This is a genomic window from Nonomuraea sp. NPDC005730, from assembly GCF_040630865.1.
GTDB lineage: Bacteria > Actinomycetota > Actinomycetes > Streptosporangiales > Streptosporangiaceae > Nonomuraea.
Genome location: NZ_JBEXYK010000051.1, coordinates 1 through 56,643, shown reverse-complemented (window position 1 = coordinate 56,643; position 56,643 = coordinate 1). Strand labels below are relative to the sequence as shown.

Sequence of the window (56,643 nt, the reverse complement as noted above, 5' to 3'; positions counted from 1 at the left end):
CCCGCAGGGCGACGGCCGAGCGCCACAGCGCGAGCCGGCGCTCGGCGGCGGCGAGCTGGTCGGGCGTGTACTCCCAGTCCTCCCGGTAGTGGCGGGCCAGCAGGACGAGCCGCACGGCCATCGGGTCGTGCTGCTGCCGCAGCCGGCTGACGAACACCAGGTTGCCCTTGGACTTCGACATCTTCTCGCCGTCGAGCGCCACCATGCCCGCGTGCGTGTAGAACTTGGCGAACGGCCACTCCCCCGTCGCCGCGTGCCCCTCGGAGGCGCCGCACTCGTGGTGCGGGAAGATCAGGTCGGAGCCGCCGCCCGCGACGTCGTAGCCGGGGCCCAGGTTGCGCAGCGCGATCGCGGTGCACTCGATGTGCCAGCCGGGACGCCCCCGGCCCAGGCTCGTCTCCCAGGCCGGCTCGCCGGGCCGCTCGGCCCGCCACAGCAGCCAGTCGAGCGGGTGCCGCTTGCCCGGCCGGTCGGGGTCGCCGCCGCGCTCGGCGGACAGGGCCAGCATCTCGGCCTCGTCGTAGCCGGACACCTGGCCGAACTTGGGGGCGTCGGCCACCTTGAAGTAGACGTCGCCGTCGAGGTCGTAGGTGCAGCCCTTGGCGGCGAGCTCGGTGATCAGGTCGGCGACGTGGCCCACGACCTCGGTGACGCCGACGTACTCGCGCGGCGGCAGGATGCGCAGGGCCTCCATGTCGGTGCGGAACAGCTCGATCTCGCGCTCGGCCAGTTCCTGCCAGTCGATGCCGGTCTGGGCGGCCCGCTCCAGCAACGGATCGTCCACGTCGGTGGCGTTCTGGGTGTAGTGGACCTCGTGCCCGGCGTCCCGCCACATCCGGCCCACCAGGTCGAAGGCGTGGTAGGTGTTGGCGTGGCCGAGGTGGGTGGCGTCGTAGGGGGTGATACCGCAGACGTACATCCGGGCGGTGGGGCCGGGATCGGTCTGCCGCACCTGCCTCGTCGTCGTGTCGTAGAGACGCAGCGGAATGCTCTCACCTGGGAGCTTGGGGATGTTCTGGGCAGACCACGATCTCATGCCTTTGAGCCTATCCGTGCCGTAAGGTCCGTGAACTCGTAGGCGGTGTCGTCCTGCTCCAGGGTGACCCGCATCACCGACAGCGAGGCGTAGAGGCGGCCGTCGGGCAGGGTGTTGCGCACCAGGAGGGCGTCCGGCCGGTCGGAGTGCGCGCCGGTGATCAGCTCCGCCCAGTCGGGCGCGCTCGCGAAGCGCGGCAGGTGGGCCCGTACGCGGTCGGCGTCCGGGTCGAGGCCGGTGTTGACGACCATGCTGGTGCCGTCGGGCAGGGCGGAGGCGGTGAGGCGGTCGCCGTCCCAGCTGAACAGCCGCACGCCGGACAGGTCGGCGAGCACGAGGTGGAAGGGGTCGTAGCGGGTCAGGTCGACGTCCGGGACGCCGCCCGTGGAGACCGCGATCAGCGCCAGGTCGCCGCGGGAGACCCGGGTGGTCTCGGGGGCCTGCCTGCCGCGGCCGTTGAGGAGGGCGGCGGCGCGGCAGGCGGACGGCGAGACGGCCATCCAGGTGCCACCGCCCTTGAGGTCACGGCCGCCGATCACCCCGGGATGCTCGGGCCAGTGCTCCCCCGGCGCTTCCCAGGGGCGGTCGGTGAGCTCGTCCCGCACGCCCATGAGGGTCAGCGGCTCACCGGTTCTCACGATCAGCGTGCACATGCGGCAAAGGGTATAAAACCCTCGCCACTCCTCAGATGGGGGGCCAGGGAACGGCCGGCCATCCTTCCGACGGGTACGGATGCACGCCGGTGTCCAGCAGCCGCCTGACCCGCCGCCAGGTGGCCTCCACCTCGGCCAGCGTGAGCAGCTCGCGCAGCCGCCGCCCCAGCGAGCCCGACTCCAGGTCGCGCTCCAGCTTGGCCAGCACCGCCACCGCCTCGCGCGCCAGCGGCTTGCCCCGCCACTGCCACAGCACGGTACGCAGTTTGTCCTCGACCGAGAAGCAGACGCCGTGGTCGACCCCGTAGACGTGCCCGGTGGGCAGCGGCAGCAGGTGACCGCCCTTGCGGTCGGCGTTGTTGACCACCGCGTCGAACACCGCCATCCGGCGCACCACCGGGTTGCGGCTCTTGACCAGCCGCATCAGGTCGATCTCGCGCTCGGTGTCGATCCACAGCTGGCACATGCCGGGCCCGAACGGGCCCTCGCGATAGACGGTCGGCGGCACGATGCGCCAGCCGGTCGCCTGGGAGACCTCGTAGGCGGCCACCTCACGGGCGGCGAGGGTGCCGTCGGGGAAGTCCCACAGGGGGCGCTCGCCGCGTACGGGCTTGTAGACGCAGGCGGCGCTGCGGCCGCCCAGCTTGATCGAGCAGTAGAGGGTCATGTTGGTGGCCTCGACCAGGCGGCCGGCCACCTCCAGGCGCCCGTCACGCAGCAGCGTGAGCGCCTCCTCCTCCTGCATGATCGGCCCTTGTGGCGGCTTGACGGCCGGTTCGCTCTCAGGAGCGGTCATGAAGCCGCCTCACCCCCGCGGTAGCCGTTGAGTCGGACGCAGACATGGCCTTCGGCGTCGAGCGGCTGCCCGCACAGGGGACAGGGAGGCCGGCCCGCCGCCACGATCTGGAGCGCCCTGCGGGTGAAGGCACGCGCGGCGCCGGCGCTGATCCGCACCCGCAGCACGGCCGGGTCGGGGCCGTCGAGGTCCTCCTCGTCGATGACCTCCTGCGCCTCTATCACCACCTGGGACTTGTCGTCGTCCCAGGCCAGCGCCATGGTGCCGACCCGGAAGTCCTCCGCGACCGGCACGTCGAGGGGGGCGTCGTCGGCCAGGTCGGCCGGAGCCAGCGCGGGCACGTGCGCGGTGCCGCCGCTGAGCCGCAGAACCTCGTCGAGCAGCTCGTCGAGCCTGCCCGCGAGCGCAGCCACCTGCAGCTTCTCCAGCGCCACGGTGGTCAGTCTGCCCTCGGCCCTGGCCTGCAGAAAAAAGACCCGCGCGCCCGGCTGCCCCAGGGCGCCGGCGACGAACCTCTCCGGTGGGTCGTAGTCGAAGACCGGCATAGCCTGACCTTACGTGGTCCCGGGTCCACCGCCGACGGCGGCATCGCTCCCGGTGATGTTTTCTCCCCCGTCTTTCTCCTCCGAATCCTCGGGCAACCGCAATTCCCCCATATCGTTAATCCTGAGAACAAAGGGACGCAAGGGGGCATAGCGAATCACGGTGAGGGCCGCAGGATCGGCTGTTATCCGCTGAAAATGATCGAGGTGCAGCCCCAGAGCGTCCGCCACGATCGCCTTGATCACGTCTCCGTGGGTGCACGCCAGGTAGACACCCTTCAACCCGAGGCGTCGATTCCACTCCCGGACCGCGGCGACCGCCCGATGTTGCATATCGGCCAGCGACTCCCCTTCCGGAAATGTCACCGCACTGGGATGCGCCTGCACGGTCTGCCAGAGCGGCTCCTGCGCGAGCTCCTTGAGCGGGCGGCCCGTCCAGGTGCCATAGCCGCACTCGATCAGCCGCTCGTCGACGAGGACGTCCGCCCCGCGGCCCTTCGCGACGGCCTCGGCGGTCTCGCGGCAGCGTTCGAGCGGACTGGAGACGACGGCGTCGAGCCGGACCCCGGCGATGCGGCCGGCCAGCGCCTCGGCCTGCGCCCGCCCGGCCTCGCTCAGGTGCACCCCCGGGGTGCGCCCGGCCAGCACCGGCCCGGTGAGGTCGGTCAGCCCGTGGCGGGCCAGCAGAAGGGTGGTCACACCAGCAAGTGTCGCAGGCGCGGATCACCATGTTTCACGCACCTGCGAGAAAACTTCGCATCCACCCGCCGCCACGCTCCTCACCAGGCAGGACATTGGAGCGGCGGGCTGGCGGGCGGGCCCGTTCTTGGTAACCTGGCGGGATCATGGAGCAGCGCTATGTCGGCCGCAGCGGCCTGTCGGTGTCCCGGCTGGGGCTCGGCACGATGACCTGGGGCCGTGACACCGACCCGGAGGAGGCCGCCGCCCAGCTCCGTTCGTTCGTCGACGCGGGCGGCACCCTCGTCGACACCGCCGACGTCTACACCGGCGGCGACTCCGAGCGGCTGCTCGGCCGCATGCTGCGCGACTCCGTGCCGCGCTCGGAGCTGGTGATCTCCACCAAGGCCGTGGTCACCCCGACCGGCCGCCGGCCGCGCGACGCCTCCAGGCGCCACCTGATCGCCGCCGTCGACGAGTCGCTCAACCGGCTCGGCCTCGACTACGTCGACCTGTGGCAGCTCCACACCTACGACGCCGAGGTGCCGCTGGAGGAGACCCTGGCCGCCCTCGACGCGATCGTCTCCTCCGGCCGGGCCGTCTACGCCGGCGTGTGCGACTACGCGGGCTGGCAGCTCGCCGCCGCCGCGGTCACCCAGAGGTCGGTCCCCGGCCGCATCCCGATCACCTCGGCCCAGGTCGAGTACTCGTTGCTGGCCCGCGAGCCCGAGCGCGAGCTGCTGCCCGCCGCCGCCCACCTCGACGTCGGCGTGCTGGCCTGGTCGCCGCTCGGCCGGGGCGTGCTGACCGGCAAGTACCGCACGGGCATCCCGGCCGACTCCCGCGCCGCGACGCCGCACTTCGCCGACTTCGTCCGTCCCTATCTCGACGAGCGCGGCCGCAGCGTGGTCGAGTCGGTCACCACCGCCGCCGACGGGCTCGGCGTCTCACCGCTGGCGGTGGCGCTGTCATGGGTGCGCGACCAGCCGGGGGTGGCCTCGGCGATCGTCGGCGCCCGTACCCACACACAGCTCAAGGGCATCCTGTCGGCCGAGGACGTCGTGCTCCCGATCGAGATCCGGGAGGCGCTCGATGACGTGTCCTCGCTCGACTGACGAACGAGAATCCATCTCGCGTATCACTAGTCGATACCGAATCGCAACTTTACCGGGAAAAAGCCTGCGTCTGACGGGCCTTGTCCATAAGGATTTCCTCCTGAAGCGACACAGGAGGGGACGGATGGGGAGCAGGACCGCGATCTCGGCCGGAGTGCTCGCGGTGGCGCTGGGGGCGATCCCGGCGGGGGCGCCGGCCGCTTCCGCCGCCGCCGTGCAGGGCTGCCCGGGCGAGGGGGGCCTGCTCTCGGGCGTGACCGACACGCTGTGCGACGTCGTCGGCGCGCTCACGGGCACGGTCGACGACGTGACCGGCGGCAGGGCCGACCCGGTGACCAAGGGCGTGGAGAAGACCACCGACGAGGTGCTCGGCACCGTCGGCGACGCCGTGCCGACCGGCAGGCCCGCCAAACCGTCCCGATCGGACCGCCCCTCCCCCAGCCCCAGCCACACCGACCTGATGCCCGAGGCGCTGAAGGACGTGTGCCTGCCGGTGCTGGCCTGCGGCGACCAGGGCGTGCTCCAGTCGCTGACGCCCCACCCCACCCCGACGGCCTCGCCCGGGACCGAGACCGGAACCGAGACCGAGGCCGGGCACCACCGGACCGACCGGCCGCGCGAGCGCGAGACCGAGGAGGCGACCGCGCCGCTGCCGACGCAGCCGCCCACGCCGCCGCAGCACAGGCCGTACACGCTGGACGACGAGCGGCCGGTCACCGCCGAGGAGCCGACCGCCGATCCCGACGACTCGCGGGTGGAGCTGCTGTGGCCCAACCCGTTCGGGCGCGAGCTGGCCGTGCCGCTGCGCGACCAGCGGGTGGTACGGCCCAGCCCGCCGGCTCGCGACGTGCTGGGCACGGTGCTGACGATCGTCCTGCTCGGGTCGGCGGTGCTGGCCACCCGGATCGTGCAGCAGCGGCGGCACCGGGCCGAGCCGAGCGAGTCGATCCCGTTCGAGCCGGCCCCGGCGGGCAGCGGCAGGCACCGCCTGGCGTGAGGGGCGCTCAGCCGCCGATCGCGTGCGCGCCGCCGTCGACGTGCACGATCTCGCCGGTGGTGGCGGGGAACCAGTCGGACATGAGCGCCACGCACGCCTTGGCGGCCGGGACGGTGTCGGTGAGGTCCCAGCCCAGCGGCGAGCGCTCGGGCCAGCTCTCCTCGAACTCCTTGAAGCCCGGGATCGACTTGGCGGCCATCGTGCGCAGCGGCCCGGCCGAGACCAGGTTGACCCGGATGTTGTGCTTGCCCAGGTCGCGGGCGAGATAGCGGCTGCACGACTCGAGGCCGGCCTTGGCCACGCCCATCCAGTCGTAGACCGGCCAGGCCTTGGAGGCGTCGAAGTCGAGGCCGACGACCGCGCCGCCCTCCTTCATCAGCGGCAGGCAGGCCACGGCCAGCGACTTGAACGAGTACGTGGAGACCTGCAGGGCGGTGGCGACGTCCTCCCACGGCGTGTTGAGGAAGTTGCCGCCCAGGGCGCTCTGCGGCGCGAACCCGATGGAGTGCACGACGCCGTCGAGCCCGTCGACGTGCTCGCCCACGCGGGCGGCCAGCGTGTCGAGCTGGTCGGTGTCCTGGACGTCGAGCTCCAGCACCGGCGGGGTCTGGGGCAGCCGCTTGGCGATGCGCTCGACCAGGCTCAGCCGGCCGAACCCGGTGAGCACCACCGTGGCGCCCTCCTCCTGGGCCAGCTTGGCCACCGAGAAGGCGATCGAGGCGTCGGTGAGCACGCCGGTCACGAGGATCCGCTTGCCTTCGAGAATTCCCACGTCAGTGCCCCATTCCGAGTCCGCCGTCGACCGGGATCACGGCCCCGGTGATGTACGAGGCGTCGTCGCCGGCCAGGAAGCGGACGACGCGCGCGATCTCCGCGGGGGCGGCCTGCCGCCCGAGCGGGATGTTCTTGACGATGGCTTCCTGGTCGAGGCCGGACGTCATGTCGGTGGCCACGAAGCCGGGCGCGACCACGTTGACGGTGATGTTGCGCGAGCCGTACTCGCGGGCCAGGGAGCGGGCGAAGCCGACCAGGCCGGCCTTGGAGGCGGCGTAGTTGGCCTGGCCCGCCTGGCCGGACAGGCCGACCACGGAGGAGATGAGGATGATGCGGCCGCGCTTGATCTTCATCATGGGCCTGATGGCGCGCTTGGCCACGCGGTAGGCCCCGGTCAGGTTGGCGTCGATGACGTCGGTGAAGGTCTCCTCCTTCATCATCGCCAGCAGGGTGTCCTTGGTGATGCCCGCGTTGGAGACGAGGACCTCGACCGGCCCCTGCTCGGCCTCGACCTTGTCGAAGGCGGCCTCGACCTCGGCCGTGCTGGTGACGTCGCAGCGGACGCCGAACAGGCCCTCCGGCGGCTCCCCCGATCGGTAGGTGACCGCGACGGCGTCGCCGGCCGCGGCGAGTTCACGGGCGATCGCGAGGCCTATGCCGCGATTGCCTCCGGTGACGAGTACAGAGCGTGCCATGGCATCTGACGCTATCTCTTACTGGCGAGTATCCGCTTGTCCGGGTGGTACAAGATCACAGGGTTAGGATCGTGGACATGCGCCAGATCGATCCCGATTTCCTGGAACTGCCGCTGCGGCAGCTCGCGGACGCGGCCCTGCAACGCGCCCGCGACCTCGGCGCCGAGCACGCCGACTTCCGGCTCGAACGCGTCAGGGCCGAGACGCTGCGCCTGTACGACGCCCGCCTCGAAGGCGCGCTCGACGCCGACGACCTCGGCTACGCGGTCCGTGTCGTCAAGGGTGGCACATGGGGGTTCGCGGCCGGCATCCACCTGACCCCGCAGGCCGCCGCGGCCGTGGCCGAGCAGGCGGTGCGAGTGGCCGAGGTGAGCGCGCCGGTCAACCGGGAGCCCATCGAGCTGGCTCCCGAGCCGGTGCACGCCGACGCGGTGTGGGTCTCCGACTACGACGTCGACCCGTTCGACGTGTCCTCCGCCGACAAGGTGGGGCTGCTGGCCGAGTGGTCGGCGGGGCTGCTCAAGGGCGCCGACCACGTCTCGGCGCGACTGCTGCAGGTCAAGGAGCAGAAGTTCTACGCCGACACCGCCGGCACCGTGACCACGCAGCAGCGCGTGCGGGTGCACCCGTCGCTCAACGCGATGAAGGCGCACGAGGGCGGCTTCGACGACATGTCCACGATCGCGCCGCCGGTCGGCCGCGGCTACGAGTACCTGACCGGCACGGGCTGGGACTGGTCGGCCGAGCTGGGCCGGCTGCCCGAGCTGCTGGCCGAGAAGCTGGCCGCGCCCTCGGTCGAGGCGGGCGACTACGACCTGGTGATCGACCCGTCCAACCTGTGGCTGACGATCCACGAGTCGATCGGCCACGCCACCGAGCTCGACCGCGCGCTGGGCTACGAGGCCGCCTACGCCGGCACCAGCTTCGCCACCTTCGACCAGCTCGGCGAGCTGGTCTACGGCTCGCCGCTGATGAACGTCACCGGCGACCGCACGGTCACCCACGGCCTGGCCACAGTCGGCTACGACGACGAGGGCGTGCGGGGGCAGAGCTTCGACATCGTCAAGGACGGCGTGCTGGTGGGCTACCAGCTCGACCGGCGGATGGCGCTGATGAAGGGGTTCGGGCGCTCCAACGGGTGCGCGTTCGCCGACTCCCCGGGCCACATGCCGATCCAGCGCATGGCGAACGTGTCGCTGGCCGCCGCGCCCGGCGGGCCCTCCACCGAGGAGCTGATCGCGGGCGTGGAGCGCGGCCTGTACATCGTGGGCGACAAGAGCTGGTCGATCGACATGCAGCGGTACAACTTCCAGTTCACCGGGCAGCGGGCGTACCGGATCTCGCACGGGAAGCTGGCCGGGCAGGTCAGAGACTTCGCCTACCAGGCCACCACGACCGATTTCTGGCAGTCGATGGACGGCGTCGGCGGGCCGGGCACGTACGTGCTGGGCGGCGCCTTCAACTGCGGCAAGGGCCAGCCGGGGCAGGTCGCGCCGGTCAGCCACGGATGCCCGTCGGCGCTGTTCAGGGGCGTGCGCGTGCTCAACACGGTGCAGGAGGGCGGCAAGTGACTACTCCGCAGGAGATGGTGGAGAGGGCTCTGGAGCTCTCCGCGAACGACGGCTGCGTGGTGCTGGTGGACGAGGGCTCCACGGCCAACCTGCGCTTCGCGGGCAACACGCTGACCACCAACGGCGTGGCCCGTTCGTCCCGGCTGACCGTGATCTCGGTGGCCGGGCAGGGCGTGGGCGTGGTCTCGCGCTCGGCCGTGCGCGCCGACCAGCTCCCCGACGTGGTCGCGGCGGCCGACCGGGCGGCCCGCGAGGCCCGGCCGGCCGAGGACGCCCGCCCGCTGGTCGAGGGCGGCCCGGCCGCGCCCGGCTGGGACGACGAGGTGCGGCCGACCGACATCGGGGTGTTCGAGCGGTTCGCGCCCGCGCTCGGCGAGGCGTTCTCGGCCGCCGAGTCCGGCGACAGGAAGCTCTACGGCTTCGCCGAGCACTCCCTCACCTCGACCTTCCTCGGCACCTCCACCGGCGTGCGGCTGCGGCACGACCAGCCGACCGGCCGCCTCGAGCTCAACGCCAAGTCCGGCGACCTGAAGCGGTCGGCCTGGACCGGCGTGTCCACCGAGGACTTCGCCGACGTCGACGTGGCCGCGCTGGGCGCCTCGCTGGCCCAGCGCCTCGAGTGGGCCAAGACCCGGGTCGACCTGCCCGCGGGCCGCTACGAGACACTGCTGCCGCCGAGCGCGGTGGCCGACCTGATGATCTACCTGTTCTGGTCCTCGGGCGCCAGGGACGCGCTCGACGGCCGCTCGGTGTTCTCCGGGCCGGGCGGCGGCACGCGGGTGGGCGAGCAGCTCGCCACGCTGCCGATCACGCTGTCCAGCGACCCGCGGGCCGCGGGCATCTCGTGCGCGCCGTTCGTCACCGCGCACGCCTCCGGCCGCGACAGCTCGGTGTTCGACAACGGGCTGCCGCTGGGCCCGACCGACTGGATCAGGGACGGCCGCCTGGAGTCGCTGCTCCAGACGCGCTACTCGGCCGAGCTGAGCGGGCTGCCGGTGACGCCCGGCATCGACAACCTGGTCATGTCCGGCCCGGCGGAGGGCGCCCGTCCGCTGGAGGAGATGATCGCCTCCACGCGGCGCGGGCTGCTCGTCACGTGCCTGTGGTACATCCGGGCGGTCGATCCCCAGACGCTGCTGGTCACGGGCCTCACCCGCGACGGCGTCTACCTGGTGGAGCACGGCGAGGTCGTCGGCGAGGTGAACAACTTCCGGTTCAACGAGAGCCCGGTCGACCTGCTGGGGCGCGTCACGGAGGTGGGGGCGGCCGAGCGCACGCTGCCCCGCGAGTGGAACGACTACTTCCAGCGCACGGTGATGCCGCCGGTGCGGGTGCCGGACTTCAACATGTCGACGGTCAGCCAGGCGAGCTGATCCCGCCGTACGTCACGGCCGTACGCGCCCGCCGTCCCGCGATCGAGCGGGGCGGCGGCGTCGTCGTGCCGGCGGCCGTCCGGGGCCCCAGCATGCCGCAGGGCGGGCCAGGGCGGGGACGGGGGTCAGTGTGCCGGGGCGCCGGCCCCGGGCCGTCCGGGGACGGTCAGGAGTCCTCCAGGCGGAAGCCCACCTTCATGCCCACCTGGTAGTGCGCGATCTCGCCTCCGTCGAGGTGGCCGCGGATCTCGGTGACCTCGAACCAGTCCAGGTGGCGCAGGGTCTGCGAGGCCCGCTGGAGGCCGTTGCGGATGGCCTGGTCAAGGCTCTCCCCCGACGTGCCGACTATCTCAGTGACCCGATACGTTCGATCCGTCATCTCCCCATCCTCCTTACTCGAAGGCCATGATCGCATGACCCTCCTCATCGCCCGGCCGCGCCGTCGCGCCCTGCCCGTACGAGGTCTACCGTGGAAGGTATGAAGGGGTGGCGCAAGAAGCCGGACGTCCACCAGGTCACCGACGCCAGACCCTCGCTGACGGCGGACATCCGCAAGCGTGAGGTCGCCTACCTGATCAAGATGGGCATCCGGACGATCTGCCTGATCCTGGCGGTCGTGGTGCCGGTGCCGTGGCCGTACCGGCTGCTGTTCATCGCCGGGGCAGTGTTTTTGCCATACATTGCCGTAATCGGGGCCAATGAGCGCAGCGAGGGCGCGCCGCCGCCCCACTTTCAGTCCCCTGAGGCTAACCAAACCGAGATACCGCTGCATCGACGCGAGATCGGGTCGTGACTAAGTCTTGACGCATCCCATGGGTTGTAGGTGTACGCTTTAGGCAAGCGCTCCGGTCCCCCGTCGGAGTGCTGGTGCCGGCGTTCCGGGCCCCCGTCGGAACGCCGATGAAGCGACGCCGGGTGGTTTGCCCCCGTAACCACCCGGCGTCGCCCTTTTCCTGGCCAGCCCTTTGCATTGGACGATCAGTCCCTCGTGCCGGCCGGAGTCCGATAGGACCGCTTTCCCGAAATCGTTTACACCGGCCTCCTCCTCGTAATTCACAGGAAATCTGGAGGAAGCGGCCGGCTTGACTTCAAGAGTTCGTTCGAGTGTCAGCCGTCAGTCAGCGTCTCGGTGGTCGCCTGCTCCCAGTTCTTCGCCAATGTGATCAGTCTGGCCACGGCGTCCTCAGGGGCACTTCCGGCCCCCTGGGCCAGCCCGAGCAGGTATGCGGTGAGCGGCGCGGCGGGCCTGGCCACCCCGTGGGCGACCTCCTTGGTCAGGTCGAGGACCAGGTCGCGGTCCACCCGGGCGGGGTCGACGCCCAGTTCCCTGCACACCAGCGCCGTCCACTCGGCGAGTACGTTCATGCGAGCCTCCTTCAGGTCGTCCATCGTGTCGCAGTCGAACCACGGCCGGCCCGGCGAGGCCAGCCGCGTTCCGGTCAGGGGGCCGAGCAGGCCCTTGAGTGAACGCCCGGTGTAGGCGCCGAGCGCCGCCCGCAGCTCCGGCACCGGCCAGGCGCCGACGAGCCACTGCTCACGACCGTCGTCGTCGACCATGACCGACCCCGCGCCCGGACGGGCCGCGGCCAGCAGCTCCCGCACGTGCGCGGCCGTCAGGAACGGCAGGTCGCCGGCGAGCAGCACCAGCCACGGCGCGTCGACCTCGCGCAGCCCGGCGGCCAGCGCGGGGACGGGCCCGCCGCCCGGCGGTTCCTCCCGGGTGAAGACGACCCCGGGCAGCTCCCGGCGCGGACCGACGACGACCGTGCGGCGCGCGCCGCACGCCGCCGCGACCACGCGCTCGACCAGCGGACGGCCGCCGACGGCCAGGCCGGGCTTGTCCGCGCCGCCCAGGCGGCGGGCCGCTCCCCCGGCCAGGATCACCGCGTCGAAGGGCACCTCAGCCGCCGATGGCCGACATCGGCCTGGACGGCTGGAGGAAGGACGGGTCGTCGATGCCGTGCCCGGCGCGCTTGCGGGCGACCGCGGCGACCCAGCGGGCGGCCAGGTCGTCGTCGGAGGCGCCGGCGCGCATGGCGGTCTTGAGGTCGGACTCCTCGGTGGCGAACAGGCAGTTGCGCACCTGGCCGTCGGCGGTGAGCCGGACCCGGTCGCAGGCGCCGCAGAACGGGCGCGTCACCGAGCCGATCACCCCGACCCTGGCCGGGCCGCCGCCGACCAGGAACCGCTCGGCCGGGGCGCTGCCGCGCTGCTCCAGGTCGTCGGGCGTCAGGTCGAACGCGGCCGAGAGGCGTTCGAGGATCTCGTCGGCGGTGATCATGCCTTCGCGGGTCCAGCCGTGCTGGGCGTCGAGCGGCATCTGCTCGATGAAGCGCAACTCGTAGCCGCGGTCGAGGCAGAAGCGCAGCAGCGGCACAGCCTCGTGGTCGTTGACGCCGCGCATGAGCACCGCGTTGACCTTGACCGGGCGCAGGCCCGCCGCGTCGGCGGCGGCCAGCCCCGCGATGACGTCGGCGTGCCGGTCGCGGTGGGCGAGCCGCTTGAACGTGGCCGGGTCGAGCGTGTCGAGCGAGACGTTGACCCGGTCGAGGCCGGCCCGCGCCAGCGGCTCGGCCACCCGGGCCAGGCCGATGCCGTTGGTGGTCAGCAGCACCTGGGGACGCGGGTCGAGGGCGGTGGTGCGGGCGACGATGTCGACCAGCTCGCGCCGGAGCAGCGGCTCGCCGCCGGTGTAGCGCACCTCGGTGATGCCCAGCCGCTCGACGCCGACGCGCACCAGCCGGACGATCTCGTCGGCCGTCAGCAACTGGGCCTTGGGCAGCCAGTCGAGCCCTTCGGGCGGCATGCAGTAAGTGCAGCGCAGATTGCACTTGTCCGTGAGGGACACCCGCAGATCCGTGGCCACCCGTCCGAACGAGTCTCGCAACATGGGGCGTCACCTCCTGTCCGTTTCGCCAGAGAGCCAGACTACGACGGGTGTCGCGCGGCCCTCAAAACCGCCTGCCTCTCCCCTGGCAGGCAACGCGCCGCGCGGGTGATCGATTCCGCGAGGTGCCGCCCGTCAGGGGTGGGCGGCGTGCCAGGACTCGCGGGCGTCGATGAGCTCCGACAGGTGCCGCCTGGACCACTCGCAGCCGGCCGCCATGGGGGCGAGCAGGCTGCGGCCGAGGGGGGTCAGCGCGTACTCGACGCGGGGCGGGATCTCGGCGTAGGCCGTGCGGGTGAGCAGGCCGTCGCGTTCCATGGCGCGCAGGGACTCGGTGAGGACCTTCGGGGTGATGCCGCGCAGCGGGACCTGCAGCTCGGTGAAGCGTCTCGGGCCCTGCTCCAGACAGCGGATGATCTTGGCGGTCCACTTGTCGCCGACGCGGACGGGGGTGACGTGGACACAGGCGGCGAACATGTCGGGGTCAAGGGGTTCGGCCATGGCGTCCATGCTAGGCGGCGGGGGCTCACTATCGTTGCGGGAAGTGACCTCCGGGCGTCTACCGTCTGCCGGGCGCGGCCGGGTGTGCCGGCCGCCGGACGGAGTGGTGGACGATGAGCAGGATCGTGGTTTTCGGCGCCGGCGGACGGGCCGGCGCGCGGGTGGTCGGGCAGGCCCTGGAGCGGGGGCACGAGGTGACGGCCGTGGTGCGCGACCCGTCCCGGTACGCGGGGCCGTCCGGCGAGGGCGTGCGCGTGGTCGCCGGGGACGTGACCGACCGGGAGAGCGTGGCGGCGGTCGCGGCGGGGCACGACGTGGCGGTGCAGGCGAGCGCCCGGCTGGACGTGCCGTCCGCGGAGTTCTACACGGCGGCGGCGCGGGCGCTGACCGGCGGGCTGGCCGAGGCGGGTGTGCCCCGGCTGGTGGCGCTGGGCATCGGCACCCTGCTGGAGGTCGCGCCGGGGACCCGGCTGGTGGACACCCCCGGCTTCCCCGAGGACGCCCGGACGTTCTCCCTCGGGCACGCCGCCGAGCTGGAGGTGTTCCGCGAGGAGGGCGGGGCGCTGGACTGGGTGGTGATCGCGCCGCCGCCGGTGGTGCTCGACGACCGGGCGGAGCGCAGCGGGCGGCACCGGTTCGGCGGGGATCAGGTCATGGCCGCCGAGGAGGGCGGGCCGGTGTTCTCCTACGCCGATCTGGCGGCGGCGGTGCTGGCGGAGATCGAGGACCCGCGGCACCACCGGGTGCAGGTCGCCGTGGGGTACTGACGGCGACGACGGGTCCGGAAAAGACCTGGAACGGGCCCGCGAGCGGTCCGGGTGACGCTCAAATGGGCCCGGGAACGGCCCGGACATGCCGGAAGCCCGGCCTTGCGGCCGGGCTTCCGCCGGTGGTGCTAGTGGCGGCGGCCGCCGTAGACCTTCACCCAGTCCTTGCCCTCGGAGGGGGCCAGGTACCTGGAGCCCTCGAAGACGGCGCGCCAGGTGCCCGAGGTGTAGGCCCGCTCGGAGGTGTGGAAGGAGCCGTCGCGGTTGGTCCGCACCGACTCGACGTAGTCCCACTCGTTGCTGCCGTCGGCCTGGAAGAGGATCACGACCCGCTTCCACGCCAGACGGTGCCAGCGCTCGCTGTCCTTGCAGTAGTCGGCGTGGTGAACCGCGACGAACCCGCTGATGTAGTCCTCGTCGCAGGACACCGACAGCTTGCCCTGGATGTCGAGGGCCCTGCCGCGCCGCGCCGGCTCGGGGTTGACGTCGAGCTGGAGGCTCGTGCTCCCGCCCGCGAAGTCGGGATCGGGGTCCGTGTCCGCCAGGGCGGGCGCGGCGGCGGTGGCCACCATCGTGGCGCCCAGAGCGGCCGCGGCCAGTCCGGCGGCTAGACGTCGCATCATCAAAACAAATTCCTTCCCCGTCTCGGACGCGTCCCAGGGACGGGACACGTCAACGCCTAATGACGCGTAAGGGTAAAGAAAAGTTGCGATTCGACAGATCACGATTGGATAACGACAAATACCCCGGCGGCTTTTTGTGCGTGCTTTATAACACTAACTGGCGATTTGTCGGGGTTTAGTGGTGTATGGCGCGTAGTGGGGGTTTCCGGGGAAGTGCACGCGCCACAGGCCGCCCCTCCTGGACGGCACCGTCTGCACGAACGCCCCGGCCGCGTCGGTCGTCGTCTCGGCCACGTCCTCCCAGGTCGGCGAGCCCTCCTCGCGCCACTGGAGCCGCAGCCGCTGCTTGGCGTACGGCCCGAAGTCGGTGAAGCCGCGCGGGTCGATCCTGGTCAGCGAGCCGCGCAGACGCACGCCGCCGGCGGACTTCGGCGACCTCTCCACCCGGACGGACGACAACCTGGTCGCCCTCCTGAGCTCGAAGGAGGCGTATTCGGTGACCGCGGCGCCGTCCGCGTCCCGGGCGGTGGCGCTGATCGTCCAGGTGCCGGTCGGGTAGAAGCGGTTCAGCTTCTTGTCGGGCAGGAACCGCCAGGTCTGCCAGTCGGCCGCCATCCGGGCCGCCCCCTCGCGCCGCACCAGCCGGGGCGGCAGCGTGCCGGTGGACGGCGCCTTCTGCAGGTCGATCCGAGGATCGGCGGCGACCGTCAGGGGCAGCGGCATCAGGGCCCGCAGCCCCTCGGCCGGGCCGCCGGAGGACGGATCCGCGTACGCGCTTCCCGGCGCGACGGCGGCCGGGCCGTCCGGCGACGCCGAAGATCCGGAGGGCCCGGTGGATCCGGTGGATCCGGTGGATCCGGTGGATCCGGTGGATCCAGCGGGCGCCGAGAACGACCCGGGCTCCGAGGACGTCCCCGGCATCGAGGCCGAGGACGACGGCGGCCCGGGAAGGGCCGGCGGCTGGAGGCCGGGTTCGGCGGCGGGCGGGAGATCGGTGGTGTCCTCGACCGGGGGCTTGGCCGTCAACAGCGGGCCGGGCGGGGCGCCGGGCTCGACCTTGACGGTGACGCCGTTCTTGCCGCGCGCGCCCCGCGCGATCACGTCGATCACCAGGCTCACGGAGTCGTGGGCGCCCACGACCGGGTTCGCGGGCCGTACGGTGATGGCGCGGATGGCGAGCTCGGTCGCGGCGGGATACGCAGGCACGGGCGCCGTGAGCGACCCCGCCGCGAGCGAGACGAGAAGGAGGCTTCTGGTCATGAGCGAGACGCTAGGAACCGTCCGGTCATGACCAGGACCGCGACACGCACCCCTTATGGCAAAGCCGACGGGGCCGACGGGGCCGTAGCTCAGCGCGCGTCGCCGTAGAGGGACTCGATGATGTCGGCGTACTTGGCGTGGATGACGCGCCGCTTCAGCTTCAGGCTCGGGGTGAGCTCCTCGGTCTCGGCGGTCCACTCGGTGCCGAGCAGCGCCCACCGCTTGACCTGCTGCACCCTGGCCAGCCTGGCGTTGGCGGCCTCGACGGCGGCCGAGACCTCCTTGAGGACGTCGGGGTGCTCGGCCAGCTCGGCCAGGGAGGTGAAGCCGATGCCGCGGGCCTGCGCCCATCCCGGCGCCGTCTCGCCGTCGAGGGTCAGGACGGCCACCGGGTGCGGGCGGTTGTCGCCGTAGGCGAGGGCCTGGCCGATGAGCAGGTGCTCCTTGAGGTGGTTCTCGATCTCGGCGGGCGAGACGTTCTCGCCGCCGGCGGTGATGATGAGCTCCTTCTTGCGGTCGACGACGCGGTAGAAGCCGTCGTCGTCGACCGTGCCGATGTCGCCGGTGTGCAGCCAGCCGTCGGCGTCGAGGAGTTCGGCGGTGGCCTCGGGGCGGTTGAGGTAGCCGCCGGTGTTGAGCGGGCTGCGGGTGAGGATCTCGCCGTCCTCGGCGATGCGGACCTCGACGCCGGGCTCGGCCCTGCCGACGGTGCCCAGGCGGTAGCAGGAGGGGCTGTTGCCGGTGAAGGCGCCGGTGGTCTCGGTCATGCCGTAGACGTCGATGACCTTGAGGCCGAGGCCGGCGTAGAAGTGCTGGACCTCGGCGGGCAGGGGGGCGGCGCCGGTCGCGGTCCACTCGGCGCGGTCGAAGCCGATCATGCCGCGGACGACCGACAGCAGGGCCGCGTCGGCCTTGTCGTAGGCGGCCTGGATCTCGGGGGTGACCGTGCCGCCGTACTGGCCGGCCTCGACGTAGGCGGCGCCGGCGGCCATGGCCTCGCGTACGGCGGCCTGCTGCTCGGGCGGCTGCGTGGCGAGCACGGCCAGCAGCCGGGCCATCATCTTCTCCCACACGCGCGGCACCCCGAAGAACATCATCGGCCTGACCTGGCCGAGCGTGGCGCCGAGGTTGGCCAGGTCGGTGCAGAAGTGCACGTGCGACATCTTGACCAGCGGGAGGTAGAGGCTGAGGATGCGCTCGGCGATGTGGGCGTAGGTGAGGTAGGAGATCTGGGTGCCGTGCGTCGGCAGTGAGGTGATGCGGTCGGTGGCGGCGGCCTCGTAGAAGACGTTGGTGTGGGTGAGCGGCACGCCCTTGGGCATGCCGGTGGTGCCCGAGGTGTAGAGCACGGTGACGACGTCGTCGGCGGCCACCTCGCGGGCGCGGGCCTCGACGGCGGCCTCGTCCTCGGCCAGGCGGGCGCGGCCCAGGTCGAGGAAGTCGGCCCAGGACAGGAACCGCTCGTCGTCGGGGGCGCCGTCGAGCATGATGATCCGGCGCAGGCCGTCGAGCCGGTCGAGCACCGGCTGCCAGCGGGCCAGCTCGGCGGGGCCGCCCAGCACGGCGAAGCGGGCGCCCACGTCGCCGGCCACGAACGCGATCTGGTCGGGCGCGAACGTGGAGTAGACCGTGCAGCCCACGCCGCCGGCGTGCACGGCGCCGAGGTCGGCCAGCACGTGCTCGCTGCGGTTGACCATCATGATCGCGACGGACTCGCCGCGTTGCAGGCCGAGGGCGGCGAAGGCGGCCGCGATCTCCAGGATGCGCCGCCGCGCCTGGCCGTAGGTCAACGTCGTCCAGCCGCCGGGGTCGTCGGGGGCGCCGGGGTCGGAGTACGCGGGTGCGTCCGGGTGCCGGGCGGCCACCTGCCTGAGCTGTTCGCAGACCGTGCGACCGGCGATCTCCCGCTCGATGTCGGCCCGTACGTCGAGGACTTCGGCCATGGCACCCGCCTCCAGTCAGTAATCACTTGCACAGGTGGCATGCATCGCACCACACCCTCTGGACAGCGGCAAGACCCAGGCGGGAAACTGTCGGACCGGTCACGTAGAGTGATCGTTCAGGTGCCGTACGTGTCTCGGGGGGGCGTGCATGAGCAAGGGCGGAAGGACCTTCTTCGGGCATCCGTGGGGGCTGGCGACCCTGTTCTCCACGGAGATGTGGGAGCGCTTCAGCTGGTACGGCCTGCGGGCGATCCTGGCCACGTTCATGGCGGCCTCGCCCGCCCACAAGGGCCTCGGCATGTCGCAGGAGACCGCGCAGGCGGTGGTCGGCGTCTACGGGGCGCTGATCTACCTGGTGGCGCTGCCCGGCGGCTGGATCGCCGACCGCGTGCTCGGGGCGCGCAGATCGGTCTTCTGGGGCGGGTTCGTCATCATGCTGGGCCACATCAGCATGGCGATCCCGGTGACGACCCCGTTCTTCGTCTGGCTCGGGCTGCTGCTCATCATCAGCGGCACGGGCCTGCTCAAGCCGAACATCTCGGTCATGGTCGGCCGCCTGTACGGCGAGGACGAGGACGGCCGCCGCGACGCCGGCTTCTCCCTGTTCTACCTGGGCATCAACCTGGGCGCCTTCTTCGCGCCCCTCGTCGTCGGCTGGCTGGCCGCGGGCGACCGCTGGCACCTGGGCTTCAGCGCCGCCGCGGTCGGCATGGCCCTCGGCCTGCTGCAGTACGTCTGGGGCGGCCGTAACCTGCGCGGCATCGGCGAGCGTCCCGGCGTGCGGCTGACGCCGCCCGAGCGCCGCCGGTTCGGCCGGGTGGCCGGGGCGGGCGTGGCGGTGACCGCCGTCGCGCTCGGCGCGTGGGCGGCCACGGGCACGCTCACCATCGACCGCCTGGCGCTGGCGATCACGATCGTCATCCTGATCGTGCCGGTCGTCTACTTCGCCTACATCCTGCTGGGCAGCCACAGCCTCACCGACGAGGAGCGCAGCCGGATGAAGGCCTACATCTGGCTGTTCGTCGCGGCCGCGATCTTCTGGATGATCTACGACCTGGCGCCGAGCAAGCTGCTGTTCTTCGCCGCCGACCACACCCGGCTGGAGCTGTTCGGGGTGCCGATCCAGGCGGCTACGACGCAGTCGTTCAATCCGCTGTTCATCATGATCTTCGTGCCGGTGTTCGCGGCGTTGTGGGTGAAGCTCGGGGTGCGGGTGAGCACGCCCCAGAAGTTCGGTTTCGCGCTGGTCATGGTGGGGCTGAGCTTCGTGGTGATGGCGATCGCCGCCGGGCTGGCGACCGGCGGCCGGGTGTCGGTGTGGTGGCTGGTGCTGGTCTACCTGATCCAGGTGTTCGGCGAGCTGTCACTGAGCCCGGTCGGGCTGTCGGTGACGACGAAGCTGGCGCCGGAGGCGTTCAAGGGGCAGATGCTCGGGATCTGGTTCATCGCGGTGTCGGTGGGCGACGCGGTCGGCGGCCAGACGGGGCGCCTCACCCACTACCTGTCCGACCCGATGTACTACCTGGTCCTGGCGATCATGGCGATCGTGGCCGGGGTGGCGATGTTCCTGTTCACGCGGAAGCTGCGGGTGCTCATGGCCGAGCACTACCATGCGGCGGCCATGCCGCCGATCCGGTAAAAACATCCAACGTGTCTGAAATTCTCGACCTTGTCGGTATTTTTGTCTTCGCACTGACCGGTGCGCTCATGGGTGTGCGCAAGCGGCTCGACGTGGTCGGGATGGGCGTCCTGGCCGAGATGACCGCGCTCGGCGGCGGCCTGGTCCGCGATCTCATTCTCAACGTGCGGCCGGCCGCCTTCCAGAGCCTGGGCTACGTGCTGGTGCCGGTGGCCGCCACGGTGATCGTCTTCTTCTGGCATCCGCACGTGGCCCGCGTCATGCCGGTCATCCTCGTGCTCGACGCGGCCGGCCTCGGCCTGTTCGCGGCCGTCGGCACCGAGAAGGCCCTGGAGTACGGACTCAGCCCGCTGCACGCCACCATCCTCGGCGTCACGACGGCCGTCGGCGGCGGCGTGATCCGCGACGTGCTGGCCGGCGAGATCCCCACGCTGCTGTACGACCGCCAGCTCTACGCGGTGCCCGCCCTGCTGGGCTCGGCGGTGATGGCGGGCCTGTCCACGGCCGGGCTGCACGGCTGGCCGGCCACGCTCGCCGCCGCGCTGCTGGCCTTCGGCCTGCGCATCACCGCGATGCGCCGCAACTGGCGGGCACCCCTCGCCAAGGGCGCCGAGGAGCCCTCCTAGCCCCACCCCATCAGCATGAGCGAGGAGCTCTCCTAGACCCTCACACCATCGGCAGGAGCGAGTCTGGGTGGCGGCGGGCGCCGGTGGGGCCCTGGGCGCGGGCGCGGGCGATGCGGGCGACGGCGTCGGCCACGGTCTCGGGCGGCAGGGTGAACGGCAGGCGCAGGTAGCCCTCCAGGGTGCCTTCCAGGCCGAACCAGGGCCCGGGAGCCAGGCGCACGCCGTGGGAGACGGCGGCGTCGGCGAGCGTGGTGGAGGTGTCGCCGTTGAGCCGCACCCACAGCGTGCCGCCGCCGCGCGGCAGCGTGTACGTCCACTCCGGCAGGTACCGGGCCAGCGCGGCGGTCAGCGCGTCCCGGGAGGCGCGCAGGCCGCGGCGGCGTTCGGCGCGGGTCTGCGCCATCCGCTCGAACAGGCGGGCGGTGACCAGTTGCTCCATGACCGGGCTGGAGATGTCGACGACCGCGCGGTGCCGGGCCAGCCGGCGGGCCAGGGCGGCCGTGGTGCGGATCCAGCCGATGCGCAGACCGCCCCACCACAGCTTGGACGCCGACCCGATGCTGATCACGCGGCTGTCGGTGTCGAAGGCGGCCATCGGCGCGGTGCGCGGCACGTCGTCCAGGGCCAGCTCGCCCCAGGTCTCGTCGACCAGCAGGATGACGTCGTTGCGGCGGGCCGCGCCGGCGACGGCGGCGCGGGTGGCGTCGTCCATGAGGGCGCCGGTGGGGTTGTGGAAGTCGGGCATGAGGTAGGCCAGGCGGGCGGCCGACTGCCGCATCGTGGCGGCCATCAGGTCGGGCTGCCAGCCCTCGTGCGAGATGCCGAAGGGCACGATCCGGGCGCCGTGCTGGCGGGCCACGTCGATGGCGTGCGGGTAGGTCGGCGACTCGACCATGACGGGGTCGCCGGGGCCGATCAGCAGCCCGGCCACGAGCTGGATGGCGTGCTGGGAGCCGGTGGTGACGACGATCTGCTCCGGCCGGGTGGCCAGGCCGCGCTCGGTGTAGCGGGCGGCGACGCGCTCGCGCAGGACCGGCAGGCCCATGGGGTCGTAGCCGTTGCCCATGCCGTACCTGGGCAGGTCGTCCAGGGCCTCGGCCATGGCCTCGCGCAGCGCGGACGGCGCGGGCGGGGCGGCGCAGTGGAGCTGGATCAGGCCGTCGTCGCCGGTGGACAGCCAGGGGTTCTCGCGGGTGGTGGCCGGGTCGGGCAGGGTGGTCCAGCTTCCCGAGCCCTGCCTGCTGTCCAGGTAGCCGCGCTCGCGCAGCAGGTCGTAGGCGGAGGTGACGGTGGTGCGGCTGACGCCCAGGGTCTCGGCCAGGTGGCGTTCGGCGGGCATGCGCACGCGTACGGGGATCTGGCCGTCCATGATGAGCGCGCGCACGCCGTCGGCCAGGGCGCGGTAGTACGGGCGCGCGGCCGGATCGACGTCGACCAGCCGGGCCACCTGCGTAGCCGACAATTGCCTCATAAGGCCACTTTTCACGATTGGCCCTGTTTTGGCAACCATTGGCCTGCCACGATGAGGCCATCATGAGCGAAGCAACCGTCCCCCGCCTGAGTTCCCTCCCCTCCCGCCTCCTGCGCCTCTACGGCGGCCTGGCCCTGTACGGCGCCGGCATCGGGCTGCAGGTGGAGTCCGGCCTCGGCAACGACCCCTGGGACGTCTTCCACCAGGGCGTGGCCCTGCGGCTGGACGTGTCCATCGGCACCGTCATCATCGGCGTCGGCGCCCTGGTGATGCTGCTGTGGATCCCGCTGCGCCAGCGGCCCGGCCTCGGCACGATCAGCAACGTGGTGTTCCTCGGCCTGTTCGCCGACGCGGCGATCCTGCTGCTGCCCACGCCGTCCCACCTGGCCGTCCAGTCGCTGTACGTGGCGCTCGGCGTGGTCGCGATCGCGCTGGCCACCGTGCTCTACATCGGGGCGGGCATGGGCCCGGGGCCGCGCGACGGCGTCATGACCGGGCTGATGCGGCTCGGCCTGTCCGTGCGGCTGGCCCGGTTCCTCATCGAGCTCACCGTGCTGGCCGTGGGCTGGCTGCTCGGCGGCAGCGTCGGCGTCGGGACGCTCGTCTTCGCCCTCGCCATCGGCCCGCTGACCCAGTTGTTCACCCGCTGGTTCCCCTTGTCGTGATCACGCGCCGGGCCCGTCCTGACGCGACAGGCCGGACCCGGCGCGGGATCACCCGCGCGCGAGTAGCGTCTTCGGCATGCGGATTGAGGACTACGCGCTGATCGGAGACATGCAGTCGGCCGCACTGGTGGCGAGGGACGGTTCCATCGACTGGCTCTGCCTGCCCAGGTTCGACTCCCCCTCGTGCTTCGCTGCCCTGCTCGGCAGCGAGCGCAACGGCCACTGGTGGCTGGGCCCGACGGCCCGGCGTCCGGCCACCCGGCGCCGCTACCGGCCTGACACGCTCATCCTGGAGAGCGAGTGGGACACCCCGACCGGCACGGTCCGGGTGATCGACTTCATGCCCCCGCGCGACCGGAACCCCGACGTCGTGCGCATCGTCGAGGGGGTCTCGGGCAGCGTCGAGGTCTCCACCCAGCTGCGCGTGCGCTTCGACTACGGGCGCATCGTGCCGTGGGTGCGCCGGACGAACGGCCACCTGCAGGCCGTCGGCGGCCCCGACTCGGCGTGGCTGCACTCCCCCGTCCCGCTCAAGGGCGGCGACTACGCCCACCGGGCCACGTTCACCGTCGAGGCGGGCGAGCGGCTGCCGTTCGTGTTCACCTGGCACCCCTCCCACGAGCCGATGCCGCCGCGCATCGACGCCGAGGAGCAGCTCGCCGAGACCGAGACCATGTGGACCGAGTGGGTCGGCAAGTGCTCCTACCAGGGCCCCTACCGGGAGGCGGTGACCCGGTCGCTGATCACGCTGAAGGGCCTGACGTACTCGCCGACCGGCGGCATCGTGGCCGCGCCCACCACGTCCCTGCCCGAGGACATCGGCGGCGTGCGCAACTGGGACTACCGGTTCTGCTGGCTGCGCGACGCCACGATGACGCTCGACGCGCTGATCAGCTCGGGCTACCTCGACGAGGCCGCCGACTGGCGTTCCTGGCTGCTGCGCACCATCGCCGGGCGTCCCCAGGACCTGCAGATCATGTACGGCGTCGCCGGCGAGCGCCGCCTGCCCGAGCTGCGCCTCGACTGGCTGGACGGCTACGAGGGCTCCCGCCCGGTCCGCATCGGCAACGAGGCGGTCCAGCAGCTCCAGCTCGACGTCTACGGCGAGGTGATGAACTGCCTGTACGTCTCCCGCGCCCGCGGCCTGGCCGCCGACGAGCGCGCCTGGTCGATCCAGCGGCGGCTCCTCGAGTACGTGGAGGAGCACTGGGACGAGCCCGACGAGGGCCTGTGGGAGGTGCGCGGCCCGCGCCGCCACTTCGTGCACTCCAAGGTGATGTGCTGGGTCGCCCTCGACCGGGCCGTCAAGTACGTCGAGAGCTTCGGCCGCACCGGCCCGGTCGACAGGTGGCGCGCGTTGCGCGACGCGATCCATGCCGAGATCTGCGACAAGGGCTTCGACCCCCACCGCAACACCTTCACCCAGTCGTACGGGTCGTCGGAGCTGGACGCGGCGCTGCTGATGATCCCGGTGGTGGGCTTCCTGCCGCCCGACGACCCCCGGGTGACCGGCACGGTGGCGGCGATCGAGAAGGAGCTCATGTCCGACGGGTTCGTGCTGCGTTATCCGCTGGCCGCCGACAACGACGTCGACGGCCTGCCCGGCGGTGAGGGCGCGTTCCTGGCGTGCAGCTTCTGGCTGGTGGAGGTGATGGCGATGCAGGGCCGCAAGGAGGAGGCGCGGGAGCTGTTCGAACGCCTGCTGGAGCTGCGCAACGACGTCGGGCTGCTGGCCGAGGAGTACGACCCGCGCTACGGGCGCCTGGTGGGCAACTTCCCGCAGGCGTTCAGCCACGTGCCCCTGATCCACGCCGCCCGCGCGCTGTCGCGAGGCTGACCCGGCGGGAACGGGTTTCCCCCACCGCGCCGAGTGGGACAAGACCTCGCATGGGTGAGGAATGGGACCTGGCGGTCGTGGGCGCGGGGCCGGCGGGCTCGGCGGCGGCGTTGCGGGCCGTCCAGCTACGTCCGGACCTGCGCGTGGTCCTGCTCGACCGGGCCGGCTTCCCCCGCGACAAACCGTGCGGCGACGGCATCGCCGCGCACGGGCGCGACGAGCTGGACCGGCTGGGCCTGCCCGGCCTCATCGACGACTACCGGCCCACGCCCCGGCTGACCGTGGTCTCGCCGGGCGGGCTGCGCGTCTCGGCCGAGGCGGCCCGGCCCAACCACGTGGTGCCGCGCCGGGTGTTCGACGCGCGGCTGGTGGGGGCGGCCGGGGCCAGGGGCGTCGAGGTGCGCCGCCACCGCGTCAGGGAGCTGGCCCACGACGGGTCCTGGGTCGTCCTGGACGGGCGGCTGCGGGCCCGTGCGGTGGTGGCGGCCGACGGGGCCTACTCGGCGGTGCGCCGGCTGATCGGGCTGCCCGCGGCGGGCGAGCGGCACACCGCCCTGGCCGTGCGCGGCTACGCCGACGTGCCCGAGGCCGACGACGTGCAGCTCATCGCGATGCAGCGGGCGGGCTGGCCGGCCTACGCGTGGTCGTTCCCGATCGGCGACGGCACCGCGAACGTCGGGTTCGGCATGCTGCTGCCCCGGCTGCGGGCGGCGGGGGCGCCGGGCCGCCAGGTGCTGCACGGCAGGCTGGCCGAGCTGCTGCCCGACCGGCCCGCGCGCGACCTGCGCGCCCATCACCTGCCGCTGTCGACCGGGCGGCCCGCGCCGGGCGCCGGGCGGGTGCTGCTCGCCGGGGACGCGGCGGGGCTGATCAACCCGCTGACCGGCGAGGGCATCTACTACGCGCTGCTGTCGGGGCGGCTGGCGGCCGAGGCGGTGGTCGAAGCGGCGGGTGAGGCGGCGGGCGACCCGCTGGCGCGGTACCGGGCCAAGCTGCGCGGCGCGCTGGGACGGCACCTGCGCACGACCGACGTGCTGGCCCGGCTGGCGCAGTCGCCGGGGTTCATCGACGCGGCCATCGCGACCGCCGCGCGCCGCAAGGAGGTGTTCGACCTGCTGGTGGAGGTCGGGCTCGGAGCCGGGACGGTGCCCGCGCCGCTGGCCCTGGCGGTGGGCCTGCGCTGGCTGCGCGACGCGGCGCGCCCGCCCCGCTGAACCACCGCCACGGCTCGCGCCGGGGAGGGCGGCGGAGCGGCTCAGGCCGTGAGGGCGGCGCCGCGGCTCAGGCCGTGAGGGCGGCGCCGTTGGCGAGCAGCAGGAGCACGTCCACGGCCGCCACGGCGACGGCGGTGACGAACGGCGCCCGCGCGGACCGGCCGGCCAGCACCGCTCCCCCGGCCGCGAGCAGCACCGCGGCCGCCATGGCCGCCCACCCCGCCACGCCGGGGCCGCCCGCGGGCCCGAGCACGAGCAGGCAGGTGGCGGCCAGCAGCGGCACCGGCACCAGCACCCGTACGCGCGCCGCCCCCAGCCGCTGCGGCCACCCGCGCACGCCGGTCGCCAGGTCGCCCTCGATGTCGGGCAGCACGTTGGCCAGGTGCGCGCCCACGCCGAGCAGCGCCGCCGCCGCGACGGCCCACCACGCCGGCCACGGCTCCCCGGGCAGGCCCAGCGTCACGAACGCCGGCAACACCCCGAACCCGACGGCGTACGGCGCCCACGACAGGACGGTGGCCTTCAGGCCGAAGTCGTACCCCCAGGCCCCCAGCACGCCCGCCAGGTGCGCCGGCCCCGCCGCCCGGCCCGAGGCCAGCGAGAGCGGCACGCACAGGGCCAGCGCCGCCAGCGCGGCCACCCGTACGGCGGTCACGCTCACCGTGCCGTCGGCGGCCGGTTTGCCCGTGCGCCCGGCGGCGGCGTCGCGCCCGGCGTCGAGCGCGTCGTTGCACCAGCCGATCGACAACTGCCCGGTCAGCACGGCGGCGGCCACCAGGACGCAGCCTGCCGGGTCCCGGCCCGCAGCCACGGCCAGCGCGGTGACCAGGGCGGTCACGGCCACGGTCGGGCCCGGGTGGCAGGCCAGCGCCAGCGCGACGGCCGTACGGACCGGCCCGCCGCGCACGACGGCGGCGGGCGCGGGATCCGGGTCGGTCACACGGTGATCGTAGACCGGAAGATCCGGAGCGAGAATTCCCACGCGCCGCGTATGGCTTAAATGACCATCCTTGCGGGAAGCGTGCGGGGAGTGAGTGTTGTGGGCGACCTGTCGAGGGAGCACTGCATGACCCGAATCTCCGCAGTCCGTTGCGCGTTCCCTCCTCACCGCTACCCGCAGTCCGAGCTCACCGACATGGCCGCCCGCCTGTGCCTGCCCGACGGCGCCGACCGCCGCCTCCTCGACCGCCTGCACCGCAGCGCCCGCGTGGAGCACCGCAACCTCGCCCTCCCCATCGACCGCTACGAGAAGCTGAACGGCTTCGGCGCGGCCAACGACGCCTTCGTCTCCGTCGCGGTCGAGCTGGGGCTGGAGAGCGTGAAGGCCGCCCTGGACGCCGCCGAGCTGGAGCCGACCGACGTGGACATGATCATGTTCACGTCGGTGACCGGCATCGCCGCGCCGTCCGTGGACGCCCGGCTGGCGGCCGCGCTCGGGCTGCGTCCCGACGTCAAGCGGGTGCCCGTCTTCGGGCTGGGCTGCGTGGCGGGCGCGGCGGGCATCGCCAGGCTGCACGACTACCTGCGCGGCTGGCCGGACCACGTGGCCGTGCTGCTGTCGGTGGAGCTGTGCTCGCTGACCCTGCAGCGCGGCGACTCCTCGCCCGCGAACCTGGTCGCCAGCGCGCTGTTCGGCGACGGCGCGGCGGCCGTGGTCGCCAGCGGCGGCGGGCGGGGCACCGCCGGGCCCACTGCCGGGCCCACCACCGGGCCCACTGCCGGGCCCACGGTCGTCGCCACCCGCAGCCACCTGTATCCCGGCTCCGAGCACGTCATGGGCTGGCAGGTGGGCGACACCGGGTTCCGGGTCATGCTGGACGCCAGCGTCCCCGCCGTGGTGCGCCGCTACCTGGCCGACGACGTGCACGGGTTCCTGGCCGAGCACGGGATCACGGCCGGGGAGGTGACGGCGTGGGTGTGCCATCCGGGCGGGCCGAAGGTGCTGGAGGCGGTGTCGGAGGTGCTGGAGCTGCCCGCGGGCGCGCTCGACGTGACGTGGCGCTCGCTGGCGGCCAACGGCAACCTGTCGTCGTCCTCGGTCCTGCACGTGCTCGGCGACACCCTGGCCGGGGAGCCGCCCGCGCCGGGGAGCTGGGGGCTGGTCATCGCGATGGGCCCCGGCTTCTGCTCCGAGCTCGTCCTGCTGCGCTGGTAGTGCCCCGTCCCTGCGATCCGCTGGTGGTTGGCCTGTGACCTGGTATCTGGTGCTCATCGTGCTCGTCGGCCTGGAACGCCTGGCCGAGCTGGTCGTCGCCAGGCGGAACGCCGCGTGGAGCATGGCGCGCGGCGGCGTCGTGACCGGGCGGGGGCACTATCCGTGGATGGTGGCCCTGCACACCGGGCTGCTGGTGTGCGCGCCGCTGGAGGTGGCCCTGGCCGGGCGGCCGTTCGTGCCCGCGCTCGGCTGGCCGATGCTCGCGGTGGTCGTGGCGGCCCAGGCGCTGCGGTGGTGGTGCATCACCGCGCTCGGGCCGCGCTGGAACACGCAGGTGATCGTGGTGCCGGGGCTGCCGCTGGTGCGGCGGGGGCCGTACCGGCTGGCGTGGTTGCGGCACCCCAACTACGTGGCGGTGGCGGCCGAGGGGCTGGCGCTGCCGCTGGTGCACACGGCGTGGCTGACGGCGCTGGCGTTCACGCTGCTCAACGCCGCGCTGATGGTGGTGCGCATCCGGTGCGAGAACGCCGCGCTCGCCCTCACGGCGGCCAAGGGGTGAGCCGGTGATCGACGTGCTCGTGGCAGGTGGCCGGGAGGTGAGCCGGTGATCGACGTGCTGGTGGCGGGGGGCCGGGAGGTGGGCCGGTGATCGACGTTCTCGTGGCGGGGGGCGGGCCGGCCGGGCTGGCCACGGCGATCCACGCGGCGCTGGCCGGGATGGAGGCGGTCGTCGTCGAGCCGCGGGCCGCGCCGGTGGACAAGGCGTGCGGCGAGGGCGTCATGCCGGGCGGGGTGGCCGCGCTGACGGCGATGGGCGCGCCGGTCGAGGGGCGGGGGTTCCGCGGCATCCACTACCTCGACGGGCGGCGGGAGGCGCGGGCCGCGTTCGCCGCCGGGCCGGGGCTCGGCGTCCGGCGCACGAGCCTGCACGCCGCGCTCTGGCAGCGGGCCGCCGAGCTGGGCGTCAAGACGGTCACCGGCCGCATCGTCCGCGCCGACCAGGACCGCGACGGCGTGAGCGCGATCGGGCTGCGGGCCCGCTGGCTGGTGGCCGCCGACGGCCTGCACTCGCCGCTGCGCCGCTCGCTCGGCCTCGACCTGCCGGTACGCGGCCCCCGCCGGTACGGCTTGCGCAGGCACTACCGGATCGAGCCGTGGAGCGACTTCGTCGAGGTCCACTGGTCGGGGGCGGGCGAGGCGTACGTCACGCCGGTCGGCGACGACCTGGTGGGCGTCGCGGTGCTCAGCTCGGCACGGCGCGGCTTCGAGGAGCACCTGCGCGGCTTCCCCGGGCTGGCCCGCCGCCTGAGCGGCCCGGCCGTCACCCCGGTGCGCGGCGCGGGCCCGCTGCGCCAGGCGGTGCGCTCCCGCCGCGCCGGCCGCGTGCTGCTGGTCGGCGACGCCGCCGGTTACGTGGACGCGCTCACCGGCGAGGGCGTCTCGCTGGCCGTGCGCTCGGCGGAGCTGCTGGTCGGCTGCCTGGCGGCGGACCGTCCGCAGGACTACGACGGCGCGTGGCTGCGCCTGTCGCGCACGCACCGGCTGCTGACGGCGGCGCTGGTGCAGGCCGCCCGCCGCCCCGGCACGGCCCGCCTGGTGGTCCCGGCGGCGCGCCGGCTGCCCCGCCTGTTCGCCGGCGTGGTCCGCGTCCTGGCCTGAGCCTTCCCCGGGCCCCGGCCGGATGCGGATAATGAACCCCCACGGTCCCCGTCAAGGACGGTCGCCATGACAGACAAGCTCGTGCGGCAGGTGCTCGACCAGGTGGACGCCCCCGACCCCCGGGTCGGCGAGATCGTCTCCGCGCTGATCGCCCACCTGCACGCGTTCGTGGACGAGGTGCGTCCCACCGAGGCCGAGTGGCGGGCCGGACTCGCCTTCCTCGCCGGGACCGGCAGGTGGTGCACGCCGGACCGCGACGAGTTCGTGCTGCTGTCGGACATGCTCGGCCTCACCTCCGCCGTGGACGACGTCAACCACGCCGGCCCGGAGAACATGACGCCCTCCTCGGTCGAGGGCCCCTTCCACTCCCCCGCCCCCGGGCGCGAGCCCGGCGCGTGGATCAGCGAGGGGCCCGAGCGCGGTCGCGGGACGCCGATGGTCGTGCACGGCCGGGTGCTGTCCTGCGACGGCACGCCGCTGCCGGGCGCGACCGTGGACCTGTGGCAGGCGGCCGACAACGGCCTGTACGACAGCCAGGACGACGCCCAGCGGCCCGGCAACCTGCGCGGCCTGTTCACCGCCGACGCGGAGGGCCGCTACTGGTTCCGCACGGTCCGCCCGAGCAGCTACCCGGTGCCCACCGACGGCACCGCCGGCCGGCTGCTGCGCGCGATCGGGCGGCACCCGATGCGCCCGGCCCACCTGCACTACCAGGTCACCGCGCCCGGCCACCGGCCGCTGACCACGCACGTGTTCCTGGCCGGCGACCCCTACCTGGGCTCCGACGCCGCGTTCGCGGTCAAGGAGGAGCTGGTGCGGCGGCCGGTTCCGGGTACCGGGGGCTGGGGGATGGACGGGCCGTACGAGGAGGTCGAGTTCGACCTCAGGCTGGTGCCGCTCGGGTGGGCGCCGGGCCGGTGAGCCGCTCCGGAGGGCGCAGGCCGTCCATGATCAGGCCGAAGAGGTGGTCGCCGCGGGCCGCCAGCGAGGGGGCCTGGTCGGCGATCCAGCTCACCGCGCTGGCCAGCGCGAACAGGTCGAGCCCGGTCACGTCGGCGCGCACCTCGCCGGTGGCCTGGGCGCGTTCCAGCAGGCGTCCGCCCGCCTGGCGCATGGCGTGGCAGGAGGCGTGCAGCGGCGAGCCCTCGTCGTTGATGGTGGCCATCATCGAGGCGGCCAGCCCCCGGTAGGCGCCCGCGCCCGCGACGAACGAGCGCAGCCACTCCACCAGCGCCTCGTGCGGCGCGGCGGCGCCGGCCAGCGTCCTGGCGCGTTCGGCGAGCAGGTCGAAGCGCTGCCGCAGGAGCGCCTCCAGCAGCGCCTCCCTGGTCGGGAAGTGCCGGTAGAGCGTGCCCAAACCGACCTCGGCGCGGCGCGCGACGTCGCGCAGGGACGCCTCCGTGCCCTGCTCCTCGATGACGGCGGCGGCCACGGCCAGGATGCGCTCCCGGTTGCGCTGGGCGTCCGCGCGCTGGTTCCGGGGTGTGGAGGTCATCCGATACCTTCCGGCGATTGACAAACGGAGCAGTGCTCCGATTATGATCCGGAACACTGCTCCGCATCATAGCGGGGCCCGTCTCCCCGAGGAGAATCGATGATGAAGGCCATCCGCGTGCACGAGATCGGCGGCCCCGAGGTCCTGCGCCTGGAGGAGGTGCCCGTGCCCGTGCCGAAGCCGGGCGAGGTCCTGGTGCGGGTGCACGCCGCCGCGCTCAACCCGCCCGACTGGTACGCCCGCCGGGGGTTCGCCGACATTCCGCCGTCGATGCGGCCGCAGATCACGCTGCCCTTCACCCCCGGCTCGGACGTGTCGGGCGTCGTGACGGCCGTCGGCCCCGACGTCACCGAGTGGCGGGAGGGCGACGAGGTGTACGGCCTCGTCCGCTTCCCGCGCATCGGCGACGAGGGCGGCAGGGGGTACGCCGAGTACACCACCGCCCCGGCCGGCCACCTGGCCCGCAAGCCCGCCTCGGTGGACCACGTCACCGCCGCCGCGGTGCCGATGGCCGGGCTCACCGCCTACCAGTACGTCCACGACATCATCGGACTGCGCTCCGGCAGCCGGGTCCTGGTCAACGGCGCGGCCGGCGGCGTCGGCCACTTCGCCGCCCAGCTCGCCGCGGACCTGGGCGGGTACGTCATCGGCGTGGCCTCCGGCCGGCACGAGGCGTTCCTGAAGGACCTGGGCGTGGCCGAGTTCGTCGACTACACCCGGGTCCGGCCGCAGGACGCGGTGCACGACGTGGACTGCCTGATCGACACCGCGGGCGGCCCCGGCGGCCACACGCTGCTGCCCGCGCTCAGGGACGGCGGCACGCTCAGCCCGGTCTTCCACGGCGACTACCACGACGAGGAGCTCGCCCGGCGCGGCATCGTGCGCCGCGGCGGCCAGGTGCACTCCGACGGGGCCCAGATGGCCGCGCTGGCCGAGCTGATCGACGCCGGGCGGCTGCGCGTCGGCGTCGACAGCGTCTTCCCGCTGGAGGAGGCCCCGCAGGCGCACGAACGCGCCGAGCGGGGCCACATCCAGGGGAAGATCGTCCTACGCGTGTCCTGAGCGCGGCCTGAGCGCGGCCTGAGCGCGGCCTGAGCGCGGCCGCCTCAGCGGGGAGGGCCGGCCCGCGTGCGGCCCGAGCGGGGTCAGGCCCGGGTCCACCGCTGGTTGGCGCCGCCGTTGCAGGTCCAGATGACGAGCCTGGTCCCGTTGGCGGTGGCGTTGCCCGGCACGTCGAGGCACTTGTTCGCGCCGACGGCCGTGATCGTGCCGTCGGCGTCGAGCCGCCACTGCTGGTTGCTCTGGCCGTTGCAGTCCCAGATGATCACGCGGGTGCCGTCGGCGGTGCCGCGGTCGTACACGTCGAGGCACTTGCCGCCGTAGACGCGCAGCTCGCCCGCGGTGGTGGGGGTCCACTGCTGGTTGGCGCCGCCGTTGCAGTCCCAGATCTGGACCTGGGTGCCGCTGGTCCGGGACGCGCCGGGCACGTCCAGGCACCTGCCCGAGCCGGCGCCCTTGAGCGCGGTGGCCGCGGGGGGCGTGCCGCCGCCGGTGACGACGTACATGGCGGCTCCGTGGGCGGGGACGGAGGCGCTGATCGTGCCCGCCGAGGAGCCGGTCGTGTGGGCCCACAGGTCACGTACGGAGTAGGTGGCGGCGGCGCCGAGGCCGAGCGCGGAGGCGGTGGTGGAGACGGTGGCCGCGGCGCCGCCCCGGTTGAGCAGCACGACGGCGGCCGAGCCCGTGCCCGTGCCGGTCGGGGCCATCGGCTTGCGCCAGACCTCCAGGTCGCCGCTGTCGGCGATCTTGTGGCCCTGCCGGCCGCCCCAGTCCTGGTCGACGGCGATGACCTCGCCGTTGGTGAGGATCGTCCGGGTCTCGGCGCTCATCGAGCGCAGGTCGTTGCCCGCGACGAGCGGCGCGTTGAGCAGCGCCCACAGGCTGAAGTGGGCCCGCGACTCGGTGGCCGTGAGCCCGGCGTTGCCGACCTCCAGCATGTCGGGGTCGTTCCAGCCGCCCGGCCCCGAGTACGCCGCGAGCCCCGCCTGGCTGTCCAGGATGCCCATGACCGAGCCCCAGTTCGCCTGGATGTCGCCCGTGGTGCGCCAGGAGTTGCCGACCGGCATGCCCCAGGTCCAGACGCTGTCCTGGCCCCAGTTGCACAGGCTGTAGAGGATGGGCCGGCCGGTGGCGGCCAGCGCGTCGCGCATGGCGGTGTAGCGCTGCTGCGCGCTCTGCCCGAGGTGGTCGCCGCAGTTGTCGTACTTGAGGTAGTCCACCCCCCAGGACGCCCACAGGGCCGCGTCCCTGCGCTCGTTGCCCAGGCTGGCCGGGTAACCGGCGCAGGTCGTGGTGCCGGCCGAGGAGTAGATGCCGAGCTTGAGCCCCTTGGCGTGCACGTAGTCGGCGACCGCCTTGACGCCGCCGGGGAACTTCTGGGGGTCGGGGACGAGGTCGCCGGCCGCATCGCGGGCCCTGGTGGACCAGCAGTCGTCGATGTTGACGTAGGTGTAGCCGGCCGCGGCCATGCCGGAGGCGACCATGGCGTCGGCCGTCTGCCTGACGAGGGTGTCGCTGACCGAGCAGCCGAAGCTGTTCCAGTCGTTCCACCCCATCTGGGGCGTTCTGGCCAGGCCGTTGTCCAGCGCGGCGGCGGGGGGAGCGACGGCGGTCAGGCAGGTCGCGGTGAGGGCCAGGGCGAGGGTTGACCGAAGGATCGCACGCATGGGACTCCTTCAACACCGAGGTGGCGAACCCAACATGATCCGACTAAATCAAACAGGATGGTCCGGCGATTTGCGTGTGGAGTCAAGGGGTCTTGAGGGTTTCTGTTGCCTGACGTTCGGCGCGCAAAGGGCTTCCGAAGGGGTGACACGGAGCCCTCCGGCCCGCGTTTCAAGTCGCTGACCTGCGGTTACTATCTGTAGCGGTTAGATCATCGACAGTGATTGGATCGGTGTGATGCGACGACTCATCGCAACACTTGTCTCTTGCGCCACCGCAGGCGCTCTTCCGCTCGTCACCGCCGGTCCGGCTGCCGCCGACCCGGGTCCGGAGCCGATCGCGTACGTGGCTCCGGACTACGACGTCAGGGGTCCGTACATCCTCGCCGACGACCCGTGGTGGCACAACCGCCACAGGCACCACGGCGACCACCACTGGGACGGCGACCGTCCGTGGGACGGCGACCGCGACAAGGACGACCGGCACAAGGACGACCGCTGCAAGGACGACGACCACGGCGACGACTACGCCTGGTGGCAGGACGACGACCGGCACAAGGACGACTGCAAGGACGACGACCACCACGGCAAGGAGCACGCCTGGTACAAGGACGACGACCAGTGCAAGGACGACGACCACCACGGCAGGGAGCACGCCTGGTACAAGGACGACGACCGGCACAAGGACGACTGCAAGGACGACGACCGGTACGACGACGGCGACCGTTACCGGGACGACGACCAGTACCGGGACGACGACCGCTACCGGGACGACGACCGCTACCGGGACGAGGAGCGCGACGACGACCGCTACCGCGACGGGGACCGCGACTGGGGCTACAACTACCGGTACGTGACCTCGCTCCGCTGCCGCCTCGGCGGTGGCGTCGTGGTCCGTAGCTGGCACAGCCCGACCAGGCTGGCCTGCTACGGCGGACGGTACAACGGATATTGGGTGGTCAGCTACGGGCTGTGATGCCCGTGGCTGCCACCAGGGCGGGTCCGCACCACGCGGGCCCGCCCTTCTCGTGCCCGCCTACGACGCGCACATGGTGAACCTGACCGCCTTCGTCCTGGGCGACGGGGTCAGGATCCGGTAGGCGACGGTGTGCCTGCCGGCCGCCGGGGTGACGAGTCTCCTGGAGCTCACGTAGCCGCTGCGGCTGTCCGCGGGGAAGCGGGACGAGCCGCGCTCGATGACCCTGCCGTCGTAGAGCCACTGGTAGGAGTAGGCGGCGCCGGGGCGGGTGGCGTTCACTCCGGCGGCGAAGTTCACCGCGCCGGTGTAACAGGTGCCCCCGGCGGAGTTGATCTTCGAGGAGCCCTGGACGCGCACGTACGCCAGGGCGAACGCGGCCCTCCTCGTGGTGGCGGGCGGCGTCGTGGAGCGTTCCGCCGGGACCGTGGCGGTGGGGGCCGGGCGGCTCGCGCGGCCCTGCGGCGTCCTCGTGGGCCTCGACGCGGCCGTGCCGTGCCTCGACGGTCCCGCCGAGGCGGACGTCCGCACGGATGCACGGGCGGAACGCACCTCGGCGTCCGCCTGGCGCTTGCCGGAGTTCCACACCACGACGCCGGCCGCCACCGACACGGCCACCGCCCCGGCCGCCAGCACCAGCACCGGCGACCGCCGTCCCACCGCCCACCTGGACCGCTCCGCCGGCGGCTGGACCGGACCATCGGCCGCCTCCTCCGGAGCGTCCCGGCGGGGAGAGTCCTCGGCAGGCTCCGGGGTGGCGGCGTGCGGCTCGCCCAGCACGAGGGGCAGGACGGCCGTCATGGGCGGGCGGGCCTGCGGGTCCTTGGCCAGGCAGGCGCGGACGATGTCGCGCAGCGGGTCCGGCAGGTCGCCGAGCTCGGGGTCGCCGCGCAGGATGCGTCCGGCGACCGCGGGCGGGGCGTCGTCGCCGAACGGCGGCCGGCCCGTGGCCGCGAACACCATCACCGACGCCCAGGCGAAGACGTCCGCCGCCGCCCCCGCCGCGCGCCCGTCCAGTTGCTCCGGCGCCATGTAGGCCACCGCGCCGCCGTCGGAGCCGGGCCCGGGCCCGGTGCCCGCGCCGGCGCGGCCGGAACCCGGGCCGGTTCCCGCGGTGCCGAAGCCGGCCAGGCGCGCGCCTTCCCGGCCGAGCAGCACGCTGGACGGCTTGAGGTCGCCGTGCGTGAGCCCCGCCCGGTGCACCGCGGCCAGCCCCGTGGCCGTGCCGACCGCCAGGTGGCGCAGGTTGCCGCCGCCGAGCCGGCCGACCTCGGCCAGCGACGGCCCTTCCACGTACTCGCTCACGATGTACGACAGCCGTCCCCAGGCCGCGTCGAGCACCCGCGCGACGCCCGGCGAGTCCACCTGGCGGGCCGCCTCCGTCAGGGCGGCGAACCGTTCACCGGCCACGATCCCGTGCAGGACCTTGACGGCCACGGGCCGCCCGTCCGGCCCCTGGCCGAGGTAGACGACCCCCTGCCCGCCGGAGGCCAGCCATCCGGTGATCCGGTGGGCCCCCAAGGACGTGGGATCTCCAGGACGTAAGGGCTCGGCGTTCGGCATGAGGCGGTGACTCCTGGGACAGCAGCGGTACCGAATCATGAACTTTAGCGGGATGAATCAGGATCCGCCGCCCCCGGGTTCACCTCGCCGTTCACGTGCGAGCCCCGCGCTGGACAGTCGTCAGGTCCTCGTACTACGTTAATCATCAGTGCCACTGACGATCAGTGGCACTGATGACAAGGAGTTGGGGTAATGATCCTCATCACGGGCGGGCTCGGCTTCATCGGCACGCACACCGCGCGAGCGCTGCTCGACCTCGGCGAATCCGTCGTCCTCGTCCAGCGCCGGGCCCCCGAGGTGCCCGCGCCGCTGGCCGGGGAGGCCGAAGGGCGGCTCGTCGTCGAGCGGGCCGACCTCACCGACCGGGCGGCGCTGCTCGCGCTGGGCGACCGCCACAAGATCACCGGAATCGTGCACCTGGCGGGCTCGGTGCCCTGGCCGGTCGGTGCGCATGAGCCGGTCGAGGGGGTCGAGAAGTCCGTCGCGAGCCTGCTCAACATCTTCCACGCCGCCACCGAATGGCAGGTGTCCCGGCTCGGCCTGGCCAGCACCATCGGCGTCTACGGCGGCGTCGAGGCTCCCAGCCCGCTGGCCGAGGACCTGCCGCTGACGATGGCGGCCGGTCACCCGATCCCGACGTTCAAGAAGATCGGCGAGCTGATGGCCGGCCATCTGGCCGAGACCACCGGGCTGGAGGTGGTCAACCTCCGCATCGGCGCGATCTGGGGGCCGCTCGGCCACGCGCGTTCGCCGTTCTTCCTCCTGCCGCAGCTCGTGCACGCCGCCGTGCGGGGCGCCGCGCCGGACCTGACGAGCCCCGCGTGGGGCGCGTACGCCGCGGACGGCGGCGACCTGTGCCACGTCAAGGACTGCGGGCGGGCCATCGCGCTGCTGCAGACGGCCGAGCGGCTGCGCCACCGCACGTACAACGTCGCCACCGGCCGGATGACCACCAACGGCGAGGTCGCCGCGGCGATCCGGCGGGCCGTGCCCGGCGCGGACGTCGAGCTGCGCGAGGGCCGCGACCCCGCCGGCCCCGGTCGGGACATGTGCCTCGACATCACTCGGCTGCGCGCGGACACCGGCTTCGAGCCCGCCTACGACACCGGGTCCGGGGTCGCCGACTACGTCTCCTGGCTGCGCGCCGGACACGCCCGCTGACCGGGCCGGCCCGCCGTGCCGGCCGCACGGCGGGTGGCGCGCGAGCAGGCACGCTCAGCCGCGAGCCGCGCCCGTCGCTGCGCTTCTCCGAGCTCGCGGCGGTCATGGAGGAGCCGCTGCACCGCTCCCGCACCTGGAACACCGGCCCGATGGCGCAGGCGGTCCCGCCGCTCCACAACAGTGCCACCCGCCTCCCCCCGGAGGTCGACCCGGCGCTGTCGCGCCTGGAGCGGCTGCCGAGCGGCGTGGGGCTCGACGGCTGCTCAGCGCCGGTCCAGGCAGCCCTGCCGGCCCAGCAGCCGGAACGCCCGCGCGGCCGGTGGCGGCAGGGCGCGGTAGGACCTGGGGAACACCGTCCGCACGGCGGCGGCGTCCTCGCGGGCGGGGAGCCGGTCCGGGGTCCCGCCGGTGGTCCGGTGTTCCGCGGCGAGGTCGCCGTCGAGGTCACTGACGAGGTCTTTCATGGTGAGCGACGGGTTCACGACCAGGTGCTCGGCCACGATGCGCAGGGCCAGCGGGAGATATCCGCACAACCGCGTCATGCCGGCGACGGCCCGGGGCTCGGCGGCGATGCGTTCGGCGCCGGCGGCGGCGGCCAGCAGGTCGGCGGACTCGGCGGCGGTCAGGGTGCTCAGCGCGATGTGGTGGGCACCGTCCCGGGCGACCAGTCCGCCCAGCCGGTGGCGGCTGGTCACCAGCACCAGGCATCCGGGGTTGCCGGGCAGCAGCGCGCGGACCTGGTCCGTGGCGGCGGCGTCGTCCAGCAGGACGAGCACGCGCCGGCCGCCGATCAGGCTGCGGAACAGGGCCGCCCGCTCCCCCACGTCACCGGGCAGGCGCCGCAGGTCCGGGGCGAGGGCCCGGACGAGCTGGGCCAGCGCCTCGGCGGGCGGCAGCGGCCCCCGTTCGGCGTCGGAGCCGCGCAGGTCGAGGTGGAGCTGGCCGTCCGGGAACCGACCGGCCACGCGGTGCGCGAAGTGCACGGCGAGCGCGCTCTTGCCGACGCCGGCGACGCCGTCGATCACCGCGATCGCGATGGCGTTGCCGGAGTCCGGCATCAGGTCCGCCAGGCGGGCGAGCTCGGCGGAGCGGCCGGTGAAGCCCGGCACGTCGTGCGGGAGCTGCGCCGGACGCCGCCGCTCGGGTGGACCGGCCACGGCCAGCTCCCACAGCGCCACCAGGCGCGCGGTGTCGCCGCGGCACGCCTTGCTGATGGCCTCGACGGCCTGGCGGGGCGGCAGCAGCTTGCCGCTGAGGTATCGCTGGAGCGAGGACTTGCTGCAGTGCGTGTGCCCGGCCAGCTGCACCAGCCCGAGACCGGACGCGGCCTTGAGCAGGCTGAGTTCGGCCGCGAGCATGCGGGCGTGGATGCCGTTCACCACTGTGGGGCTCATTCGCCCGCCTCCTTTTCCGGGGTTCGCATGACGTTCCGGGCCGCGGGGGACCGGGGGTCAGGCGTTCGCGAAGTAGGCGTACAGGTCGACGTCGACGCTCACCTGCCCGGTGCCCTCGTTCTTCAGCACCACCGACCCGTCGGCGCGCAGGGCGGCGGTGGTGAACCCGACGGCGTCCTTGCCCGCCGGGTAGGAGACGACGCGGGCGGTCGAGGGCCCGCTCTGCGGCAGCACCGAGACGGTCCCGGCGGCCGTTCCCCGCGCGGCCACGGTCAGCGCGACCGCGGTGACGCCGGAGGCGGGCAGGCCGGTGAAACGCACGGTTCTGGTGCCGCCCGCCGGGATCGCCAGGGCCCGTCCCGCCGACGTGGGGCGGACGGCCTTGACCAGCGCGCCGCGCCGCTCGGTGGCGAAGTAGCCGGTGACGTCCACGGAGATCTCGACGTTGTCGTAGCCGAGGTTGTGCACGTTGATCTTGCCGTCCTGGCCCGGTTTGACGATCGTGTGGAACTGCGTGGTGACGTTCGCCGGGTAGTCGACGTTGGCGTCGACGGGGTAGGCGTCCCCGGCGGCGTACACGCGTACGGTGCCGGTCGACGGGCTCTTCAGCACCACCGTGAGGGCGACCTGGGCGACCCCGGTGGCGGGCAGGCCGTTCATGCCGGCGATGGACAGCTCGTAATTGCCCAGCGCGGGGATGACGGTGTGGTCGGCCACCCGGGCGGGCGTGACGGGGAGGTAGGTGCCGCCCACGACGGCGGCCGCCTTGTCGAGGGTGTGCCCGTGCGCGTCGAGCGTCACCTTGACGGGGCCCGTGCCGCGGTTGACCACCTTGACCTTGCCGTCGGCGCCCACCCTGGCGATGATCATGGTGGAGGCGTAGCGGGAGGTGTCGTAGGCGAGCACCTTGCCGTCCGGTTCCTGCTCGTCGGAGGCGTGCACGGTGATCGTCCCGGTGTTGAAGAAGTCGCCCTTGGCGCTGACGTTGAGCGCGACGGCCCGCACGCCCTGCGCGGGCAGCCCGGCCACGCCCGCCACCTGCACGGCCATGGTGGAGTTGGCGCTGATCCGGACGTTGTCCAGGATCCTGCCCCGCGAGTGGAAGTACTGGTCGGGCCCCGGCCTGGGCGTCGCGTCCAGGGCGGCGGCGTCGAGCTGGAGGCGGGGCGTGGTGGCGCCGGTGTAGGCGATCGCGCGCCCGGTCTCCTTGAGCTTGGCCTCCAGAGCCGCCGGGCCGAGCCCCGGGAACGCCTGGCTCAGGACGGCGAGCGCCCCGGCGACGTGCGGCGCGGCCATGGACGTGCCGCTCATCGAGGCCCAGCGGTCGCCGGGCACGGAGGAGACGATGTCGCTGCCAGGGGCGAGGAGGTCCAGGAGCGGGCCGCGGTTGCTGAAGGAGGACAGGGCGTCGGCGTCGGTGGTGCTGCCCACGGTGACGGCCGACGAGACGCAGGCGGGGGCGGCCACCGCGTTCGGGTAGGCGTCGTTGCCGGCCGCGACGACGGTGGCGACCCCGGCCGCCAGCAGGGCGTCGACGGCGGCCTTGCGCGGGTCGGTGTCGCAGGGCGCGGTGTGCATGCCGCTGCCCAGGCTCAGGTTGACCGCCACGATGGGCAGGGTCGCCTTCAGCGTCTGGACCTTCTCCAGCGCGGCCAGCTGGGCGCTGGAGAAACTGAGCAGGCACGGCGCGCCGCTGGAGCCGCAGAAGTCGTCGGAGTCGAACCTGCTGAAGATCTGGATGGCCACGAGGTCGGCGCCCGGCGCGACCCCGCTCCCGTCGTCGCCGTCGATCCCTTCGCCGTCACCGGCGATGATCCCGGCCACGTGCGTCCCGTGGGAGCAGTCCAGCAGCTCGTCGGAGCAGCCGCCGCGCTCGGCGTCGGCCGAGCCGGGGCCGTCCTGCCTGGCGGCGCCGTCCGGGCACAGGCTGGTGGCGGAGTAGTCGGGGTCGGCGGGCGAGAAGCACGCCTCGGCCACGACGCGGCCGCCGAGGAAGGGGTGGCCGGTGGCGACGCCGGTGTCCAGCACGGCCACGGCGGTGCCCGCGCCGGTCAGCCCGGCCGCCCTGGTGCGGTCGCCGCCGATCAGGGGGACGCTCTGCCCGAGGGCCGGCGGCACCGGCCGGTCCTCGGACACGCTGAGCACGCCCGGCCGGGCGGCGAGCCGCTGGAGGCCCGCCTGATCGGTCCGCAGGGTGACCACGGGCAGGCGTGACAACGTCTGGAGCACCTGGCCGGCGCCGGAGCCGGAGACGGCGGCCAGCTCGTCGCGATCCCTGGTCACGACGTTGACCCGGAGCCTGCCTCCGGCGTCGAGCCTGCCGGCCAGTCCGGGCTCCACCCACGGGCCCGCCGCCGACCGCGGTCCCGCGTCCGTCCGCTGTCCGGCCGCGGCGGCCGGCGCGGCGGTCACGACGGTGAGCGAGGAGAGCAGGATCGCCGTCAGGACGAGCACGCGGTGGACGGCCGCCGTGACGGTGGCTGATCGCCTCATGAGGCTCTCCTTCGACGCGGGACGAAGATGCCCGCGCAATGTACGCGGCCCCTGTTGCCACCCGTTTGCCAGCGACGTCAGCGGCCCTCGCGGCTGCCGATCCGGCTGAAGATGGCGGTCGACTCCTGGCGGGCGGCGCCGGCGTGCGCGGCCTCGCCGTTGCGCGACTCCAGACGGGCCAGGACGGAGAGCGTGCGGGCCCGCCACAGCGGCAGCTCCAGCGTGTCCCACAGGTCGAGGGAGGCGGACAGCGCGGCTCTGGACTCGGCCGTGGCGTCCTGCTCCAGGCGCAGCTCGCCGAGCGTCCGCAGGCCGAGCGCGCGGCCGAAGCGGTCGTCCTGGCGGGTGAAGACGCGCAGGCTCGCCTGGAGCGCCCGCTCGGCCTGCGGCAGGTCGCCCACCCGGATCCGGATCTTGGCCAGGGACTGGTCGGCGTAGGCCGCCCCGTGCGGGTCGGACAGGACGGTGAACAGGCGGCGGGACTCGCGGGTCCTGGCCGCGGCGTGCCCGTACTCGCCCCTGGCCCGGTGCACCAGGCCGATGCTGCGCTGGAGCAGGGCCTGGCAGCGCAGGTCACCGATCTTCTGGTACGTCTCCAGCGCGCGGCTGAGCAGCCACAGCGCCAGCTCGTCGTCGCCGCGTTCGCGTTCCACGAAGCCCAGCATGTAGATGGCGTGCGCGTGCCCGGCCTGGTCACCGAGGGCGGAGAAGAGCGAGGCCGCCTCCAGCAGGTCGGTCTCCCCCTCGGCGAACCAGCCGCCCTCGGCCCGTACGGTGCCCAGCCCGGACAGGGCGGCCGCCAGGTGCCGCCGGTCGCCGAGCCGCTGGAAGGCCCGCCGGGCCTCCTCGTAGGCGGCCACGGACTCGGTGAAGCGGTCCTGGGCGAAGCGGATCCGGCCCAGGCCGAGCATCACCAGCCCCTCCCCCTCCAGGTCCCCGGACCTCCTGACGGTCTCGGGGCCGCCGGCGCCGCCCTGCCCGGCCCGGCCGCCGAGCCGGGGGTCGCCGCGCAGGATGTCCAGGCGCAGCCGTACCAGGGCGGGGCCGGGATCGAGCCCCAGCTCCTCGTTCAGGTGCGCGCGCGACCGTTCGAAGGCGTCCAGGGCCTCGGCGATGCGGCCGGAACGGTAGAGCGCGAGCATCAGCAGGCCCACCAGCCGTTCACGGGCGGGGGCGCCGGCCACCTCCTCGGCCAGCGCGCCGATAACCTGCCGGTGCCGGCCGAGCCGCAACGACGCCTCGGCGTGCTCCTCGATCGCCTCGCGCCGCGCCTCCTCCAGCTTGACGCAGAGCGTGTCGCGGGCGGCGCCGACCGCCGCCTCGTCGAGGACCGGCCCGCGCCACAGCTCCAGCGCCTGCCGCAGCAGCCCGGTCTTCTCCTCGTCGTCGTCGCTGGCCCCGGCCCGCTCCTTCAGTACGGCGAAGCGGTGGGCGTCCACGGCCATGGGGTCGATGCGCAGCTCGTAGCCCGAACCGGCCGCACGGACCTCGACCCCACACACGCCGTCGCCGCCGAGCAGGCGCCGCATCCGCGAGACGAGCACCTGGACCTGCCGGCGTGCCCCTTGTGGGGCCCCGTCGGGCCAGAGCACCTCGACGAGGCGCTCCAGGGGGACGACGCGGTTGGGCGACAGGGCCAGCACCCCCAGCAACAGCCGCTGCTGCCGCCTGGGCAGCGCCACCGGGCCCCCCGCCCACCGGAACTCGACCGACCCCAGCAAACGGACACCGTCGTTCTCCGACTTGGTCACCCGTCCATGATTGACCGATTGTGGATGTCCACCGTCAACCGATATTCAATCGAGACGAATCTCGCAATTCCTCGAAGAAAACTTACCGTTCTCGATGCCGGGGTGATATCTCACCGAGACGAATGCACCGCGGAGAAAGGGCAAGTCACCTTCCGTGATCGCGTCTCTTGGATTCGGCGACGTCACACAGGTATTTGACCTGCCCCTTCCTCGACCGCGCCAGACTCCGCCGCATCCGCTTCCACGACCTACGCCACACGACTGCCACCCTGTTCTTGGCGCAAGGTGTCGCTCTTGTCGTGATCAAGGAACTTTCCGGCCACGCCCACATCGGCGTCTACACCCACGTGAGGCTCTGCCTCCAACACCAAGCCATCGACGTCGTCGGCCCGACCGACGACGGACCGGAAGACCCGCCGGCGCGGCCGTTGTCCGCTGACGCACCCTAATCCTTACAGGATCCTCCGGATTTCCAGCCAGGAACTGACCTCGCTTTCAATCTCTTTGTCTGTGAGGCGAGAGCAGACCCACGGGAGAGCGGACAGGATCAGCTCAACATCTTGCAGTCCAGAAAACGCCACCTCCCCCGCCGGGGTCACTTCACCGCCAACAGGCGCATAGAATCCCTCGCTTGCGTCAAGGTGCTCGGCCCTCCGGGTATTCGATTCTGCGATCGCGCGTTCACGCGTGAGAGGAATCTGCCGCAGCGCCCACCCTGCAGAACCATCCGGCGTAAGGATCTGCGGAAGGTCGACAACCGGAGGATCGAGTCGCAGAGCAAGCGCTGCGATTCTGAGCATCCAGTAGGCGCCGATCGCAGCCCTGACGCCCCCAAGCCTGACGGCCAGCAGGATGGCCTCTGCAGCAAGGGTGAGGTCCTCTGTGCGTCGCTCCGGGGTCACCTCTCGGAAGGGAGAGGCGCTGACCTCCAAGGACTCGAAGATCGACAGCCACCACTGCGGCGAGGTACCGCTGGGGAAGCGACTGGATACCCAGTCGGCCAGCTGCCCCTCAAGGACGCCTCGCATCTCACGAAGATCGGAATCTACCCTCATCTACGGCGCCCTCCCGCCATAGTCTCGAATAACGTTGAGCGGAATCCTGATGCCGGCTTGACCGAAGGCATCGACCCCATGGTTGATGAATGAAGCGGCACATTGGGCGCAGGGCGGCGTGTAGTGACCCGTGTAGTTGTCAAAGGATGTGACTCTGCCGCCACTTCCGATGGTGATCTGCCCAGCACCGACAACCGGAGCTCCACCGCTGGCGATCGTGTGATGAATGCCAGGCAAGTCGCGAACGATGTTCAGGTCACCGCGCTCCCCAACCGTCCAGAGATACCTGCCGCCGTCTGCGACTGCCTGCGAGAACTCGGGAGAGCCGGCCGCCATTGCGGACACCCCCTCGAAATCGGCTGCCATCTGCTCGAACGGCAGCTCTTCCGACTTGCCATTGGAGACCACGCCGTTGCCGCAGTTATGGACGAGAACTGGCGTGGCGCCTGCCAGCACATAGTACGTGTGGAGGTCGGCGACGGTGAGGTTGTGGACGCGGGCTTGGGCGGTCCACGCCTTGACCGCCTTGATCTGGACGTAGGTGCCGGCGGCCGTACGGAGGAGCTGGCCGGGACGTAAATCCTTGGCATCGCGCCAGTTCCCCGCGTCCGCCACCCAGAAGGGGTGGCCGTCGGTGGCGACGATGTCCTGGGTGGCGCCCCCGCCGGCCACGGCGACGGTGACGGTGACCAGATTCTTGGCGCCCTGACCGGCGATGGTGGCGGTGACGTCCTTGGCCTCGGTGCGGCCGGTCTGCGGGTCGGTGGCCAGCACCTTGTCGCCGGGTATCAGCTGGTCGATGCGTTTCGTGGAGCCGTCGGCCAGCAGGACCTTCGTGCCGGGGACGAAACTGTTGGACAGGCTGCAGGACCGGCCTGGGGACTTCGAACTCTTGCCGCGTTTCCCCGCGCGGGCCATCAGGCCGTCCAGGGCGGCGATCTTCTTGTTGATGTCGTCGATCTTGGCGTCGAGGGCCTCGATGGCGCGGCGGGCGGCCTTGATGGCGCCCTGGACCTTCTTGTAGATCTTGATGCCCATCCGCACCCGGGTGGACAGTTTCCAGATCAGGCCGCCGATCTTCTTGGCCGGCACGAATTCCAGGATCAGGCTGACGCAACTGCCGACGCTGCCGCCCAGACAGCCTTTTATGTCATCTATTTTCAGGAAATCTTTGATGAACCCGATGCCTGCGGCCTTCAAGGCTTCGAGCACCGCGTTCCGCTTGGCGGTCTGCTGGTGTTGCTGCCGCTCGTTCTGCGCGGAGTCGCGGGCGTTGTTCAGGCGATTTTTGGCGCCGTCCCGATCGCAGGGGCCCTCGCACTCCGGGTTGTCGTGGTCCTCGCCCGGCGCGCAGGGCGGAGCGATGGAGTGGAAGCAGCCGACACCGGTGCAACAGGGTTTCTTGCCGGAGGGGTCGGCCAGGGTGGGGGGATTGTTGTTGGCGTAGTTGTAGCCGTTCATCTGCTGGGAGTCGCCCATCTGGATGAGGGGGTCGACGGAGATGAAGCGGCCGGTGAGCGGGTCGTAGCTGCGGGCGCCGAGCGTGGTCAGGTCCGTGCTGGTGTCGTTGATGCCGCCGACGAATCCGCGCTGGTGATCCTGGGGCCAGGCGCCCTGGCTGCCGCGCAGGGTGCCGAAGGGGGTGTAGCGGCGCTGGCTGAGGGCGCCGGTCTCGGCGTTGATGGCCAGTTCGGCGGTGCCGTGGTGGTCGCCGAGGACGTAGGTGACCCCGGTGGTGGTGCGCATGGCGTTGCCGACGTAGCGGCTGGCCGTGGGGCTGGTGGCCCCCTTGACCAGGTGCACCTCCAGACCGGGCAGGTACAGGGTGGTGCCGTCCTTGTCGCGCCGGATGAGCCGCTCGCCGTCGGCGGTGTAGAGGAAGCGGGTCTCGCCCTTCTTGTCGTCGGCGACCTTGACGAGCTCGCCCTCGGCGTCCCAGGTCAGCGTCTGGTTGCTCGCCTGGGTGCGGCGCTCGACGGTGTTGCCGGAGGCGTCGTAGGCGAAGGAGGCGGCCCCGGGGACCGTGGTGAGGCGGTGGGCCTTGGCCGGGTCGTAGACGTAGGTGCGGTCCGACTGCTGGACGCCGCCCGCCGGGCCGGCGCCGTAGAGCGACTCGCTGCGGCGGTTGCCGGTGTCGTCGTAGGTGTAGGCGGCCCGGTAGGGGGCCGGGCCGCCGACGGTGGTGTTCGCGCCGGTGGCGGCGCAGGCCGCGGCGTCGTCCTGGGTCCAGGCCTCCGACAGGCGGGACAGCTCGTCGTAGCGGAAGCACTGGTTGTCGACGCCGTCGCGGGAGGTGTCCTTGATCTGGGTGATGTTCCCGGCGGGCTGGTAGGCGTACTGGGTGCTGCGGTCGGTGCCGGCCATGCCGAAGTGCCAGGTGGTGGCCTTGGCCAGGCGGCCGGTGCCGAACTCGTAGTCGAAGGTCTGGTCGATCTGCTTGCCGTCGCCGCCGGACTGCATGCGCAGCCCGATGACGCGGCCGGTCTTGGTGTAGTCGGTGCCGATGACGTACGTCGACAACTGGGACTTGGTGGAGACCAGCCGGCCGAGGTCGTCGTAGGTGTAGGCGATGTTCTCCGCGGGCAGCCCGCCGACGGCGGGGCTGCTGGACGCCGCGACGCTGCCGTCGAGGTTGTAGCTGGTGTCGAAGACGTACCCCTGGGCGGGCGCCAGGCCGCCTTCGACGGCGGGCAGGACCACCCGGCTGCGCTGCGGGCGGTCCAGGTTGTCGTACGCCTCCACCTGCGTGGTGTACCGGTCGTTGCCGACGATGCGGGTGGAGCTGGTGAGCTGGCCCTTGCGGACGGTGTCGTACACCCACTCGGCGACCTTGGTGCCGGGCGACGACGTGGTGGCGTCGTACTTGGCGACCATGCGGTCGAGCCCGTCGTACTCGATGCCGATCTTCTGGTTGCGGGCGTCGGTCATGAGGACCGGCCGGTCCAGGTTGTCGTAGGCGGTCTTCTCGACGCCGCGGTCGGGGTCGTTCGACTGCACCCGGCGGCCGAGCAGGTCGTAGCCGTAGGACCAGACCTGGTTGCCGGGGCCGGTCACCGACTCCGGCTGGCCGCGGTGGTTGTAGGCGAACTTCGTGACGACCGGCCCGGAGGCCGTCTGCTGCTGGATCTCACGGGTACGGCCGTGCACATCGGTGTAGGTGGTGACCGGGGTGCCGCCGGACGGGGGGACGACCTTGGTCCAGTCGCCGCCGTACTCGTAGCGGGTGTTCCACAGCTCGTTGGTGTCGCCGTCGCTGTTGCCGGACAGCAGCCGTTCGGCGAGCAGCCGCCCGCGGCCGTCGTAGGTGTTCCACAACTGCGACTCCACCGCGCCCACGGTCGCCACCCCGAACCGCTTGGGCTCGGGGTCGCCGTCGGCGTAGTAGGGCGCGAAGGTGTAGTGCACCTGCCCGGCCCCGTTGTAGACGCTGTCGGAGACGATCCGGCCCTTGGTGGCGCCGTTCTTGCCGGGTGCCTGCGACTGCCTCGGCCGCAGCCACCCGTCGAACAGCGTGTACGACGTCTGCTGGCCGCCTTCGTTGGTCAGCGTCTTCGCGCCCACGGCCACGATCGCGCCGGCGTCGACCAGGTACTGGTACTCGTTGTCGGGCGTCATGCTGGTCGTGCGGCCCGGCCCCCAGACCTTCGAGGTGCGGCCCAGCGCGTCCCGCTGCGCGATGGTCACCTTGCCGGCCGGGTTGGTCTCCTTGGTCGCCAGGCCCCACGCCGGGTCGAGCACCCGGGTCGTGATCATGACCGAGTCGGGGTCGTCGGCGCGGGCCCGCGGGGTGGTGGTGCTCACCTGCGTGGTGACGCCGTGCGTCTCGGTGTAGTCGGTGGAGGTGGTCAGCCCGGCGGCGTCGGCGACGGTCTTGGGGCGTCCCAGGTCGTCGTAGCTCGACCGGGCCATCACCTGGTAGCCGGTGATCGCGGTCGCCGAGGCGGCGCTGCCCCGGTCGGTCCTGGTCACGTCGCCGTGCTCGGGCGCCGCCTTGAACGCCTTGTCGTCGTAGTAGGTGCGCGCGTCGGCGATCAGGTCGGTGAGCAGGTTCGGGGTGTCGGCGCACCGGCGGGCCACCGTGGTCACCCGGGCCGGCAGGCGCAGCACCCGCGCCCCGTCGGCGGTCAGCTCGGTCCTGGTGCACTCCTCGTCGCCGGCGACGCCCACCTCGCCCTCGTCGTCGGTGGTCAGCGCGGCGCCGGTGGTCAGGTCGAACTCGGTCACGGTCGAGCGGGTCTGCTGCCAGGACAGGCCGACCAGGCCGAAGGTCCGGGTGGACTTGGTACCGGTCAGGTTGGCGGTGATCGTGCCCCAGGGGCGGGATCTGGAGGCCGTCTGGTGGTACCACGGCGTGCTGATCGACTTGCTCACCGGCACGCCACCGGCCTTGTCGTAGGTCACGGTGCGCAGGGTCGTGCCGTGCAGGGACTCGTGGTCGGTGTACGTGCCGCCCTCGCCGTCGTCGACGGTGACGGACCTGGTGCCGCCGGAGACCGCCGCGCGGTCGCCGTGCATGCCCTGGAAGTACCAGTAGTCGGTCTGGGACGGGGTGCCGCCGCTGGCCGCGCTGGTGGCGCCGCCGATCACGCGGACCTTGTCGAAGCCGCGCCAGTTCGACCAGGTCTTGAACTTCTCCGGCGTGATGCCGTCGTCGTCGGCGTAGTGCCAGGCGGGCTTGCCGATGCTGTAGTCGTAGCGGGTGACCATGTCGGAGCCGCCGCCGGTCAGGTCGGTCTGGATCAGCTCGCGGACGACGTACTTGTGGAACCAGTCCAGGCTCGGGTCGGCGCCGCCGTTGGAGTTCTGCCAGAACGTCGGGAAGCACAGCCGCCGGTTGCTCGCCGGTTGCGGCAGGTCGGAGGGGCTGCAGTCCATCCCCGAGTAGGTGACGTCGAGCTTGCCGCCGGTCTCGTTCTGGATCGAGGCCACCCGCTCCTTGACGAACGGGCCGACGTCGTCGCCGAGCTTGTCCACCCGGTTGGCCAGCTGCTGGTAGACGAAGCTCACCGGCGGCATGGTGACCGGCGCCGCGCCGGCGTGCCCGGTGTGGACGATGTCGGTGAGCTTGAGCTGGCGGTCCACGTCGGCGATGCCCCACAGGTGCTTGAACTCCCAGGAGTCCACGTCGCGGTGGCCGGTGCCCGCCGCGTTGACGACCTTGGTGGTGACCTTCGTCAGGCGCTTGCGGGTCCAGAAGCTCGGCGAGGCCGTCCCCTTGCCGTCCTTGCACTCGGTGCCCTCGTCGCAGTTCATGTCCCAGGGCACGTCCGGCCAGCGGGCCGGGTGGGCGGCGATGTCGGCGCATTCGGCCGCGGTCAGAAGGCAGCGCTCGGCGTTGGTGAAGTCGACCCGCGCGGGCGGCGTGGCCGGGAAGAGGTCGTCGCGGCGCAGGCCGTACTGGATGGAGGTCAGGTAGCCGCCGCGGTCGTAGGCGGTGTCGTCGGCGGCGCGCAGGTTGCGGCCGTAGCGGTTCTGCTCCTTGGCGTAGGAGAAGGTCACGGCGTTGCCGTGGGTGTCCTCGATGTAGTCGAGGTTCCACCGCCAGGTCTGCCGGCACCAGGAGTCCTTGAAGGCGTCCTTGTGGCAGGGTTCGCCGGCGTCGTCGCCGAACACCGGGACGTCCCAGGCGGAGTTCGTCTGGGGTTTGCCGGCGGTCCAGCCCGGCAGGCGGTTCTTGCCGAAGTAGTACTGGGTGCCGTCGGCGGTGGTCACGCGCCAGTACTCGTTGTCGTCGTCGCCGTTGGCGGTGTCGGTGCCGGTGCCGGTGAGGCGCTGGACCCGGGTGCCGTCGTCCCTGGCCAGGACCCAGGTGTCGGGGCCGGTCGGGACGAGCTCGCCGCCCGATCCGCCGAGGGCGAGCGTGGCGTTGTCGTAGGCCCAGCACTGGTCCATCGGCTCGACCTGGTAGGTCGGGTCCTTGGGGACGCCGTCGTCCTTGCACGACTTGTACTTGCGCTCGATGTACCCGGGCGACAGCTCGAAGCCGTCGCCGAGCCAGGACGCCTGGTTGTTGGTGGTCGCGGTGCGCCCGTCGATGGAGGCCGCGGAGTAGTTGACCACCAGGTTCGGCACCAGCCCGCCCGGCACCGGCGGCACCCGCAGCGGGTAGGACCAGGTGAAGTCGCCCGTCTGCGGGCTGACCTGCCAGGTCGCCGACGGCGACAGCGAGGTGACGCCGAAGTCGCCCTTGTCCCCCGACGTCCCGGAGGTCACGGCCAGCACCATCGGCTCGGCGGCGAGATCGACGTCGGCGCTGAGCGTCCTGGCCGCGGTGTCGTTGCGGCCCTTCAGCGGCACGGCCCGGCGGCACTCGGCCTTGTCCGGGCTGGTCAGGGCACATGCGGGCAGGGCCGCCAGGCGCACCCGGGAACCGAAGCCGCCTCCGTAGGCTTCGGCGAAGGGGGCGTAGTCCACCTTCATCGTGACCTTGCCCGGCGATCCGGACGTGCGGGCCGCGGTGAAGATCGGGCCGCCGACACCCGCGCGCTGCGAGGCCGCGCGGTCGTGGGTCTGGATCCGCACCCGCCCGGCGGAGGAGGCGTCAGCCGGCGTCGCGGACAGCGCGCCCGCCTTGCGGGCGGCGGCGGACGCCGGTGAGGCGGCCAGGTCCACCTCGACCGTGCCCGGCGCGGGCCAGGCCGCCACGGGGTCGGGGGCCCTGCGTTCGGTGATCCGTGGTTTCACCGCGGCGGGCCGGCCGGGCACGACCCGTTCCCGGTCGACGGGTTCGGGCCGATCTCGCCCGGACGCGGCGTTCGCGGCGGGGAGCGTCGCGGGCACGACCATGAGGCCGACCGTGAGCAGCAACGTGAGGGCCGCGCGGAGCAGCCGGGACCAGGAAGAGCGACGTCGGCGTGCGGCATGGACGCGCATGCCGTACCTCCCAGGGAAGAGAGCGGAAGCAAGGAGGAGGGACGGCGGGGGCGCCGGCGCGGCGCCCCCGCACCGGGGTCAGTCAGGGGTGTTGTCGTTGAGCGCGTCTTCGGAGACGGTCGTCATCTCCGACCACAGGGACAACAGGTCGATCAGGCTCTCGTCGGCGGGGCCGCGCAGCACCCACACGTCGTCGACGTGGCCCGACCAGTTCAGGCCGGTTCCGCCGCGGCCGAGCTGGGCCGAGGTGATGGGGCCCGCCAGGGTGACGTCGTTGCGGTAGGACTTGACCTCGGCCTCCGGAGCCGCTTCGAGGGTGCCGTTCACCCAGAACTCCAGCGTCTTCTCCCGTGCCCGGTAGACGATCGCCAGGTGGTCCCAGTCGCCGAACCCGGTGTGGAAGGCGGGGTGTTCCACGGCGGTGCCGCCGGGGAGCTCCACGACGTACCGGCCGGTCTCGCCCATGTCCGGGTCGCCGCGGGCGGGGTCGAACTTCACCGTCAGCGCGCTGCCGGTGGCCATGGGCAGGCTCAGCAGGGTCATCGCCTTGCGCGCCTGGCCGCTGGTCTCCACCCAGGCCGAGAGGGTGAAGCTCTCCCGCGGATCCAGCACGGCCGACTCGACGGCCGCGTAGTCGCCGGTCGCGCCCGGCAGGCGCAGCGAACCGGGCACCACGCTGTTGCTCATGGGGGTCTTGGCCACGAAACGGGCCGCGCCGTAGAGCTTCACGGGGGTCCTGGGCGCCTCGCCGCTGTCGTCGGGGACGTTGTTGAGGTGCCACTTGTGCGTCACCGTCAGCATCTCCTTGGACAGCGCCGCCGCCTCCTCGACGCTGACGAGCCGGTCGTAGACGCGGACGTCGTCGATCTTGCCGGGGAAGTGGTCGAGCTGCTGGGTGCCCCACAGGACCCGGCCGATGGTGAGGGGGCCGTTGGCCGCCCAGGCGCTGGTGTAGTCCATCTCGGTGCCGGCCTCGCCGTTGACGTAGATGCGCACCTTCTTGGCCACCGAGTCGAAGACGCCCATCAGGTGCGTCCACTCGCCGGGTCTGGCCTGTTTCGCCGACCACGCGCTGGCGGAGGCCGCCGAGGTCGAGTCGGCGTTCATGCGCCAGAACACCCACTTGCGGTTCGGCGCGTCGTACCGCAGGCAGAAGCCGGACACGTTGGCGCCGTCCTGGGCCAGCACGGTGGCGTAGGACGCGGGCAGGACGTCCGGCAGCTTCGCCCACGCCGTCACCGTGAAGCTCTTGGTGGTGTCGAGCACCGCGGCGTCGGTGCGGGCGAAGGCGGTGGTGCCGTTGCCGCCCATCGCCGTGCCGCGGGAACCGGCCACGCCGAGCTGCGGCGTGCCCGCGGTACGGGCCGGGTAACGGCCGCCGGTCTCCGCCAGGGTGGTGGATCCGGCCGGGTCGTTGAGCTTCCAGTGGGCCTTCGGCCCGCGGCCGGGCGCGACCCGGAACCGGTAGACGGCCGAGCCCTTGGAGTAGTTGCCCGCCTGGTCCCTGACGCGGACGTAGAGGCTGTTGCTGCCGACGACCTTGGGCAGGATCTGCACCGTCTCGGTGGCGCTGCCCGCGGTCCTCTTGCGGAACTGGGTGGGGTCGTCGTTGACCGCGTACGCCCACTCGGTCACCGACGGGTCGAAGGTGATGACGAACCGGCCGTAGCGGCCCAGGCCGTCCTGCGGCGTCTGCGCCGGGTCGAGGGGGTTCTCCGCGACGTACCCGTCGGCCCCGGACGAGGTGATCACCGGCAGCGGCGGCGCCTTGGTGTCGAAGACGAAGTAGCAGGCGGTCGCCGCCCCGGCCGAGCTCCACGGCCCCTTGCCCTTGCGGCTGTCCTGGGCGCGGACCTGCCAGTTGACGACGGTGTTCTCCGGCAGCAGCCCGCGCGGGACCTGCGCCATGAAGCTGTTGCCCGCCTTGCCGGACTTGGCGCTCTTGGCCGGCGTGAGGTACCGCCATTCCTTGTTCTGGCCGGCGGCGTTCTTCCACGACACCAGGAACTCCGCCTGCACCTTGTCGGCCGTGCGGTTGTAGGTGTCGGGGTCGCGGAGGTTCTTGGCGATCAGCTTCGGCGTGGACCAGTTGAACACCGACGGGCTGCCCGGCCCCTTGCACGGCCCGCCCGGCTCCATCTCCAGCTGGCTCATCCTCGGCTGCAGCGGCGGCCGGTTGTAGTGCACGCGGAGGTAGGCGCGCGACTCGAACCGCTTCCAGCCGAGCTGGTCGCCCTCGTCGGCGGCGCGCAGGCCGAACGTGGTGTCCCGCCAGCCCTTCTGCGCCGCCTCCCTGACGCCCGAGGTGACGTTGAACAGCACGTCGCCGGCCGGGCAGGACTTGGCGGCGCATCCCGACCAGCCCTTGGCCACGTTGCGGCTGTCCAGCTTGCGCAGCCAGTTGTCAGAGGTGGAGTTCCAGGTGGAGTTCTTGCCGAACGCCTTGGCCAAATGGATGTTGACCGGCCGCTTGCTGCCGGAGGCGGCCCACACCTCCCGTACGTGGAACTCGGCGGACAGGACCTGCTTGCCGGCCAGCCAGCCGGTGGGGATGCGGTAGAACAGCCGTTTCCTGTGCGGGGAGCCGCAGCTCTTGCCGCTGGAGGGCAGGCCGATCGGGCATCGGCCCATGCCCTGGTCCTTGGTGAAGTTGTAGATCTCGAACCCGCTGCTGGCCACCATGAGGTTCGCCGAGCTCATCGGCGTGCGGTACATCGGGTCGATGTAGATGGGGAACGTCGTGTCGGCCGCGGTCAGCATGGCCGGGTCGGGGGTCAGCGTGAGCTGTCCCTGGCCCAGTTCGGTGCCGATCGTGGCGATCTTCGAGGCGTCCCCGGGAGCGCCGTCCGTGGCGTGGGTGGTCGGGGGGTCGACGGGGCCGTCCTCGCCCACCAGGCCCGTGCCCGCCGCGGGAGGCGCGGCCGCCGAGTCCCACATGATGGGCCTGGGCGCCTCGAAGATCACCGCGCCGTTGTCGGGGTCGACCGCCTCCTGCGTGCCGTCGGCGCCGGTGCTCACCGTCAGCGTCGGCGCGGACAGGCCGAGGGTCAGGCTGGCCAGCCGGGGATCCTGGGCGGCGGCGGGGGTCTTCACCACCAGCGTGTGCGCGAAACCGTCCGCGGTGGCCCGCACGCGCAGGTCCACGTCCGGCCCCAGCACGCCGGCGTACACGGCGGTGTCGCCGTCCAGGCTCGGCGTGGGCAGTGCGGTCGGCCAGGTCAGCGACATGGTGTGGCCGGAGCGGGTGAGCGTGGCCATCGGCCCCGTCCCGCCGGCCGACAGCCTGAGGTCCACCAGCGAGGAGTACGGCCGGACCGTCCCGTCCTGGAACCGCAGGCCGTTGTACAGGGGGACCCACGTGTCGCCCTGCTTCTTCCTGATCGGGGTGAGCCGGTCGTTGACGTACATCGTGCCTTCGGGGGTGGCGTACACCTCCCGCGTCTCGCCCCGCTCGGCCAGCACCTCCACCAGTTGCCCCGTGGCCTCGGCGGAGGCCAGCGCCTCGGCCTCGGCCGGCTTCGGATCGGTGGAGACGGTCCACTTCTGCTCGGTCAGCGAGACGTTGTCCAGGAAGGCCGTCAGCGCGCCCTGGCCGCCGAACTGGAAGGTGAGCGCCCCCAGGGTGGTGTCGGCGGTGGAGTCGAAGGTGTAGGAGAAGTGCTGCGGCTGGTCGGGCAGCTCCACGTCGGTGGCGAAGATCTCCGGGCAGGTCTCGACGTCCTCGCAGAGCACGGCCTTGATGGTCGCCGCTGCGGTGGCGTGGGCGTCGAAGGAGAGCGTGTACGTCTTCTTGGCCTGCAACGTGCGCCCGAGCTGGCGCAGGTGGGCCTGCCCCGGCTCGGTGGTGCCGTCGGCCACGGTGACCTTGAGCACGCCGTTCTCGACCGCCGTCGTGGTCGGCCCGGCGGCCTCCCACGACGCCGCGTCCGTGGTGAACTCCCCGTTGAGCAGCAGCTTCTTGCTGAACGAACCCCGTCCGTAGAAGGCGACCTTCTGGTACGTCCAGCCTTCGGCGAGCGCGCGCGCCTTCTCCGCCTCGCCGACCGCGTACCGGTGGGAGGGGCCCTTGACGAGCTGGTGGACCGGGAGCAGCCCGTCCCCGGCCGCGGCCTGCGCGTGGAAGCGCACGCCCTCGTCCACGTAGCCCTGCGCGACGGCCTGGTCGCGCTCGCCCTGGTCGAGGGTGAACATGCGGTCGCCGCCCGGCTTGCGCAGGCCGGAGACCGGGGACAGCCCCGCCACCGCCTCGCGCGAGACGTGCAGCACCTGCCCCTCAGGGGTGTAACCCCATTTCGTCACCGCGCTGTCGTACTCCGTCTCCCAGGAGGTGAACAGCGTGTTGTCGGTGCCGGTGGTGCTCCGTAGCCGGAACAGGGGTTTGACCATCCACGCGGTGGCGGCGTCCACCGCTTCGGCGACCGCCTGCGGCGGCGTCCACACCGTGCCGGCCAGGCCGCCCACGGCCAGCGACGCCGCTGCCAGGACGGCCGTCCACCTTCGTAACCCCATGCGTACTCCCCTGGTACACGATCACGTGGCATGCGTTCCGCCACAGCATCGATCGCCGCCGGCCCGCCGGGGTAGGCCACGGCGACCTGTTGGGAAAACGTGGGAAACGGTTCCGGCCCGGCCGGGCCCCGGCGGGCCCGGCGTGGCAGCATGAACGCGACCGCTGACACCCCCCGCCGGGAAGGGCCCCCATGAACACCGCGGACCTGTACGACGAGCGCGGCGACGAGCTCGACTCCTGCGACCTGCAGCTGCGCCAGTTCGGCGGCCGCCGCGCCTTCCACGGCACGATCGCCACCGTGCGCTGCCACCAGGACAACGCCCTGCTCAAGGCGGTCCTGTCGGAGCCCGGCGAGGGGCGGGTCCTGGTGGTGGACGGCGGCGGCTCGCTGCACGCCGCGCTGATGGGCGACATGATCGCGGGCGGTGCGGTGGCGGCCGGGTGGGCGGGCGTGGTGATCCACGGCGCCGTCCGGGACGTGACCGCGCTGCGCGAGCTCGACCTCGGTGTGAAGGCCCTGGGTTCCAACCCGCGCAAGAGCGGCAAGACGGGCGCGGGCGAGCGGGACGTGCCGGTGACGTTCGGCGGCGTCACGTTCTCGCCGGGGGCCGAGCTGTTCAGCGACGACGACGGGATCCTCATCACCCGCGTACCGGGCTGACCCCGCCGCCCGCCGGGCTTCCACGGGGAGGCCGGGGTGTGGTTTCGTGACAGGACATCACGATCCGGAGGCGGACCATGGCATTCCAGCTCATCGTTCTCTATCACCACCCCGAGGACGTCGCGGCCTTCGACAAGCACTACGACGAGATCCACGCGCCCCTGGCGGCCAGGCTTCCCGGCCTGCGGGCCTACACCGTCCAGCGGCCGGTGGCCGGCGGCGGGCAGCGGCCCCCCTACCACCTGGTCGCGGTGCTGACCTGGGACGACGAGCAGGCGTTCATCGCGGCGATGAGCAGCGAGGACGGGCAGGCGGCGGTCGCCGACGTGGGCGAGTTCGCCGGGTCGGGGGTCACGATGACGACCGGGCCGTCGGGTTCGGTGCTCTGAAGAACATGCGAGAAGGGCGTCCCCCCGCGGGGAACGCCCTTCTCCTGTTCGTGCGTGCTACTTCTTGACCGACAGCGGAGCCGTGCCGGTGTCCTGCTGACGCCAGGCACCCGTGTCGAACG

The 56,643-nt window shown here is 72.5% G+C and carries 46 protein-coding genes (1 of these 46 only partly in view); 21 read left to right on the top strand and 25 right to left on the bottom strand.

All coding sequences use genetic code 11. From position 1 onward, the window contains the following. The 5 genes in view from mshC to ABZ444_RS38210 are tightly spaced (at most 31 nt apart) and all read right to left on the bottom strand, a layout consistent with a single transcriptional unit that may run on beyond the window. Positions 1–1,036: the 5' portion of a cysteine--1-D-myo-inosityl 2-amino-2-deoxy-alpha-D-glucopyranoside ligase gene (mshC, locus tag ABZ444_RS38230; RefSeq protein ID WP_358008103.1), read on the bottom strand. The gene continues 182 nt to the left of window position 1, outside the view; only the first 1,036 of its 1,218 coding nucleotides appear in the window; its start codon is at positions 1,034–1,036; its stop codon lies off the left edge, out of view. Beyond that, positions 1,033–1,689 carry an NRDE family protein gene (locus ABZ444_RS38225; protein WP_358008100.1) on the bottom strand — a complete coding sequence of 219 codons (657 nt, stop codon included), beginning with the start codon at positions 1,687–1,689 and terminating at the stop codon, positions 1,033–1,035. Before ABZ444_RS38225 ends, mshC begins: the two co-directional genes overlap by 4 nt. Before the next feature lie 31 nt (positions 1,690–1,720). Then, the gene (locus ABZ444_RS38220; protein WP_352327876.1) at positions 1,721–2,485 is read right to left on the bottom strand and encodes an SCO1664 family protein; all 765 of its coding nucleotides are present in this window, start codon (positions 2,483–2,485) and stop codon (positions 1,721–1,723) included. Next, a complete protein-coding gene (locus ABZ444_RS38215) occupies positions 2,482–3,030 on the bottom strand; it encodes a DUF3090 domain-containing protein (RefSeq protein ID WP_352363409.1) in 549 nt (182 codons plus the stop codon). Before ABZ444_RS38215 ends, ABZ444_RS38220 begins: the two co-directional genes overlap by 4 nt. A gap of 9 nt (positions 3,031–3,039) precedes the next feature. Continuing rightward, positions 3,040–3,726 (bottom strand): histidine phosphatase family protein, encoded by a 687-nt coding sequence (locus ABZ444_RS38210; protein WP_352327878.1) that lies wholly within the window; start codon positions 3,724–3,726, stop codon positions 3,040–3,042. 146 nt (positions 3,727–3,872) lie between these two features. On the opposite strand from ABZ444_RS38210, the gene ABZ444_RS38205 reads away from it, so the two are divergent. Together ABZ444_RS38205 and ABZ444_RS38200 are read left to right on the top strand one after the other, a co-directional pair. After that, on the top strand, positions 3,873–4,820 hold the full coding sequence (locus tag ABZ444_RS38205) for an aldo/keto reductase (protein WP_358008097.1): 948 nt from the start codon (positions 3,873–3,875) through the stop codon (positions 4,818–4,820). A 124-nt stretch (positions 4,821–4,944) separates the two neighbouring features. Continuing rightward, positions 4,945–5,817 (top strand): hypothetical protein, encoded by an 873-nt coding sequence (locus ABZ444_RS38200; protein ID WP_358008094.1) that lies wholly within the window; start codon positions 4,945–4,947, stop codon positions 5,815–5,817. Between the two features lie 7 nt (positions 5,818–5,824). On the opposite strand, the gene fabI is transcribed toward ABZ444_RS38200, so the two are convergent. Continuing rightward, positions 5,825–6,589, bottom strand: a complete 765-nt coding sequence (gene fabI / locus ABZ444_RS38195) for an enoyl-ACP reductase FabI (protein WP_352327881.1) — start codon at positions 6,587–6,589, stop codon at positions 5,825–5,827. A 1-nt stretch (position 6,590) separates the two neighbouring features. Further along, on the bottom strand, positions 6,591–7,286 hold the full coding sequence (locus ABZ444_RS38190) for a beta-ketoacyl-ACP reductase (protein ID WP_358008091.1): 696 nt from the start codon (positions 7,284–7,286) through the stop codon (positions 6,591–6,593). 77 nt (positions 7,287–7,363) lie between these two features. On the opposite strand from ABZ444_RS38190, the gene ABZ444_RS38185 reads away from it, so the two are divergent. Both ABZ444_RS38185 and ABZ444_RS38180 read left to right on the top strand, forming a co-directional pair. Continuing rightward, complete coding sequence (locus ABZ444_RS38185; protein ID WP_358008088.1) at positions 7,364–8,857, top strand: TldD/PmbA family protein; 1,494 nt, start codon at positions 7,364–7,366, stop codon at positions 8,855–8,857. A 14-nt stretch (positions 8,858–8,871) separates the two neighbouring features. Next, on the top strand, positions 8,872–10,230 hold the full coding sequence (locus ABZ444_RS38180; RefSeq protein ID WP_358008152.1) for a metallopeptidase TldD-related protein: 1,359 nt from the start codon (positions 8,872–8,874) through the stop codon (positions 10,228–10,230). 166 nt (positions 10,231–10,396) lie between these two features. Here ABZ444_RS38180 and ABZ444_RS38175 read toward each other — a convergent pair whose 3' ends face one another. After that, positions 10,397–10,609, bottom strand: a complete 213-nt coding sequence (locus tag ABZ444_RS38175) for a dodecin (protein ID WP_125642491.1) — start codon at positions 10,607–10,609, stop codon at positions 10,397–10,399. Positions 10,610–10,708: 99 nt separating this feature from the next. Here ABZ444_RS38175 and ABZ444_RS38170 point away from each other — a divergent pair, with 99 nt between their 5' ends. Beyond that, positions 10,709–11,023 (top strand): DUF3099 domain-containing protein, encoded by a 315-nt coding sequence (locus tag ABZ444_RS38170; protein ID WP_357977208.1) that lies wholly within the window; start codon positions 10,709–10,711, stop codon positions 11,021–11,023. A gap of 314 nt (positions 11,024–11,337) precedes the next feature. Here ABZ444_RS38170 and ABZ444_RS38165 read toward each other — a convergent pair whose 3' ends face one another. The 3 genes from ABZ444_RS38165 to ABZ444_RS38155 form a co-directional block, all read right to left on the bottom strand. Next, positions 11,338–12,129 (bottom strand): NTP transferase domain-containing protein, encoded by a 792-nt coding sequence (locus tag ABZ444_RS38165; protein ID WP_358008085.1) that lies wholly within the window; start codon positions 12,127–12,129, stop codon positions 11,338–11,340. 1 nt (position 12,130) lies between these two features. Further along, positions 12,131–13,120, bottom strand: a complete 990-nt coding sequence (gene moaA / locus ABZ444_RS38160; protein WP_358008082.1) for a GTP 3',8-cyclase MoaA — start codon at positions 13,118–13,120, stop codon at positions 12,131–12,133. A gap of 132 nt (positions 13,121–13,252) precedes the next feature. Continuing rightward, positions 13,253–13,618 (bottom strand): helix-turn-helix domain-containing protein, encoded by a 366-nt coding sequence (locus ABZ444_RS38155; RefSeq protein WP_357977199.1) that lies wholly within the window; start codon positions 13,616–13,618, stop codon positions 13,253–13,255. A 113-nt stretch (positions 13,619–13,731) separates the two neighbouring features. On the opposite strand from ABZ444_RS38155, the gene ABZ444_RS38150 reads away from it, so the two are divergent. Then, positions 13,732–14,385 carry an NAD(P)H-binding protein gene (locus tag ABZ444_RS38150; protein WP_358008079.1) on the top strand — a complete coding sequence of 218 codons (654 nt, stop codon included), beginning with the start codon at positions 13,732–13,734 and terminating at the stop codon, positions 14,383–14,385. A 128-nt stretch (positions 14,386–14,513) separates the two neighbouring features. Here ABZ444_RS38150 and ABZ444_RS38145 read toward each other — a convergent pair whose 3' ends face one another. The 3 genes from ABZ444_RS38145 to ABZ444_RS38135 all read right to left on the bottom strand — a co-directional run bounded on the left by ABZ444_RS38145 (position 14,514) and on the right by ABZ444_RS38135 (position 18,211). Next, positions 14,514–15,008, bottom strand: a complete 495-nt coding sequence (locus ABZ444_RS38145; protein WP_358008076.1) for a hypothetical protein — start codon at positions 15,006–15,008, stop codon at positions 14,514–14,516. A 153-nt stretch (positions 15,009–15,161) separates the two neighbouring features. Beyond that, complete coding sequence (locus ABZ444_RS38140) at positions 15,162–16,268, bottom strand: hypothetical protein (protein ID WP_358008073.1); 1,107 nt, start codon at positions 16,266–16,268, stop codon at positions 15,162–15,164. Positions 16,269–16,357: 89 nt separating this feature from the next. Further along, entirely contained in the window at positions 16,358–18,211 is a 1,854-nt protein-coding gene (locus ABZ444_RS38135; RefSeq protein WP_358008070.1) for an AMP-dependent synthetase/ligase, read from the bottom strand. Positions 18,212–18,359: 148 nt separating this feature from the next. Here ABZ444_RS38135 and ABZ444_RS38130 point away from each other — a divergent pair, with 148 nt between their 5' ends. Then, positions 18,360–19,850, top strand: a complete 1,491-nt coding sequence (locus ABZ444_RS38130) for an oligopeptide:H+ symporter (protein ID WP_358008067.1) — start codon at positions 18,360–18,362, stop codon at positions 19,848–19,850. Between the two features lie 11 nt (positions 19,851–19,861). Further along, a complete protein-coding gene (locus tag ABZ444_RS38125) occupies positions 19,862–20,476 on the top strand; it encodes a trimeric intracellular cation channel family protein (RefSeq protein ID WP_357977182.1) in 615 nt (204 codons plus the stop codon). A gap of 40 nt (positions 20,477–20,516) precedes the next feature. Here the strand turns inward: ABZ444_RS38125 and ABZ444_RS38120 are convergent, their stop codons facing one another. Further along, positions 20,517–21,947, bottom strand: a complete 1,431-nt coding sequence (locus ABZ444_RS38120) for a PLP-dependent aminotransferase family protein (protein ID WP_358008064.1) — start codon at positions 21,945–21,947, stop codon at positions 20,517–20,519. Positions 21,948–22,009: 62 nt separating this feature from the next. Between ABZ444_RS38120 and ABZ444_RS38115 the strand changes: the two genes are divergently transcribed. The 3 genes from ABZ444_RS38115 to ABZ444_RS38105 all read left to right on the top strand — a co-directional run bounded on the left by ABZ444_RS38115 (position 22,010) and on the right by ABZ444_RS38105 (position 25,663). Continuing rightward, entirely contained in the window at positions 22,010–22,612 is a 603-nt protein-coding gene (locus ABZ444_RS38115; protein WP_358008061.1) for a hypothetical protein, read from the top strand. Between the two features lie 76 nt (positions 22,613–22,688). Then, positions 22,689–24,449, top strand: a complete 1,761-nt coding sequence (locus ABZ444_RS38110; protein WP_358008058.1) for a glycoside hydrolase family 15 protein — start codon at positions 22,689–22,691, stop codon at positions 24,447–24,449. Positions 24,450–24,499: 50 nt separating this feature from the next. Then, on the top strand, positions 24,500–25,663 hold the full coding sequence (locus tag ABZ444_RS38105; RefSeq protein WP_358008055.1) for an NAD(P)/FAD-dependent oxidoreductase: 1,164 nt from the start codon (positions 24,500–24,502) through the stop codon (positions 25,661–25,663). Positions 25,664–25,730: 67 nt separating this feature from the next. Here ABZ444_RS38105 and ABZ444_RS38100 read toward each other — a convergent pair whose 3' ends face one another. After that, positions 25,731–26,603, bottom strand: a complete 873-nt coding sequence (locus ABZ444_RS38100) for a UbiA family prenyltransferase (RefSeq protein ID WP_358008052.1) — start codon at positions 26,601–26,603, stop codon at positions 25,731–25,733. Positions 26,604–26,729: 126 nt separating this feature from the next. Here ABZ444_RS38100 and ABZ444_RS38095 point away from each other — a divergent pair, with 126 nt between their 5' ends. The 4 genes from ABZ444_RS38095 to ABZ444_RS38080 all read left to right on the top strand — a co-directional run bounded on the left by ABZ444_RS38095 (position 26,730) and on the right by ABZ444_RS38080 (position 30,398). Beyond that, a complete protein-coding gene (locus ABZ444_RS38095; protein ID WP_358008049.1) occupies positions 26,730–27,818 on the top strand; it encodes a type III polyketide synthase in 1,089 nt (362 codons plus the stop codon). 34 nt (positions 27,819–27,852) lie between these two features. Next, complete coding sequence (locus ABZ444_RS38090) at positions 27,853–28,377, top strand: isoprenylcysteine carboxylmethyltransferase family protein (protein ID WP_358008046.1); 525 nt, start codon at positions 27,853–27,855, stop codon at positions 28,375–28,377. Positions 28,378–28,463: 86 nt separating this feature from the next. After that, positions 28,464–29,477, top strand: coding sequence for an NAD(P)/FAD-dependent oxidoreductase (locus ABZ444_RS38085; RefSeq protein WP_358008043.1), 1,014 nt, complete (start codon positions 28,464–28,466; stop codon positions 29,475–29,477). A gap of 66 nt (positions 29,478–29,543) precedes the next feature. After that, a complete protein-coding gene (locus tag ABZ444_RS38080; protein ID WP_358008040.1) occupies positions 29,544–30,398 on the top strand; it encodes a dioxygenase in 855 nt (284 codons plus the stop codon). Here the strand turns inward: ABZ444_RS38080 and ABZ444_RS38075 are convergent. Beyond that, the gene (locus ABZ444_RS38075) at positions 30,361–30,972 is read right to left on the bottom strand and encodes a helix-turn-helix domain-containing protein (protein ID WP_358008037.1); all 612 of its coding nucleotides are present in this window, start codon (positions 30,970–30,972) and stop codon (positions 30,361–30,363) included. The two genes, ABZ444_RS38080 and ABZ444_RS38075, sit on opposite strands and share 38 nt — an antisense overlap. Positions 30,973–31,071: 99 nt before the next feature. On the opposite strand from ABZ444_RS38075, the gene ABZ444_RS38070 reads away from it, so the two are divergent. Further along, positions 31,072–32,034, top strand: coding sequence for an NADP-dependent oxidoreductase (locus tag ABZ444_RS38070; RefSeq protein ID WP_358008034.1), 963 nt, complete (start codon positions 31,072–31,074; stop codon positions 32,032–32,034). Between the two features lie 83 nt (positions 32,035–32,117). Here the strand turns inward: ABZ444_RS38070 and ABZ444_RS38065 are convergent, their stop codons facing one another. Beyond that, positions 32,118–33,698, bottom strand: coding sequence for a lectin (locus ABZ444_RS38065; RefSeq protein ID WP_358008031.1), 1,581 nt, complete (start codon positions 33,696–33,698; stop codon positions 32,118–32,120). 343 nt (positions 33,699–34,041) lie between these two features. On the opposite strand from ABZ444_RS38065, the gene ABZ444_RS38060 reads away from it, so the two are divergent. Further along, positions 34,042–34,671 (top strand): hypothetical protein, encoded by a 630-nt coding sequence (locus ABZ444_RS38060; protein ID WP_358008028.1) that lies wholly within the window; start codon positions 34,042–34,044, stop codon positions 34,669–34,671. 60 nt (positions 34,672–34,731) lie between these two features. Here ABZ444_RS38060 and ABZ444_RS38055 read toward each other — a convergent pair whose 3' ends face one another. After that, the gene (locus ABZ444_RS38055; protein WP_358008025.1) at positions 34,732–36,234 is read right to left on the bottom strand and encodes a protein kinase; all 1,503 of its coding nucleotides are present in this window, start codon (positions 36,232–36,234) and stop codon (positions 34,732–34,734) included. 192 nt (positions 36,235–36,426) lie between these two features. On the opposite strand from ABZ444_RS38055, the gene ABZ444_RS38050 reads away from it, so the two are divergent. After that, a complete protein-coding gene (locus tag ABZ444_RS38050; protein WP_358008022.1) occupies positions 36,427–37,395 on the top strand; it encodes an NAD(P)-dependent oxidoreductase in 969 nt (322 codons plus the stop codon). Positions 37,396–37,658: 263 nt separating this feature from the next. Here ABZ444_RS38050 and ABZ444_RS38045 read toward each other — a convergent pair whose 3' ends face one another. The 3 genes from ABZ444_RS38045 to ABZ444_RS38035 form a co-directional block, all read right to left on the bottom strand. After that, complete coding sequence (locus tag ABZ444_RS38045) at positions 37,659–38,789, bottom strand: helix-turn-helix domain-containing protein (protein WP_358008019.1); 1,131 nt, start codon at positions 38,787–38,789, stop codon at positions 37,659–37,661. A 57-nt stretch (positions 38,790–38,846) separates the two neighbouring features. Continuing rightward, the gene (locus ABZ444_RS38040) at positions 38,847–41,282 is read right to left on the bottom strand and encodes a S8 family serine peptidase (RefSeq protein ID WP_358008016.1); all 2,436 of its coding nucleotides are present in this window, start codon (positions 41,280–41,282) and stop codon (positions 38,847–38,849) included. A 77-nt stretch (positions 41,283–41,359) separates the two neighbouring features. Continuing rightward, positions 41,360–43,033 carry a BTAD domain-containing putative transcriptional regulator gene (locus ABZ444_RS38035; protein WP_358008013.1) on the bottom strand — a complete coding sequence of 558 codons (1,674 nt, stop codon included), beginning with the start codon at positions 43,031–43,033 and terminating at the stop codon, positions 41,360–41,362. 167 nt (positions 43,034–43,200) lie between these two features. Between ABZ444_RS38035 and ABZ444_RS38030 the strand changes: the two genes are divergently transcribed. Continuing rightward, complete coding sequence (locus ABZ444_RS38030; RefSeq protein ID WP_358008010.1) at positions 43,201–43,482, top strand: tyrosine-type recombinase/integrase; 282 nt, start codon at positions 43,201–43,203, stop codon at positions 43,480–43,482. Positions 43,483–43,485: 3 nt separating this feature from the next. On the opposite strand, the gene ABZ444_RS38025 is transcribed toward ABZ444_RS38030, so the two are convergent. From ABZ444_RS38025 to ABZ444_RS38015, 3 genes are all read right to left on the bottom strand, one after another. Then, positions 43,486–44,088 carry a hypothetical protein gene (locus tag ABZ444_RS38025; RefSeq protein WP_358008007.1) on the bottom strand — a complete coding sequence of 201 codons (603 nt, stop codon included), beginning with the start codon at positions 44,086–44,088 and terminating at the stop codon, positions 43,486–43,488. After that, entirely contained in the window at positions 44,089–50,961 is a 6,873-nt protein-coding gene (locus ABZ444_RS38020) for a polymorphic toxin-type HINT domain-containing protein (protein ID WP_358008004.1), read from the bottom strand. It abuts the gene before it with no gap. Positions 50,962–51,039: 78 nt separating this feature from the next. Continuing rightward, positions 51,040–55,470, bottom strand: coding sequence for a LamG-like jellyroll fold domain-containing protein (locus ABZ444_RS38015; protein ID WP_358008001.1), 4,431 nt, complete (start codon positions 55,468–55,470; stop codon positions 51,040–51,042). Between the two features lie 191 nt (positions 55,471–55,661). Here ABZ444_RS38015 and rraA point away from each other — a divergent pair, with 191 nt between their 5' ends. Both rraA and ABZ444_RS38005 read left to right on the top strand, forming a co-directional pair. Continuing rightward, the gene (gene rraA / locus ABZ444_RS38010) at positions 55,662–56,132 is read left to right on the top strand and encodes a ribonuclease E activity regulator RraA (RefSeq protein WP_358007998.1); all 471 of its coding nucleotides are present in this window, start codon (positions 55,662–55,664) and stop codon (positions 56,130–56,132) included. 77 nt (positions 56,133–56,209) lie between these two features. Then, positions 56,210–56,521 (top strand): EthD family reductase, encoded by a 312-nt coding sequence (locus ABZ444_RS38005; RefSeq protein ID WP_358007995.1) that lies wholly within the window; start codon positions 56,210–56,212, stop codon positions 56,519–56,521. Positions 56,522–56,643 lie beyond the last annotated feature (122 nt).

Bases quoted from the DNA above. Each gene is read 5' to 3' on its own strand.
- ABZ444_RS38175 (WP_125642491.1), bottom strand. From the start codon at position 10,609: ATGACGGATCGAACGTATCGGGTCACTGAGATAGTCGGCACGTCGGGG.
- ABZ444_RS38215 (WP_352363409.1), bottom strand. From the start codon at position 3,030: ATGCCGGTCTTCGACTACGACCCACCGGAGAGGTTCGTCGCCGGCGCC.
- ABZ444_RS38050 (WP_358008022.1), top strand. From the start codon at position 36,427: ATGATCCTCATCACGGGCGGGCTCGGCTTCATCGGCACGCACACCGCG.
- ABZ444_RS38140 (WP_358008073.1), bottom strand. From the start codon at position 16,268: ATGACCAGAAGCCTCCTTCTCGTCTCGCTCGCGGCGGGGTCGCTCACG.
- ABZ444_RS38155 (WP_357977199.1), bottom strand. From the start codon at position 13,618: ATGGCCGAACCCCTTGACCCCGACATGTTCGCCGCCTGTGTCCACGTC.
- ABZ444_RS38200 (WP_358008094.1), top strand. From the start codon at position 4,945: ATGGGGAGCAGGACCGCGATCTCGGCCGGAGTGCTCGCGGTGGCGCTG.
- ABZ444_RS38120 (WP_358008064.1), bottom strand. From the start codon at position 21,947: ATGAGGCAATTGTCGGCTACGCAGGTGGCCCGGCTGGTCGACGTCGAT.
- ABZ444_RS38105 (WP_358008055.1), top strand. From the start codon at position 24,500: ATGGGTGAGGAATGGGACCTGGCGGTCGTGGGCGCGGGGCCGGCGGGC.
- ABZ444_RS38180 (WP_358008152.1), top strand. From the start codon at position 8,872: ATGGTGGAGAGGGCTCTGGAGCTCTCCGCGAACGACGGCTGCGTGGTG.
- ABZ444_RS38110 (WP_358008058.1), top strand. From the start codon at position 22,689: ATGCGGATTGAGGACTACGCGCTGATCGGAGACATGCAGTCGGCCGCA.
- ABZ444_RS38225 (WP_358008100.1), bottom strand. From the start codon at position 1,689: ATGTGCACGCTGATCGTGAGAACCGGTGAGCCGCTGACCCTCATGGGC.
- ABZ444_RS38115 (WP_358008061.1), top strand. From the start codon at position 22,010: ATGAGCGAAGCAACCGTCCCCCGCCTGAGTTCCCTCCCCTCCCGCCTC.
- ABZ444_RS38075 (WP_358008037.1), bottom strand. From the start codon at position 30,972: ATGACCTCCACACCCCGGAACCAGCGCGCGGACGCCCAGCGCAACCGG.
- ABZ444_RS38020 (WP_358008004.1), bottom strand. From the start codon at position 50,961: ATGCGCGTCCATGCCGCACGCCGACGTCGCTCTTCCTGGTCCCGGCTG.
- ABZ444_RS38040 (WP_358008016.1), bottom strand. From the start codon at position 41,282: ATGAGGCGATCAGCCACCGTCACGGCGGCCGTCCACCGCGTGCTCGTC.
- ABZ444_RS38150 (WP_358008079.1), top strand. From the start codon at position 13,732: ATGAGCAGGATCGTGGTTTTCGGCGCCGGCGGACGGGCCGGCGCGCGG.
- ABZ444_RS38205 (WP_358008097.1), top strand. From the start codon at position 3,873: ATGGAGCAGCGCTATGTCGGCCGCAGCGGCCTGTCGGTGTCCCGGCTG.
- ABZ444_RS38065 (WP_358008031.1), bottom strand. From the start codon at position 33,698: ATGCGTGCGATCCTTCGGTCAACCCTCGCCCTGGCCCTCACCGCGACC.
- ABZ444_RS38080 (WP_358008040.1), top strand. From the start codon at position 29,544: ATGACAGACAAGCTCGTGCGGCAGGTGCTCGACCAGGTGGACGCCCCC.
- ABZ444_RS38015 (WP_358008001.1), bottom strand. From the start codon at position 55,470: ATGGGGTTACGAAGGTGGACGGCCGTCCTGGCAGCGGCGTCGCTGGCC.
- ABZ444_RS38185 (WP_358008088.1), top strand. From the start codon at position 7,364: ATGCGCCAGATCGATCCCGATTTCCTGGAACTGCCGCTGCGGCAGCTC.
- ABZ444_RS38045 (WP_358008019.1), bottom strand. From the start codon at position 38,789: ATGAGCCCCACAGTGGTGAACGGCATCCACGCCCGCATGCTCGCGGCC.
- ABZ444_RS38170 (WP_357977208.1), top strand. From the start codon at position 10,709: ATGAAGGGGTGGCGCAAGAAGCCGGACGTCCACCAGGTCACCGACGCC.
- ABZ444_RS38025 (WP_358008007.1), bottom strand. From the start codon at position 44,088: ATGAGGGTAGATTCCGATCTTCGTGAGATGCGAGGCGTCCTTGAGGGG.
- ABZ444_RS38135 (WP_358008070.1), bottom strand. From the start codon at position 18,211: ATGGCCGAAGTCCTCGACGTACGGGCCGACATCGAGCGGGAGATCGCC.
- ABZ444_RS38095 (WP_358008049.1), top strand. From the start codon at position 26,730: ATGACCCGAATCTCCGCAGTCCGTTGCGCGTTCCCTCCTCACCGCTAC.
- ABZ444_RS38145 (WP_358008076.1), bottom strand. From the start codon at position 15,008: ATGATGCGACGTCTAGCCGCCGGACTGGCCGCGGCCGCTCTGGGCGCC.
- ABZ444_RS38055 (WP_358008025.1), bottom strand. From the start codon at position 36,234: ATGCCGAACGCCGAGCCCTTACGTCCTGGAGATCCCACGTCCTTGGGG.
- ABZ444_RS38220 (WP_352327876.1), bottom strand. From the start codon at position 2,485: ATGACCGCTCCTGAGAGCGAACCGGCCGTCAAGCCGCCACAAGGGCCG.
- moaA (WP_358008082.1), bottom strand. From the start codon at position 13,120: ATGTTGCGAGACTCGTTCGGACGGGTGGCCACGGATCTGCGGGTGTCC.
- ABZ444_RS38190 (WP_358008091.1), bottom strand. From the start codon at position 7,286: ATGGCACGCTCTGTACTCGTCACCGGAGGCAATCGCGGCATAGGCCTC.
- ABZ444_RS38130 (WP_358008067.1), top strand. From the start codon at position 18,360: ATGAGCAAGGGCGGAAGGACCTTCTTCGGGCATCCGTGGGGGCTGGCG.
- ABZ444_RS38070 (WP_358008034.1), top strand. From the start codon at position 31,072: ATGATGAAGGCCATCCGCGTGCACGAGATCGGCGGCCCCGAGGTCCTG.
- ABZ444_RS38005 (WP_358007995.1), top strand. From the start codon at position 56,210: ATGGCATTCCAGCTCATCGTTCTCTATCACCACCCCGAGGACGTCGCG.
- rraA (WP_358007998.1), top strand. From the start codon at position 55,662: ATGAACACCGCGGACCTGTACGACGAGCGCGGCGACGAGCTCGACTCC.